Raw genomic sequence first — 46909 nt, forward strand, 5'->3', positions numbered from 1 at the left:
ACGGACGATTATCGAGAGCGGGTTCGATCTCAATCTCCCCAAGCTGCTTGAGCAGAGCATCAGTTTGTTGCCAACCAGCCTATTCCAGACATCTGGGAATGAAGATCTTGCGGTAGCACTCCAGAAGCGACTGACGCGAAATGACGTGTTCGAGTTCATTCTTGATCGCCTACGCGGCTACTACGCTGATCGTGGCGTTGGAGTCCGCGAATTCAACGCGGTGCTCGAGAAGGCGGTACCAACCCCGACAGGATCGGCGACAAACATCACCGTCATAGAGGCGGTATGCACCTCGCTGTACGACTTCGACCGCCGCCTCGGCGCCATCGGCACGTTCGCGCAGCTGCCGGAAGCCGCGGCGCTGGCCGCCGCCAACAAGCGCATCGGCAACATCCTGAAGAAGGCCGACATCGACATCCCGGCAATCGAGGACGCGGCGCTGCTGCGCGAACCGGCCGAGCTGGCGCTGGCCGAAGCGGTGGAAGCCGCCTACGCCGAAACCGGCCCCGCGCTGGCGCAGGGCGATTACGTCAGCGTGCTGACCCGGCTGGCGGCGCTGCGCGCGCCGGTGGACGCGTTCTTCGACGCGGTGATGGTCAACGCCGACGACCCGGCCGTGCGCGCCAACCGGTTGGCGCTGCTGCAGCGGCTGGCCAGCCGGCTGGGCAGCGTGGCGGCGATCGAGCATCTGTCGTCCTGAGGCCGACACGCGCACCCAATGCGCTGGGTGCGCGTGCGCGGCGGAGTTAATCGCGCGTTGACGCCGCGTCGGTATCCTGCGGCGATGCCTGCCTGCCACTTTCGCCTGCCCTTGTTGCTCGCCTGCCTGTTGGCCACCGCGCCGGCGTGGGCGATCAAGGTGCAGAAGCTGGAGATCGTCGGCCTGCGCGACGAGGCGATGGAAGCCAACGTGCGCAGCGCGCTGTCGCTGAGCGACGAGTTGGACCGCGACCTGCGCGCGCGCCGGCTGGGGCATCTGCTGCGGGTGGCCGAGGACGAAACCCGGCGCGCGCTGGAACCATTCGGCTATTACTCGCCGACGATCAGCGTGGAGCGCAGCGACCGGCCCGCGCCCGTCGCCGATGCGCAAACCGACGCCGCGGCAGGCGATGCCGATGATGGCGACGGCAGCGACGGCGATGCCGACAGCGACCGCGCGGATGCACCCAACGCGCGCGGCAACCGCGACCGCGTGCTGACCGTGATCATCCGCATCGATCCCGGCCAGCCGGTGCGGGTGCGCGGGCTGGAACTCGGGGTGGCCGGGCCAGGTGGCGACGACCGTCACGTCGGCGACGCGCTGGCCGCGTTCGAGCCGCGCATCGGCGCGGTGCTTGACCACCGCCTGTACGAAACCGGCAAGTCGCGGATCGCCACCGCACTGGCTGCGCACGGTTATTTCGATGCCGCGCTGGCCAGCCATCGGGTCGAGGTGACGCGGGCGCAGCAGGCCGCCGACATCGACCTGCGCTGGAGCAGCGGCGCGCGTCACATGCTGGGCGAAGCGCGCTTCACCCAGACGCCCAAGGCCATCATCGACCCGCGTCTGCTGGGCAAGCTGGTGCCGTGGTCGCCGGGCCAGCCTTACGACCAGGCCGAGCTGGAACGCCTGCGCAAATCGCTGGTCATGCTGGATTATTTCGCGCTGGTCGATGTGCAGGCCGCACCGGCGCAGGCCACTGGCCTGCAGGTGCCGGTGGAGGTGCAGCTGACCCCCGCCAAGCGCAGCATCTACAGCCTCGGCGCCAGCTACGGCACGCTCAGCGGCGCCGGCATCAGCGCCGGGGTGGAGCGGCGCTACCTCAACGCGCGCGGGCACAAGGCGCTGGCGCAGGTGGACTGGGCGGAGAAGCGCAAGACCGCGACGCTGCAATACCGCATCCCCGCCTTCGCCTGGCTGGACGGCTGGTACACCGCCAGCCTGCAGGCCGCGGACGAGCAGACCGACTACGTCAACAGCCGCCGGCTGGAATTGGTGGGCAGCCGCAGCGGCCAGTACAACGACCGCCTCAACCTGGTCGCCTCGCTGCACGTGCTGCGCGAACGCTGGGCCTATGCCAGCTTGACCCGGCCGACCCCGGACTTCCGGTACGCCAGCTTCGTCTATCCCTCGCTGCGCGCGGAATACATCGACGTGGACGAGCGCATGGCGCCGCGCCGCGGCGGCGGTGGCACCCTGACCCTGCGCGGCGGCAAGGGCGGCGCCGACGGCAGGGCCACTTTCACCCAGCTGCACGCCAGCGTGCAGTGGTTCCACGGGCTGGATCCCAGCAGCCGGCTGCTGGCGCGCGGCGAACTGGGCCACACCTTCACCGCCGACGTGCTGGAACTGCCGCCCAGCCTGCGCTACTACGCCGGCGGCGACCGCAGCGTGCGCGGCTACGGCTGGCACGAGATCGGCCCGCGCATCGCCACCAGCGGCGGCGACTATTTCACCGGCGCGCCCAATGTGGTCACCGCCAGCCTGGAATACGAGCGCTACTTCCGCGGCCCGTGGGGTGCGGCGGTGTTCGTGGATACCGGCAGCGCATTCGAGGGCCGCGACGCCGACCTGCATACCGGCGTCGGCATCGGTCTGCGCTGGCGCTCGCCGGTGGGGCCGGTGCGCGTCGACATCGCGCGCGGGCTGGATTCGCCGGATTCGCCGATCACCCTGCATCTCAACATCGGCGCCGATCTGTGAAGGCGCGCGTGAAGGGACGACCGTGAACTGGCGCGACCGCTACCGCCGCTATCGCCGCTACGGGCTGGAACCGCTGCCGGCCGATGCCAGCCGCGAACAGCGCGAAGCGCGCATCGCCGAACTGCGGGTGCTGCGCCACAAGCGCCGGCGCAGGATCGCGCTGCGCAGCGGCATCGGCATCGGCGCGGTGGCGCTGCTGGCGGTCGCGGCGATCTACTGGGTGGTCACCACCATCGGCGGGCGCGATTTCCTGCTGCGGCAGATCGTCTCGCGCCTGCCGGCCGATGCGGTGCTGACCTGGAAGCAGGCGGAAGGCCCGGTGTCGGGGCCGATGATCCTGCGCGGCGTGCATTTTTCGCTGCCGCGCCAGCGCGACCCCGACTGCGTGCCGACCCCGCAGGCCAGCTGCGCGATGGGCACGATCATTTTCGACGCGACGACCGTTGTGCTCGACCCGGCGATCCGCCCGCTGCTCGGCCGCACCCTGCGGCTGGACGCGCTGGACGTGACCGGCGCCACCCTCGACCTGCCGAAAGGCGACACCCCGTTCAAGCTGCCGACCTGGCCGGACGTGCTGCCGGCCATCGCGCCGCCGCTGGACCTGCGCGCCGATGCCATCCGCATCGACGGCCTGCGCGTGCTGCAGGAAGGCCAGCCGCTGATCGCCATCCAGCGCGCGCGCGGCGGCCTGGATGCGCGCAGCGGCCGCCTGCATGTGGAGCGACTGGCGGTGGACAGCGACCGCGGCCGCTTCACCCTGCACGGCGACTACGCGCCGGGCGACCACTACCGCAGCAACCTGCTGGCCACCGCGGTGCTGCGGGCGCCGGCCGGGCAGACCGCGCCGCGGCTGGGGCTGGTGGCGCGCGGCGACCTGTCGCGAATGGTGGTGGCGCTGGCCGGACGCGCACCCGCGCCGCTGCGCGCCACCCTGACCCTGCACGGCGACGCGGACGCGCCGCGCTGGCAGCTGGATGCCGGCAGCGACGCACTCGACATCGACCTGCTGGCCGGCAGCGGAGCAGGCGTGCCGCTGCGCTTCAGGCTCGAGGCCAGCGGCACCGGCGGCGACGCACGGCTGCAGGGCGAGCTGCAGCGCGGCGATTTCACGCTGGCGGTACTGCCTTCGAAACTGCAGCTGCAGGACCAGCGGCTGCAGCTGCAGCCGCTGGCGGTGGCCACGCTGGGCGGGCGCATCGTCGCCAACGGCGTGGCCGACCTGCGCGACCCGGACAACACCTCGCTGAAGCTCGCGCTGAACGCGCGCGGGCTGCGTTGGCAGGACGCCACCGGCAACACCGCGGTGCTGGCCGATGCCGACCTTGGCATCGCCGGCAAGCCGGAGCGCTGGGCGCTGCAGGGACAGGCGCGGCTGGCCCGCGGCGACGACCGCGCCACTGTCGATATGCGCGGCAGCGGCGACCGCGACGGCATGCGCTTTGAAACCCTGCGCGCAGCGATGCCGCAGGGCCGGCTGGACGCCAGCGGCACGCTGGCATGGACACCGGCTCTGCAGTGGCAGGCGCAGGCGCAGCTGGCCGGCTTCGACCCCGGCTACTTCGCGCCGGACTGGCCGGGCGCGATCAACGGTGCGCTGCGCAGCCACGGCACGCTGCGCGACGGCAAGGGCCTGCTGGCGCATGTCGATGCGCGCGCGCTGGGCGGCAAGCTGCGCGGGCGCGCGCTGGGCGGACGCGGCAATCTCGACATCGATGGCGATGCCTGGGCCGGCGACATCGCGCTGACGCTTGGCGGCAGCCGCATCGACGCCAAGGGCCGCATCGCCGCCACCATCGATGTGGACGCGAAGTTCGCGCCGCTGCGGCTCGACGACCTGCTGCCCGACGGCAAGGGCGTGCTGCGCGGCAGCCTGACGCTGCGCGGCGCCCGCAATGCGCCGGACGTGGCGGTGGACCTGGCCGGCAGCGATCTGGCCTTCGGCGACTACCGCGCGGCGCGGCTGCAGGCCAAGGGCCGGCTGCCGTGGCGGCAGGGCGACGGCGCGCTGCTGGTGGATGCCGACGGCGTGCAGGCCGGGGTGCCGCTGACCCACCTGCGCGCCTCGCTGCGCGGCGCGGTGGAACGACTGCGCTTCGACGTCGAGGCCGGCAACGACAGCGCCGCACTGGCACTGGCCGGCAGCGCGCAGAAACGGGGCGCGCGCTGGCAAGGCAGTCTGTCCAACGCGGTGCTCACCCCCGTCGCGGCGGCGAAATGGACGCAGCAGCAGCCGGCCAGCTGGTCCTGGGATGGCCGCAACGGCGCGCTGTCTTCCACCTGCCTGCAGTCCGCGCTGGGCGGCGCGCTATGTGCCAGCGCCGACTGGCCGCGCCGCGGCGTGGACCTGCACGGCACCGGCCTGCCGCTGGCGCTGGCGTCGGACTGGCTGCCCAAGCGCGAGGACGGCCGGCCGTGGGCGCTCCACGGCGAGCTCGATCTCATCGCGCAGCTGCGCCCGCAGGGCAGTGCATGGAGCGCCACCGCCAGCGTCAGTTCGGCCAGCGGCGGCGTGCGCAACGGCCCGCGCGCGCGCCGCGACCTGCTCGGCTATCGCGAACTGAAAGTGGATGCGCGCTTCGGCCCCCAGCGCATCGACGCCACCCTTGCCACCGCGCTGGCCAAGGGCGGCCGCATCGCCGCCCAAGTCGCCACCGGCTGGGACGCCTATGCGCCGCTGGCCGGCACGCTCAAGGCCAACCTGCGCGAACTCGGCTGGCTGGAGCTGTTCTCGCCCGACATCGTCCAGCCCGCCGGCACGCTGGATCTCGACCTGCGCCTGGCCGGCACCCGCGCGCGCCCGCTGCTGGGCGGCAGCGGCCAGTTGCAGGACTTCGCCGCCGAGCTGCCGGCGCTGGGCATCGCGGTGCAGGAGGGCACCGTGCGCCTGCAGGCGCGCGAGGATGGCAGCGCGCTGATCGATGGCAGCCTGGGCACCGGCAAGGGCCTGTTGCGCATCGACGGCAGCCTGGGCTGGCTGGACGACGCCACGCCGCTGCAGCTGAACCTGCGCGGCACCGACGTGCTGCTGGCCGACACCCGCCAGGTGCGCATCCTCGCTTCGCCCGACATCGCGGTGCGCTATCGCGCCGGCACCCCGCTGCAGGTGCGCGGCACGGTGGCGGTGCCGGAAGCCGACCTGCACCTGGAGCGGCTGGACATGGGCATCTCGCCCTCGCCCGACGTGGTGGTGCTGGACCCGATCGATCCCCTGCGCGCCGCCGCGGTGCCGCTGCAGCTCGACCTCGACGTGCTGGTGAACGTGGGCGAACGCGTGCGCATCGACGGCTTCGGCCTGGCCGGCACCCTCGGCGGCAGCCTGCGCGTGCGCCAGCCGCCCGGCGGCGAGCTGCGCGCCACCGGCGAGCTGGAGGTCGGTGGCCGCTACCGCGCCTATGGCCAGGACCTGCGCATCACCCGCGGCCGCCTGCTGTGGTCGAACACCCGCGCCGGCGACCCGCGGCTGGACATCCGCGCCCAGCGCGAGATCGGCGCGGTCACCGCCGGCGTGCAGGTCAACGGCCGCGCCTCCGCACCGGAAGCCAGCGTTTGGTCGAACCCGGCGATGAGCCAGTCGGAAGCGCTGGCCTACCTCACCCTGGGCCGCCCGCTGCCCAGCCTGAGCAGCCGCGAAATGCAGCAGCTCGACGTCGCCAAGTCCGCGCTCAACACAGGCGTGGGCCTGCTCACCGCGCAGCTGGGCGCACGCATCGGCCTGGACGACGCCGGCGTCAGCACCTCGCGCGCGCTAGGCGCGGAGGTGCTGGGCGTCGGCAAATACCTGTCGCCGAAACTCTACGTCAGCTACGGCGTGTCGCTGCTCGGCACCGGCCAGGTGGTGACGCTGAAATACCTGCTGCGCAAGGGCTTCGACATCCAGATCGAATCGTCCACCGTGGAGAACCGCGCGTCGGTGAACTGGCGCACCGAAAAGTAGGCACCTCGCGCCGGGCCATTCCGACACGCCTGCGCCGCGCGCCCGGGCAGCCCGCCGGGCGCGCGATTTTTCCATTGGCGCGGCGGGTTACAGATCGAAGCCGAAACCCGCGCCGGCGGAAGACTCGCTGCCGCTGAAGCTTGCCCCCAACGAGAACGAACCACGGTCGCCCAGGCGCTTGCCGTAGCCGATCGACACCGCGCCCTGGCTGCCCTGCACGCCCACGCCGATCGCGATCCGGCCCTTGGCGGATGCACCCAACGCCGCGTTTACCGCCATCTGGGTCATCGCGCTGCCCATCGCGCCGAGCCGATCGATGCGCCGGTCGGTCTGCGCGAAGCGACGATCCACCTGTTGCTGGAACTGGTTGAACGTGTCGTCCCACGCGGCGAACCGCGCATCCGCATGTGCCTTGGCAGCGGCGAGCGTCTGGCCGGAAGCGGAGTCGGTATAAGCCTTGGACGCCGTCAGGGTGGTGGCATCAGCGACGTCGGCATGCGCGTTGGCGGCGGTGAGCGTAGCCGCGTCTCCGGCATCGGCGTGGTCATTGGCAGCGGCCAACGTGGCGGCATCGCCCGCATCCACGATCTGCACCAGCTGGGCCGGATCCACACCGGGGCCGGCAGGGCCCTGCGGACCGGCGGGTCCCGCCGGACCAGCGGGACCCTCGGCGCCGGCAGGACCGGTGGGGCCAGCGGGGCCGGCAGGACCGCTTGGCCCGATTGGACCGGTGGGGCCTTGCGGACCCTGCGGCCCGGGCGCGCCCACCCCGCCGGCCAGCGCGGTCAGCCGCGAATCGACCGCGGCAAACGCCGCCGCCACCGTGCCGTAGTTGCTGCCCTGGATGCTGAAGCTCGGCGCGCTGAACACGCCACCGGTGAACGTCGCGCCGCCACCGAACCAGTCCACCAGCGAACGCAGCTGGCGCGCGTTCACGGCGTCGAAGTCCTCCGATCCATCGGCCAGGTGGATGAGCTGGTGCTCGGCGCCGGATTTGCCGATCGACACGGCGAAGTCGCGGTCGGCAATGGCCTGGTAACCGATCGCGGTGCTGCCGACATTCAACGCTTCCGATTCGAATCCGAACGCCATGGAGGCCTCGCCGTTGGCGCGATTCCGGTAGCCGACCGCGGTACTGCCGAAGCTCAGCGCCTCCGATTCGAAGCCGAAGGCATTGGCCGCCTCCCCCGCGGCCAGGTTGCGATGGCCGATCGCGTTGGCCCCGGTTTGCTCTGCCCTGTTGGCGTAACCCACCGCGCTGGAAAACATGCCCCCGGCGCGGTTCAGGCTGCCGACAGCGGTGCTGCTGATGTGGTCGGCGTTGCTGTTCATGCCAATGGCCACGGCAAAGTCCCGCCTGGCATAGGCCGCATTTCCCACCGCCACCGAGGATTCACCCGCGGCTTCGGCGGCTTCGCCCGGGTCGACTGCACCGTTCGCGTTGAGGTCTCTCCATCCGCCCGCCGCGAACGCGCCGGTACCGGTGGCGCTTGCGTAATAGCCAAAAGCACTGCTGCGCTCGGCGTTGGCAAGCGAGTGGTATCCGAAGGCACTGGAATAGGCTTCAGTGGCGGTGTTGTACAGCCCGTAAGCGGACGATCTCAATGCAGTGGCTGTGTTCGCGTAGCCGAAACTCGCGCTGCTGTCGCCCCGGGCGATGTTCGACGCGCCAAACGCGGAGGCATTGATCCCACTGGCGATATTCCGGACGCCGACGGCGGCTGCACCTGCGCCTGCCGCCACGGTGCTGTAGCCGACGGCGATACTGGCTTCGCCGCTTGCGTTGTTGTTGTAGCCATACGCGGACGCAGTGGCGGCGCAGGTGGTGTTGTCGGCGCCGTGCTCGCTGCCCTGGTTGGTGGGTGCGGCCGGCACCGGGTCGCCATTGGCATCCAGGCACGGCGGGTCGGCGGCGAAGGCTGGTGCAGACAGCGCTGCAAGCAGGGCCAGGCTCAGCAGCGACAGCGCCGGGTGGCGGCGACGGAAAGTGGCAGACATGTGTTGTTTCCTGGTCAATGCCGGGCGGAATGCCGGCGTGACTGTCCTATGCGAAACTTCGCCGGCAATCCGGACATGCGTGGGGAAGACGCTTGCCATCGGCTCCCGATTCACTGGAAGTGACCGTGCTGCTGGCGCGCGCGCGCGCCGGCGATGGCGCTGCGCTGGGCGCTGCCTATTCCGCGCTGTACGACGAGCTGAAGCGCGCGGCGCGCCAGCAGTTGCGACGCATGCAGGACGCCTTCCAGACCACTGCGCTGGTGCACGAGGCCTATATGAAGCTAGCCGGCGGCGCGCAGCTTGCCGCCGTGGACCGCAACCACCTGCTGGCGCTGTCGGCACGGGCGATGCGCCAGGTGCTGGTGGACGACGCCCGCGCGCGCAAGGCCGACAAGCGCGGCGGTGGCCAGCAGGAACTCACCCTGGGCGCCGCGCCGGGCAGCGACAGCACCGCCGTGGTCGAGGTGCTGGCACTGGACGAACTGTTGTCCGCCCTGCACCGCCTAGACGAACGGGCCGCGCAGATCGTGGAGCTGCGCTACTTCGGCGGCTATTCCGAAACCGAGATCGCGGACATGCTGGGCATCAGCGACCGCACCCTGCGCCGCGACTGGCGCAAGGCGCGCGCGTTCCTGCTGGCGGAGATGCAGGCATGAGCGACACCACCCGCCGCCAGCGCGCGCTGGCCGTGTTCGACGAAGTGGCCGAGCTCGACGGCGACGTGCGGGAACAGCGGCTGCTGGCGCTGTGCGGGGATGACGCGGCCCTGCTGGCGCAGGTGCGGGCGCTGCTGGCCGCCGATGCGGAGGCCACAGAACCGTTCTCCGCAGCATCCCGCTGGGGCGCGGCACTGGCTGCAGAACAGACCGAGGGCGATGGCCTGCTGGGCCGCAACCTTGGCGCCTGGACCGTACTCCGCATCATCGGCCGCGGCGGCATGGGCGCGATCTACGCCGCGGAGCGCAGCGACGGCGCCTACCGCCAACAGGCCGCGATCAAGTTGATCCGCGCCAGCGCCGATTCCCGGGCGGCGCGCGAGCGCTTCCTGCGCGAGCGCCAGATCCTGGCGCAGCTGCAGCATCCGAACATCGCCACCCTGCTCGATGGCGGCATCACCGCGGGTGCCGAGCCCTGGTTCGCGATGGAACTGGTCGATGGCGAACCGATCGACCGCTGGTGCGACGCCCACCGGCTATCCTTGCGCGCACGCGTAGTGCTGTTCCTGCAGGTGCTGGACGCGGTGCGTTATGCGCATCGCAACCTGGTGGTGCACCGCGACCTCAAGCCGTCCAACCTGCTGGTTGACCAGGAAGGCCGGGTCAAGCTGCTCGACTTCGGCATCGCCAAGCAGCTGCAGGGCGGCGATCGCACCGCCACCCTGGATCGCGCCCTGACCTTCGAATACGCCAGCCCCGAGCAACTGCACGACGCACCCATCACCACCGCCACCGATCTCTGGCAGCTTGGGGTGATCCTGCATCGGCTGCTGTCCGGGGCGCATCCGTTCGGGCTGGACCGCGACACACCCGTCGCCAGCCAACTGCAGCGGCTGGAGCGCGATCCCGAACCACTGACCCGCGCTGCCGCGCAGGCCTCATCCGAACAGGCACTGCTGCGCGGTGGACTGACCCCAGCCGCACTGTCGCAGGCGCTGCGGGGAAACCTGGCGGCCATCGTGCGGACCTGTCTGCGCCGGGACCCGGAGCAGCGCTACGCGTCGGCGGATGCGCTGGCGGGTGATCTGCGCGCCTGGCTGGACGACCGCCCGATCGCCGCGGTTCCGTTGTCGCGCCGGCAGCGCACGCAGCTGTGGCTGCGACGCAATCGCGCGCTCGCCGTTTCGGCGGCCGCGGTGGCGGTGGCGCTGTTGGCGGGCACCGCCGTGGCGCTGTGGCAAGCCAGCGAAGCGCGTGCACAGACGCGCATAGCCCTGCGCGAGAGCGAGAGCGCCAAGGCCACGCTGGCATTCCTTGCCGACACCCTGGCGGCAGCGGCGCCCGAGCGCGCCATGAGTACCGACGTCAGCGTGCGCGAGTTGCTTGACGCCGCACGCCGCAAGCTGGCGGCGCGCAACCTGCAGCCGCAGGCACGACAAACGGTGCAGCGCCTGCTGGGCAGGATGTACCTCGGCCTGGGCGAGCCGCGCCTGTCGGTGGAGCTGCTGGAGCAGGGCCTGCGCGGTGCGCCTGCCGCCTACCCAGCGGAAGGGCTTGCGCTGGCCGATGACCTCGACGCCTATGCCAGCGCGCTGGGCGCGCTGGAGCGCGGGCCCCAAAGCATGGCCGCGGCACGGCGCGCGGCGGCGCTGCGCACCCGCCTGGCACCCGGCGACCCGGTGCAGGCGATCCGTGCCCACGACCAGCTGGCCGACGCCCATTACCACCTCGGCGAAAACGCGCAGGCGATTGGCGAGTGGCAGCAGGTGCTGGCGCTGGCGGGAACGACGCCTTCGCCCCCGGTGGACGTGGTCAGCAACAGCTACCAGATGCTGTCGGGGGTGCTGCAGGCGCAGGGGGAGTCGAAAGCCGCGCTGCGGTACGCGGACCAGGGACTGGCGTTCGTGGAGGCACAGCGCCTTCCGGCCGACTCACCGCTGCGGGTCAACCTGCTGCGCGGGCGCGCCGAGGCGTTGGCCGGGTTGGGCGACCCTGCCGCCGCCGAAGCGGCGATCCTGCGCGCGATTGCGATCCAGCAGCGCACGGTGGGGGCGGGCGGTACCCGCATGTCGATGCTGCAGAACGCGCGGGGCCTGCTGCTCAACGACCAGGGTCGCTACCGGGAAGCGGCGCAGGTGATGGAGCGCAGCGGCGCGATGCACCTTGCGGCGTCGGGCAGCGCCGGCGAGGCCGCGCTGTCGCTGGCGAACCTGGCAAGCGTGCTGGAGAACGCAGGGGACTATTCACGCGCGATCACGCTCGCCACGCAGGCGATCGGCAAGCTGGATGAAGCCGGCGTCGACCGCGACGCCGCGGCGCGCAGGGCGATCGAACGCGTGCAGGCGCGAACGCTGGGCCTGGCCGGACGCGCGGCTGAAGCCGATGCGCGCCTGCAGGCGCTGCGCGCACGCGCCGCCCGGCTGGACGGCGTCGATTCGGCCGAATACGCCATGCTCACCTGGCAGCGGGTGGTGATGGCGCGACGCATGCACGACCCCGCGCGCGGCTTGCCCTTGCTCGCCGACGCACGCACCCGCTGGGGCGCGCTGGTGCCCGCGTCCCACCCCGTGCTGATCCATGCACTGCGCGCCGAAGCTGCCTTCGCCCGCGATCGCGGCGAACTTGCCCACGCCGAACGGGCGGCACGCGAGGCGCTGCAACGACTGGTCCAAGCCAAGGTGCTGCCCGTAGACCTTGCCATTGCGCGCAGCGAACTGGCGGCCATCCGCGCGCAGCGCGCCGATCTGGCCGAGGCGCGCGCGCTGCTCGCACTTGCGCTGCCGGTGCTGCGCGACGCCATGCTGCCCGGGGAGATTCACCGGGCCGACGCGGAGCAACTTGCGCGCAAGCTGGGTCGGGTCCGCCGCGCCTGAACCCGCCGCGCCTGAACCCGGCGCGATGACGGCGGCCCGGCGGCCTCATTCGCAAGAATCGATCTTCGTCCAGACCGCCCTGCCGTTTGGCGTCTTGAAGCAACGGCCCATCGCACAGGTGGTGTTCTGGTAGGTGGCGGTCATCTCGGCTTCCGGCCCGTCCAGGCTGTAGCTGCCCGAACCCCTGGCACCGCTGTGCTCGAAGGAATGGGTGCCGCCGCGGTCGCTGGTGGGCGTGTGCTGCATGGTGCCGCCGCAGACAGGGAAGGAGAACGGCTGGTCGACGTCGCAGACCGTATGCGAGGTGTTGCAGGTGCCCAGGCCGGTGATGCGGTATGACCGGCCCTGCTTGGTGTCGAATTCCAGCACCGCCCGCCCCACCCCGCGCTTGCTGCGCGCCTCGAAGGCGATCGTGGATTTTTCGTCCTTCTTCGCCGGGCCGGCGTACTGGTAATGCGCGTCGGCCCGCACCTTGCCGCTGGCGGGCTGGAGGCTCTCGCCGCCTTCCAGCGTTGCCACGACATTTCCGCCGGTCGGTGCACCATCCGCCTTGGCGCGCGGCATCGCCGCCAGGTCGAACGCGGTATTGGGCCGGATGCCCTTGCGCCTGGCGGGGTCGCTGGTCACTTTCAGCTCCACGCATCGCCCGCTTTCCCAAGCCGGGCCCTTGCCCATGCCTCGCAGCTGCATCTCCGCGATCAGCACCAACATCAGATGGCTCTGTTCGATCAGCGCATTCGCCATCTCCACCGCCGGCGTGTCCGTGAAGATGTTGAACCCACGCCAGTCGGTCATGGCCGATGAACTGGTGCCGTCACGTTCCATCCTGACCGTGCGTGCCATGCGCCGATCGGAACCATCGTCGACGCCGCCGATTTCCATCTGCATCTCCGTGGCCATGCCATCGGCGCTGTCGATCAACCGGGCGTCATCGTCCAGCCAGCGGTCCAGCTTGAACCGGGTATGCACGCTGCCGCCGGTGCCGGGTTTGGCGCTGACGTGCATCGACGAGTCCACGTCCATGCTCACCCCGACCTTGCCCTGCGCATCGGGGCAGGCATCCACGCGCAGCTTCAGCTTGACCTTGCCGCTCAGGCCGCTTTGTTCGATATCGAAGGCCAGCTCCTGGTCCAGGCTGCCGTCCTCCCCGACCTGGAGTTCGGCATTGCCGGTCTTGTCGCCGAACTTCATCGGTCCCTGCCGCACCAACTCCGCCAGCTGCTGGTCAGACATGCTGCTGACGCTGGAGGCGAGCACCGAGCCGGTCATCAAGCCAGTGAACCCGGCCAGGCCCAGGCCCACCACGCCGCTCTGCATGCCCTCCCCGGTGAACGCAGCCGGCATCAACCTGGCGGTCTGAGGCAGCAACGCGTCGATCTTGCGTTCGTAGGCGGTGCCGACGGCCTGCAGCGCCGCCAACGCCTGCGCTTCACCGCCCAGCGCCGACTCGATGCCGGTCATCTGCATCATCCGGTAGTGCAACAGGTAGTCGAAGCGGCTGACGACCCGCGCCACCTCCTTGGGGTCGCGCGCCTGCAAGCGCGACAGCTCGCTGGCGCTCGGCGCCCCGCCGGGCGCCTTGGGCATCGGGGCAGCCGGCGGTGGATTCGTCTCCGGCGCCTGCCCGCAGGCGACCAGCAACAGCGACAGGGCGAGCAGTGCGGGCAGCGGACGCATGGCGTTTCCTCTTGTGGGATCTTCCATGCATAGCGGAAATCTGGACCCTAACCGGACAGTGCAGGGCGTCACGCGTACTCCGCAGGCTTTACCCCCGGCCGCTGTCCGGCCTCAGCGCGCGATCCGCGCGCCCTTCAGATGGGCGGCGCCCTTGACCACGTCGGTCCACACCAGCCACGCGCCACCGGCATCCACCGCCAGCTTCGGGTAGCCGCTGGCCAGGCCGCGTGCGCCCAACTTGGCGATCTGGATCTTTTGCAGCGGTTTCGACAGATCGAGCGCGTAGCGGGCCAACATCAGCGTCTGCCCCTGCGCGTCCTCGCGCAGCCAGGCCACCCATACTTGCTGCGTATCGATGGCGACCGCGGCACGCCCCAGCACCGCAGCGCCGGCATCCACCGCGACCGGCGCGAAGAAGCGATCCCCGGAATTCGGGCTGCGCGCCAGCCGCAGCGTCGGCGTGCCGCCGGCTTCGCTGTACCAGGCCACCACCGCGGTGTCGCCGGACGCGGCCAGCGCCGGGCCGGCCACCGGGCAGGCGTCGATCTTCCAGCCGTCGGCGTGGATGATCTTGGGCGCGCTCCAGGCGCCGTTTTCCAGCCGCGTCACCGCGATGTCGCGGATCTCGTCGTCACTGCGGTCGCGGTACGCCAGCAGCGGGCCGCGCGCAGTCATCGCCACCGCGGTCTGGCAGCAGTCGCAGCTGCGCGCATCGACCTGCGCGTCGACGCCGCGGTTCAGGCTCATGTCGAAGCGGTTGGCCCGCAACTGCATCGCGCCGCTGACCGCGTTATGACCGTCCGGCCCGTGCGCTTCGCCGATGCCCTGCGCGCGACCGTCCAGCCAGGCGATGCCCAGCGCATCCGCGCCGTCCGGCCACAGCGCGGCGAAGCCGTGCTCGACCGGCCGCGCGTCGTCGTTGACGCGGGTGATCTGGGTCCAGGCCATGCCGCCATCGCGCGAGCGCGCCAGCACCAGGTCATAGCCGCCGGCATCGTCCGGCTGGCGCTGCAGCCATTGCGCCCACAGCGCGCCGTCCGGCGTGGCCAGCAGGTGCGGGGTGTCGGCGGCATTGGCGATCAGCGAATTGCCCACGGCAATGGTGCGCGGCTGGCTCTGCCATCCGGCCTGTTCGGTGTAGGACGCGAACTGCAGCGCGTTGCGCCGGCCGCCACGGCGGTTGATCCAGCTCAGCAGCACGCGCTCGCCCGGCGCCGATACCAGATCCGGCGCCATTGATCCCGCTTCCGCGGGCAGCACCCAGGTCTGCACCGCGTAGTCGCCGTTGGCGGGTTTGGGTGGAGTGGCGTCGCGCTTGCAGGCCGCCAGCAGCGGCAGCGAGCAGGCGAAGGCGAAGGCGAGTGCCGTGCGTGTGTTCATCGGCGCAGGATACGCCCACCGGATCATCGAGGCGGCCCGGACGGGGCATTCACGACGCGGTTCCAAGTGCCGCTGCGCGAACGCCCTGCGCCATTGCCGCGTGCCTCAGGCCGCGCGTTCGCGCCTTGCCCGCTCCAGGTGCACCAGCAGCAGCGAGATCGCCGCCGGGGTGACGCCCGGGATGCGCTGCGCCTGGCCCACGGTCTGCGGGCGCACGCGCTGGAGTTTCTGCAGCACCTCGGCGGACAGGCCGCGCACGCCGGCGTAATCGAACGCGTCGGGAATCGCGGTGGTTTCGTTGCGCTGCGCGCGCGCGATCTCCTCGCGCTGGCGGTCGAGGTAGCCGGCGTACTTGGTCTCGATCTCCACCTGCTCGGCCACCTTCGCGTCGTCCGCACCCGGGCCGAGCTCCGGCACCCGCATCAGTGCGGCGTAGTCCAGCTCCGGCCGGCGCAGCAGATCCAGCGCGCTGTTCTCGCGGCTGACTTCGACGCCAAGATGACGCGCCAGCGCCGCGCCCAGCGCGTTGTTCGGCGCCGCCCACAGCGCGGACAGGCGCGCGGTTTCAGCCACGATCGCTTCACGCTTGCGCGAGAATTTTTCCCAGCGCGCGGCGTCCACCAGCCCGAGTTCGCGGCCCATCGGCGTGAGCCGCGCATCGGCATTGTCTTCGCGCAATTGCAGCCGGTATTCGGCGCGCGAGGTGAACATGCGGTAGGGCTCGCTGGTGCCGTGGGTGATCAGGTCATCGACCAGCACGCCGAGATACGCCTGGTCGCGGCGCAGGCTCCACGCCTCCTGCCCGCGCACGCAACGCGCCGCGTTGACGCCGGCCAGCAGGCCCTGCGCGGCGGCCTCCTCGTAGCCGGTGGTGCCGTTGATCTGGCCGGCGAAGAACAGCCCCGCCACCGCCTTGGTTTCCAGCGACGCCTTCAGACCGCGCGGATCGAAGAAGTCGTATTCGATGGCGTAGCCGGGGCGGGTGATGTGCGCCTGCTCGAAGCCGCGGATGCTGCGCACCAGGTCCAGCTGCACGTCGAACGGCAGCGAGGTGGAAATGCCGTTCGGGTAGATCTCGCTGACGCTCAGCCCTTCCGGCTCGACGAAGATCTGGTGACTGGCCTTCTCGGCGAAGCGCACCACCTTGTCCTCGATCGACGGGCAGTAGCGCGGGCCGATGCCCTCGATCTGGCCGGAATACAGCGGGCTGCGGTGCAGCGCATCGCGGATGATCTGGTGGGTGCGTTCGCAGGTATCGGTGATCCAGCAGCTGACCTGCGCCGGCTGGTCTTCGTGGCGGCCCATGAACGACATCACCGGGCGCGGCGTGTCGCCCGGCTGTTCCACCATCACCGAATAGTCCAGCGTGCGGCCGTCGATGCGCGGCGGCGTGCCGGTCTTGAGCCGTTCGACCACGAAGCGACCTTCGCGCAGCTTGTGCGCCAGCGCGGTGGACGGCGGATCGCCCATGCGGCCGGCGGCGTACTGGGTTTCGCCGATGTGGATCTTGCCGGCGAGGAAGGTGCCGGCGGTCAGCACCACCGCCGGTGCGTGGAAACGCAGGCCGGTGTTGGTGATCGCGCCGCGAACGGCGTCGCCTTCGATGACCAGATCATCGACCGCGGCCTGGAACACGGTGAGCCTGTCCTGGGTTTCCACCGCGCGGCGGATGAAGCTGCGGTACAGCGCGCGATCGGCCTGGCAGCGGGTGGCGCGCACCGCCGGGCCTTTCGACGCATTGAGCGTGCGCCACTGGATGCCGGCGGCGTCGGCGGCCTTGGCCATGATCCCGCCGAGCGCGTCGATTTCCTTGACCAGATGGCCCTTGCCGATGCCGCCGATGGCCGGGTTGCAGCTCATCGCGCCGACCGTGTCGATGCTGTGGGTCAGCAGCAGCGTGCGCGCACCGGCGCGGGCGGCGGCCAGCGCGGCTTCGGTGCCGGCATGGCCGCCGCCGATGACGATGACGTCGAAGTTATGGAAGCTGGCGCGCATGCGGGCATTATCGCGCGCGCCGTGCGGGCGCGGCCGGGCAGGGTTGGCACGGTTCATGCTTTGGATAGATCAGCACCCGCCCTGGCACGCCAGTTGGCGACGATCGGACTGAACAGGGGCCGATTACGCGCAGGACGGGGACGCTACGGGGGCCGGTTGTCGGGGGACAGCCGGCCCCCACTTTGTTTCCGGGGCCGCGGCATGCGCTTCCGGCCTGATCGGACGGAGGCGGCGCAGTGCGCCAGAAAGGAAAGCGCCGGTGCCCGCGAGACGCGGAACAGGGGGGATCCGGAGAATCCCGTCAGGCACCGGCATGGCTAGATTAGCGCGAACCGGCGCGAAGTGACGCTCCGGGTCAGTGTTTCGACAATCTCCGGTTCAGCCTGTGACGAAGCTCACAAAGCGCCCGGCAACGTGGCCTCAGGTGGTCCATCGGAGCACCTGCGCTAGCATGCGCCGATGACCACCCAAGCCCTGCCGCTACCCGCTATCGCCGATATTTTCGATGCCGCCGCGCGCATCGCCCCGCACGCCCACGCCACCCCGGTACTGACCTCGCACGCACTCGACGCGGAGGCCGGGGCAAGCCTGCATTTCAAGGCCGAGCAGCTGCAGCGCATCGGCGCGTTCAAGTTCCGCGGCGCCTGCAACGCGGTGTTCTCGCTGGATGCCGCGCAGGCCGCGCGCGGCGTGGTCACCCATTCCTCCGGCAACCACGGCGCGGCACTGGCGCTGGCGGCGAAACTGCGCGGCATTCCCTGCCACGTGGTGGTGCCCGACGGCGCGGTTGCGGCCAAGCTGGCGGCGATCGAACACTACGGCGCGATCCTGCACCGCTGCGCGCCCACGATCGCCGCGCGCGAAGCGAGCTGCGCGCAGGTGCAGGCCTACACCGGCGGCAGCATCGTGCATCCGTACACCGATCCGCGGGTGATCGCCGGCCAGGGCACCGCCGCGTTGGAACTGCTGACCGCGCAGCCCGATCTGGATGCGCTGGTAGTGCCGCTGGGCGGCGGCGGGCTGGCGGCGGGCACCGCGCTGGCGATGCGCGCGCTGGCGCCGCAGTGCAGGCTGTTCCTCGCCGAGCCCATCGGTGCGGCCGACGGCGCGCGTTCGTTCGCGCGCGGCGCGCTCGACCTCGACATGGTCCCTGACACCGTTTGCGACGGCCTGCGCGGCACCCTGGGCGCAATCAACTTCGACCTGCTGCGCGCGGCCGATGCGCAGGTGCTGACCGTGGACGACGCGCGCACGATCGCCGCGATGCGGCTGCTGTGGACCCGCACCAAGCAGCTGGTCGAACCTTCGTCGGCGATCGCACTGGCGGCGGTGCTGGCGCATCCCGAGCACTTCGCCGGGCGCCGCGTCGGCATCGTGCTGTCCGGCGGAAACGTCGACCTGGACGCGCTGCCGACGCTGCTGGCGCGCGCCGCCTGAAGCTCAGTCCAGCGGCAGCGGCGCGACGTGCGGGCGCGCGCCACCGACGAGGGTCGTGGTGGCAGGCTGGCGCGGAATCCACAGGCTGAACACCACCTCGCCGTCGCGGTTCGCCGCCGCCACCTCGCCGCCGTGCGCACGCACGAACTGGTCGACGATGTACAGCCCAAGCCCCAGCCCGCTGCAGGCCTGGAAGCTGCTCTTGAACGGCTCGAACAGCCGCGGCAGCAGCGCTTCGTCGATGCAACCGCGGTTGCGCACCTGCACCTGCAGGCGATTGCAGTCGCTGCCGTCCAGGCGCAGCGACACCGGCGCCCCCTCGGCATGGCGCACCGCGTTGCCCACCAGATTGGACAGCACCTGGGTCATCCGGTCGACGTCGAAACGGCCGCCCATCGTGCCTTCGCACGCCAGCTCGACGGCAACCCCGGGGGCGGACTGGCGCAGCTCCTCGGCCACTTGGTCGGCGACCGCGCGCAGATCGCCTTCCTGCGGCTCCAGCCGCAGCACGCCGGAGCGGATCTTCGAGAAGTCCAGCAGCTGGGCAATCATCCGCGCCATCCGGTGGGCGCTGTCGAGGATGCGCCCGGCGATCCGGCTGCGATCGGTTTCCGGCGGCATCAGTTCCAGCGATTCCGCGCACAGGCTGATCACCGACAGCGGCGTGCGCAGGTCGTGCGTCATCACCGCGATCATGGTTTCGTTGAGCGCCAGCGCACGCGCCAGCCGCTCGTTGTTCTGCCGCATCAGCTCGCGCTGGCGGGCCATCTCCACGAACACCTGCACTTTGCTGAGGATGACGTGCGGCTCGACCGGCTTGTACAGGAAATCCACCGCGCCGCTGTCGTAGCCGCGGAACATCCGGCGCTGATCACGGGGGGAGGCGGTCAGGAAGAGGATCGGCACTTCGCGGGTACGGCTGGAGCCGCGCATCAGCTCCGCCAGATCGAAGCCGTTCATCTCAGGCATGTTGACGTCCAGCAGCGCCACCGCCACCGAATGGGTCAACAGCAGTTCCAGCGCCTGCGCGCCGGATTCGGCGGTCAGCACCGACAGGCCCTCGCCCTCCAGCACCGCGCGCATCGCCATCAGGTTCTGAGGCACGTCGTCCACCACCAGCACGTTCGCCTGCAGCGGCGCCGTTTCCGTCTCGGAAAGATTCATCGATCCACCCCCGCCAGCTGCTCGACCATCTGCTGCAACGTGAGCACGGCGTCGGCGCCGGCGGTCGCCAGCGCTGCCGCCGGCATCACCGGCATTTCCGCTTCGTCCGGGTCCTGCACCCAGACCCTGCCGCCGGCGCGGCGCACCGCGGCCGCGCCCTGTGCGCCGTCGGCGCTGGCGCCGGTCAGCACGATCGCCAGCAGCTCATGCTGCCAGACATGCGCGGCGGATTCGAACAGCACGTCGATGGACGGCATCGAATACAGCGGCGGTGTGTCCACCGACAACGCCACGTGCCCGGCATCTTCCACCATCAGGTGGTAGTCCGCCGGTGCCAGCAGCACCTGGCCGGCGACGATGGGCTGCTTGTCCTCGGCCTCCAGCACCGGCAGGGCGGCCGTGCCCGCCATCACTTCGGCCAGCTGGCTGGGGCGCCCACGCGGCAGATGGATCACCACCAGCACCGCACACGGCAGCCGGGCCGGCAGCCCGGCCAGCAGTTCGCGCACCGCCGCCACGCCGCCGGCGGAGGCGCCGATCACGATGGCTGTTGGCGGTGGCTGCAACAGGCTCATGCCTTCTTCCGGAACAGTTTCTGCGCCGCCACCAGCGGCTCGAACGCATTGGCGTTGGCGCCGGAGCGCAGCGATTCCCGGCTGCCCAGGCCCAGAAAGCCGCGATGCACCAGCGCCTCGCGGAACAGACCGATCGCACGGTCCTGCAGACCGGCGTTGAAGTAGATCAGCACGTTGCGGCAGGACACCAGGTGCACTTCCGAGAACACCGCGTCGGTGGCCAGGCTGTGGTCGGCGAACACCACATGCTTGCGCAGGTGGCGGTCGAACACCGCGCGGCCATAGGCGCTGCTGTAGTAGTCGGACAGCGAGCCGGTGCCGCCCGCGGCCTGGTAGTTCTTGCTGAAGCCGCCCACCCGCCGCGCTTCGTAGGTGGCGCTTTCGGCCGCGCGCAGCGCCTGCGGATTGATGTCGGTGGCATAGATCAGGGTGCGTTCCAGGAGGCCCTCCTCGGCCAGCAGGATCGCCAGCGACCAGACCTCCTCGCCATTGCTGCAACCGGCCACCCAGATCTTCAGCGAAGGATAGGTGCGCAGGACCGGCGCTACGTGCTCGCGCAGGGCCAGGAAATAGGCCGGGTCGCGGAACATCTCCGAGACCTGCACGGTGAAGAACGGCAGCGCCTGCGCGAACGCATCCGGCTCGTGCAGGACCAGGTTCTGCAGGTCGGCCACGCTCTCGCACTCCAGCCGCTGCATGGCCTGGCGCACGCGCCGGCGCACCGAGGCCAGGGCGTAGTCGCGGAAGTCGTGGTGGTAGCGCTGGAACAGCGCCTCCAGCAGCAGCCGCACCTCCAGGTCGAACAACGCCTCCTCGTTCACGGCCGCGAACACCACACCCGGCACAGCGACACCAGTTTGTCCACATCGATGGGCTTGGCGATGTAGTCGTTGGCGCCGGCATCGAAGCAGCGCTGGCGGTCATCGCGCATCACCTTGGCGGTCAACGCGATGATCGGCAGTTCGGCCAGCCGCGGCTGCGCTCGGATCCGGCGCATCGCCTCCAGCCCGTCCATCTCCGGCATCATGATGTCCATCAGCACCAGGTCGAAGCTGCGCTGCTCCAGCACCTCCAGTGCCTCGCGGCCATTGCGCGCGATCTCCAGCCGCACCCCCATCGGTTCCAGCACGCTGGACAGGGCGAAGATGTTGCGCACGTCGTCTTCCACCAGCAGCACGCTGCGCCCGTCCAGCGCACTGTCGCGGCGACGCGCCTCGGCCAGCAGCCGCTGCTGATCGCCCGGCAGCTGCGCCTCGACGCTGTGCAGGAACAGGGTGACTTCGTCCAGCAGCCGTTCCGGCGAGCGCGCGCCCTTGATGATGATGCTGCTGGAGTAGCGGCGCAGGCGCTGCTCCTGCTCGCGTCCGAGCGAACGGCCGGTGTAGACGATCACCGGCGGCGCGGATGCACCGTGGCCGCGGGCGATCTGTTCCAGCAGCGCGTCGCCGCTGCCGTCGGTCAGCGCCAGGTCGGTCACCACGCAGTCGAATGGGGCGCCGGCCAGTGCCTGCTGCGCCTCGTCCACGCTGCCTACCGCCACGATGCTCAGGCCGTCGCGGGCCAGCAGCGCGCGCAGGCTGGCGCGCAGGTCGGGGTCGTCCTCGACGATCAACAGGCGCTGGCCGTCGCGACGGCTGCGGGATTCCAGCGCGCGCAGCGCACCGCCCAGCATCTCGCGGGTGGCCGGCTTGCACAGGTAGCCCACCGCGCCCATTTCCAGCGCCAGCTGGGTGCGATCCAGTGCCGACACCACGTGCACCGGGATGTGGCGGGTGGTGGGGTCGCGCTTGAGCCGCTCCAGCACGCCCAGGCCGGAGCCGTCGGGCAGGCCGATATCCAGCAGGATGCCGCAGGGCGCCAGTTCGGCGGCCAGCGCGATCGCCTCCGCCGCGCTGGCGGCGACCACGCAGTCGAAGTCGAGGTCATGGGCGATGTCCACCATCGCCGCCGCGAAGGCAGGTTCGTCCTCCACCACCAACACCAGGCGGCCAGGCCGTGCGGGACAGGCGCGGTCATCCGGCACCAGGCCCATCGCCGGCGGCGCGTGCTGTTCCGCCACAGCCCCGTCCGGCGGCGGCTGCACGAGCGCGCGGGCGGCAGCGGGTGCTGGCGCTGGCTCGGGCATCGCCGACGCCAGCGCGGCCGCGCTCATGTCGGCCGGCAACTCCAGGGTGAAGCAACTGCCCTCGCCGGGCGTGCTGCGGACCTGCAGGGTGCCGCCCATGCGCCGCGCCAGGTCGCGCGAGATGGACAGCCCCAGGCCAGTGCCGCCGAAGCGCCGGCTGGTGCTGCCGTCGGCTTGGCGGAACGCTTCGAAAATCGCCTCGTGTTGGTCGGCCGGAATGCCGATGCCGGTATCGGTGACCACGAACGCCAGCCGGTCGCCCTGCCGGGCTTCCATCCGCAACGTGACCTCGCCCTGCTCGGTGAACTTGATCGCGTTGGCCAGCAGGTTCTTGAGGATCTGCTTGAGACGCTTCACATCGCCCACCCCGATGGCATCGAAGTCGCCCTCGATGCGCAGGGCGAGGCCCTTGTCGGCGGCCAGCGGCTGGAATATGTCGTGCAGGCGGGTGGCCACCCACCGCAGGTCCAGCGGGTCGGCCGCCAACTCCACGTACCCGGCCTCGATCCGCGACAAATCCAGGATGTCGTTGATCAGCACCAGCAGGTCGTTGTTGGCGGCGTGGATGGCGTGGGCGTAGCGCACCTGCTCCTCGGTCAGCGTGCCCGGCTTGTTGTCCGCCAGCAGCTTGGCCAGGATCAGCGCGCTGTTGAGCGGCGTGCGCAGCTCGTGCGACATGTTGGCCAGGAACTCGGACTTGTAGCGGCTGGCCTCGGCCAGCGCATGCGCATTGCGCTCCAGATCCGCCTGCACCGCCAGCAGGCTGCGCCGCTGCGATTCCAGCTGGTGGGTGCGCTCCTCCAGGCGCACATTGGTCCGCTCCAGCTCCGCTTGCTGCGCCTCCAGGATCGCCTGCGACTGCTGCAGCGAGTTGCTCTGTTCTTCCAGCTCCTCGTTGGCGACCTGCAGTTCTTCCTGCTGGGTCTGCAGCTCGGCGCTCTGGCGCTGGGTTTCCTCCAGCAGGTCCAGCAGTTGCTGGCGCACGTTGGCGGCGCGCAGCGCAACGCCGATGGGTTCGCCGGCGGCGCGGATCAGCTTCAGCTCCAGCCGCGACGAAATCGGCGGCTTGCCCATGCGGCCCATCTCGAACGCACCGATGACCTCGCCGTCCAGGGTGATCGGCGCCAGCAGCAGTTCCCCCGGGGTGCTGGTGCCGAGGCTGGTGGCCAGCACCAGATGCGAGGCCTGCACCGGCGCGATCCGCTGGGCGCGCCCGCTGCGCACGGTTTCCGCCACCGCGCCGTCGCCGTGGCGCAGGCTGCGCGGCTGGTTGGGCGGCATCGCCAGCCCGCCGACCAGGGTCAATTCGCTGTCGTTGCTCTGGTAGAGCGCGCCGACGGGTGCGCCCAGACGATCGCCCAGTACCGAGAGCGCGTTGTGCGCCAGCGCCTCCGGCGACTGGCTGCCGCGCAGCGACACCATCAGCTCGGCCAGGCTTTCCTCGAGCCACAGCGCCTCGCTCACCTGCACGCGCGCCAGCAGCGCATCGCGCACCACCCAGGCCAGCACCCAGCAGCAGCCCGCGCCGATGGCGCGGTTGAGGTTGGCCATGAACGGATCGATGCCGTCCGGCGACAGCCAGCTGCCCAACGCCAGCAGTACCGTGGCGATGGCCGCCACCAGCAGCGGCCCGCGGGGGCGCTCCTGGAAGAACGCCAGCGCCACCGCGACGAAATACATGCACCATTCCGCGTAACCCAGCGGGGTGATCGCATCCAGCAGCAGGGTGACCACGAGGGTCAGGACGATGGCGATCCAGGCGGCGTGCTGGCGGATGTCTTGGGGGGGCATGCGCTAACCCGTTGGGGAACGCCCTAGCCTAACCCCTTGCCTGTGGAGACCGCGTCAACCGCCGCGGTCACTGCGCAATGCGCGCACTTCGCGGCGGTCACGGGCGGCATCGCGGGCCACCACCCAGGCGAACAGCGCGATCCCCGCCACCACCACCAACGCCCCCAACAGCGCCTGCCCGCGTGGCCAGGCCTCGCCCAGGAACAGTGCGCCCAGCAGCGCCGCGATCAGCACCTCGGCCGCCTGCATCGCCTCCACCGCGCCCAGCGCGGTGCCGTTGTCGCGGACCATGCCAGTGGCCTGGAAGAACAGGATGGTGGCGATCACCCCGGCGCTCAGCGCCACTCCGAACGCCAGCCCAAGCTGTGCCGCCGGCGGCGGCCCGGCCTGCGTCCATGCCCACAGCGACAGCGCCAGCCACGCCGGCTGGCTGGCCAGGGTCAGGCCGAACACCCGCTGGGTGGCATTGAGTTCGATGCCGCGCTTTTCCAGATGCAGCAACAGCCCGCGGTTGCCCAACGGATAGGCGAACGCGCTGGCGCCCACGCAGGCCAGCGCCAGCCACCCGCCCGCGTCCAGCGCGCCCTGCGCATGGCCCAGCTGCATCAGCAGCACCCCGGCCACGATCAGCGCAGCCACCGCGAAGCCGGCGCGCGGGATGCGCGCGCGCGCATCGTCGTACAGCAGCGGCGCGCACAGCATGCCGGCCAGCGCGGTCACCTGGAAGGTGCCGGCCACCAGCCACGACGGTCCGCTGGCGGCGGCGTAGCAAAGCAGCGCGTAGAACAGGAAAAAGCCGACCCCGCTCCACAGCAACCACGCGCCGGGCGCGGCGCGGATCGCCCTCCACACCGGCGCCACCCCGCCCTGCCACGGCATCAACGGCAGCAGCAGCGGCAGCACGAACAGGTAACGCAGCGCCGCCGTCCAGGCCCAGTGCCCACCCTCCAGCGCCGCGGCGCGGTTGAGCACATAGGTGGCGGTGAAGAACAGCGCCGACAGCAGCGATAGCGCGACCGCCGGCAGCGCCCGCCGCGACGGGCTCATCCGCGACGCCGGATCGGGATTCGCGCCACCGGCACCGCCACCAGATCGGCACCGCCTTCGCGGATCGGCGCGCCCGGCTCCGGCGCCCACGCCATCGCGCTGATGATTTCCCAGGTCGCCGGCAGGCCGGCATCGAAGCGGTGCGCTTCATACGCGGCGGCGGCGGCGGCAAAACGCCCGCGCCCGGTCAAGGTGGCGCGGCGGCCGGCCAGCGCATTGGTCGCACCCAGCGCGCGCAGCTCGTGCATCAGCGCCGGCAGGTCCGGGTACACGGTGGTTTCCTCGTCGCGGTCCACCACCGGCTGGAAGAAGCCGGCGTTGATGAGCGCATCGCCGATCCCCGCGGTGTCCACGAACGGGCTGACGTGCGGCGCGGCGTCGGCCTGCGCGAACGCGCCGCGCAGCTCCCACAGGGTTTCCGGGCCAAAGGTCGAGAACAGCAGCAGGCCCTGCGGCTTGAGCACGCGGCGGAAGCCGTTGAGCACCGATTCCAGGTCCTCCACCCATTGCAGGCACAGGTTGGAAAACACAACGTCCACGCTGCCGTCGGCCAGCGGTAGCTGGCGCGCATCCGCGCAGACCTGCACTGGCGCGCGCGCGAACGGGTTGGGCAGCCAGCGCGACGCCGGCTTGGCCGCGGCGCGTGCTTGCCGCAGCATCGGCAGCGCAAGATCCAGCGACAGGATCTCCGCCTTCGGCCAGCGCTGCTGCAGCAGCGCGCTGGCATGGCCGGTGCCGCAGCCGAGGTCGAGCACGCGCTGCGGCGGCTGGCGCGCCAGCGCGGGATCGTCGAGGTAGTCCAGCGACTCCATCAGCCGCGCTTCGGCCAGACGTTGCAGCTGCGCCACCGCGTCATAGCCGGAGGCCGAACGCGAGAACGCGCGCCGCACCTGCCTGGCGTCGAACAGCGGCGCACTCATGCGCCCGCCTCCACGAGGAAGCCAAGCAGCGCCTGCGCGACCTCATCCGCATGGGTCAGGAACGGCGCGTGGCCGGCATGCTCGATCTGAACGTAGCGCGCGTTCGGCGCCAGCGCGGCGGACGCTTGCATCGCCGCCGGATTGACCAGCCGGTCGCGGCGCCCGCCCAGCCACAGGCTGGGCACGGCCAGCGCCGGCAGGGCGTCGCGCAGGTCGCTGTCTTCCAGCACCTGCAGCCCCTCCGCGAGCACCCGTGGCGACGGTTCGCCATGCGCCAGCACCTCGTCGCGCAGCATCCGCAGCTCCTCACGCATGCGGTCGGAGCCGAACGCCTCCAGCGCGATGAAGCGGTCGATGGTGGCCTGCCAGTCCAGCCGCAGGCCGTCGGCGAAGCCGTGGAAGACTTCGGCCGGCATGCCCTGCGGCCAGTCGTCGGCGACCACGAATTTGGGCGTGGCGCAGACCATCGCCAGCGCCGGCACGCGCAACGGCTGCAGCGACGCCGCGCGCAGCGCGACCAGCCCGCCCAGCGACCAGCCGCACCACGGCGCCACAGGCAACGTCTCCAGCAGCGCCTGCGCGCAGGCATCAAGCGCCAGCGGCACCCCGCAATCGCGGCTGTGGCCGTGGCCGGGCAGGTCCACCACGTGCAGGGTGCGGTGCGCGCGCAGCGCCTCCACCAGCGGCGCGAAGATGCCGCCGTGCATGGCCCAGCCATGCAGCAGCACCAGCGGCGGGCCGCTGCCCACGATTTCCACATGCAGCTTGTTCATTGATCTCGCGCCAACAGCGCGCGGCAGGTTCCGGAACCGCGCATTATCGCGCGAAGCCGATCCCGCCCGCCGTATCGTGGGCTGATCACCCAGCCACCGGAGCCGCCCATGCATGCCAGCCGCCAGCCATCCCTCGACGATTCCGGGCTGTGGCGCGAGCAGGCGCTGATAGCCGGGCAATGGCGCGACTCGGACGCCGGCGGCCGCTGCGAAGTGCGCAATCCCGCCAGCGGGGCGCTGCTGGGCACGGTGCCGGACATGGGCGCAGCGGAAACCCGCCAGGCGGTCGATGCCGCCCACGCCGCCTTTCCGGCATGGGCCGCCACCACCGCGAAACAGCGCGCGCAGGTACTGCGCCGGATGCACGACCTGATGATGCAGCACCAGCACGACCTGGCCGTGCTGATGACCGCCGAACAGGGCAAGCCGCTGGCGGAAGCGCTGGGCGAGATCGCGTATTCGGCCAGCTACTTCGAGTGGTTCGGCGAACAGGCCAAGCGCATGGACGGCGACACCGTCCCCGGCCATGCCGCCGACAAGCGCATCCTCACCCTGCGCCAGCCGGTAGGCGTGGTCGCCGCGATCACGCCGTGGAATTTCCCCTCGGCGATGCTGGGCCGCAAGCTGGGACCGGCGCTCGCAGCGGGCTGCACGGTGGTCTGCAAACCGGCGCTGCAGACGCCGTTCTCGGCGCTGGCGCTGGGCGTGATCGGCGAACGCGCCGGGCTGCCGCCGGGCGTGATGAACATCGTGACCGGCGACGACGCGCCCGCCATCGGTGCCGAGATGACCGCCAACCCGAAGGTGCGCAAGCTCGGCTTCACCGGCTCCACCGCGGTCGGCAAGCAGCTGATGGCGCAGTGCGCGGGCGGGCTCAAGCGGCTGTCGCTGGAACTGGGCGGCAATGCGCCGTTCATCGTGTTCGACGACGCCGACCTCGACGCCGCGGTGGCCGGCGCCATCGCCAGCAAGTTCCGCAACAGCGGGCAGACCTGCGTCTGCGCCAACCGACTGTTCGTGCAGGCGGGGGTCCATGGCGCGTTCGCGGAAAAACTCGTGGCGGCGGTACGCGCGCTGCGGGTGGGTGACGGCCTGCTGGGCGATACCGACCAAGGCCCGCTGATCGATGCCAAGGCGCTGGCCAAGGTCGAAGCGCATATCGCCGATGCGCTGGCGAAGGGCGCGCGCATCGCCATCGGTGGCCATCGCCACGCGCTGGGCGGCACCTTCTTCGAACCCACCGTGCTGCTCGACGCCGGCGACAACATGCTGCTGGCGCACGAGGAAACCTTCGGCCCGGTGGCGCCGCTGCTGCGCTTCGAAACCGAAGACGAGGTGCTGCGCCGTGCCAACGCCACTCCGTTCGGACTGGCCGCGTATTTCTACACCCGCGACCTGGCCCGCAGCTGGCGGGTGTCGGAAGCGCTGCAGGCCGGCATGGTGGGCATCAACACCGGGCTGATTTCCACCGAGGTGGCGCCGTTCGGCGGGGTGAAGCAGTCCGGCGTCGGCCGCGAAGGATCGAAGTACGGCCTCGACGACTACACCGAGCTGAAGTACGTCTGCATCGGCGGCGTGTAGCGCGCAGCGTCGTCGAGGCGATCGCGCCGCACCGCTGCCTCAGGTGGCGGCAGCGGCGAACACGCCGGCCCGCGCGTAGTCGCGCGCGCGCGCCAGCGCGTCCAGTAACTTGTCGACGTCGGCTTCGGTATGCGCGGCCGACAGGGTGATGCGCAGGCGCGCACTGCCCTCCGGTACGGTGGGCGGACGGATCGCCGCCACCCAGAACCCCTGCCGTTCCAGCGCCGCGGCCATCGCCAGCGCATCCGCTTCTGCCCCGCACAGCAGCGGCTGGATCGGGGTTTCCGAGGGCAGCAGTTCCAGTTCGTGGCGGCGCGCACCGGCGCGGAAGCGCTGCACCAGCGCGGAGAGTTTTTCGCGCCGCCAGTGTTCGCGCCGCGCCAGCTTGACCGCCGCCAGCGAGGCCGCGGCCTGCGCCGGCGGCAGCGCGGTGGTGTAGATGTACGGGCGCGCGGTTTCGGCCAGGTGGCGGACCAGATCGGCTTCGCCGGCGACCACCGCACCGTAGCTGCCGAGCGCCTTGCCGAGAGTGACCAGCCGCAGCGGCACCGCGGCGCTGTCCAGCCCGGCGTCATCGATACTGCCGCGGCCTTCCTCGCCCAACACGCCAGCGCCGTGGGCGTCGTCCACGTACAGGGTGGCGCGCTGCACCCGCGCCACCAGCGCCAGCTGCTTCAGCGGGGCGATGTCGCCGTCCATGCTGAACACGCCATCGGTGGCCAACAGCGCGGCGCCATCCGGCCAGCCGCGCAGCTGCCGCAGCGCGGCCTCGGGATCGGCATGCGGATAGCGGCGCAGGGCGCAGCCGGCCAGCTGCGCGCCGTCGATCAGGCTGGCGTGGTTGAGCCGGTCCTGCACGCAGACATCGCCCTTGCCTAGCAGCGCCTGCAGCACCGCCAGATTGGCCATGTAGCCATTGGCGAACAGCAGCGCCGACGGCACGCCCAGCCAGTCGGCGACCTCGCGTTCCAACGCTTCGTGGGCGGCATGGTGGCCGCAGACCAGGTGCGAGGCGACGCCGCCGACGCCTTCGCGCGCGGCCATGTCCTGCAGCGCGCCGGCCACCGCGAACTGCTGCGACAGGCCCAGGTAATCGTTTCCGCAGAAGTTCAGCAGCCAGCGCGGCACGCCGTCGGCGCCGGCCACTTCGCAACGCGCACCGTCGCGATGCAGCACGCTGCGGCGAACGCGGATCCGCTGCTCGGCGGCGCGTCGCTCACGCTGCGCGGCGATGCGGGCGGGCAGCGAATCGCGCGCCATCTCAGGCGGCTTCGGTGATGCCAGCGTGCACCGTGGCGGTGCAGGCGTCGATGCTGTCGTCGCACGCGGTTTCGACCTGCATCGGCCGCAGGCCGAGGCGTTCGAACAGCGCCTTGTCGCGCCCGGTGTCCGGATTGCCGGTGGTCAACAGCTTCTCCCCGTGGAAGATCGAATTCGCGCCTGCGCCGAAGCATAGCGCCTGCAGCTCGTCGGACATCGTCTCACGGCCCGCGGACAGCCGGACCATCGATTTCGGCATCATGATCCGGGCCACCGCGACCGTGCGCACAAATTCGAACGGATCCAGTTCGACGGTGCCGTGCAGCGGCGTGCCTTCCACCTGCACCAGCCGGTTGATCGGCACCGAATCCGGGTGCGCCGGCAGGTTGGCCAGCGTCATCAGCAAGCCGGCGCGCTGGCGGCGCGACTCGCCCATGCCGACGATGCCGCCGCAGCAGGTCTTCATGCCGGCATCGCGCACCTGCGCGAGGGTGTCGAAGCGATCCTGCATCTGGCGGGTGTGGATCACGTCGCCGTAGAACTCGGGATCGGTGTCGATGTTGTGGTTGTAGTAGTCCAGCCCGGCGTCCTTGAGCGCCTGTGCCTGCCCGCCGCTGAGCATGCCGAGGGTGGCGCAGGTCTCCAGCCCCAGCGCCTTCACCTCGCGGATCATCTCGGCGACCTTCGGAATATCGCGGTCCTTCGGCGAACGCCAGGCCGCGCCCATGCAGAAGCGCGAAGCGCCGGCGGCCTTGGCCTGGCGCGCCTTCTCCACCACCTCGGCCGGCTCCATCAGCTTGGTCGCGTCGACGCCGGTGTGGTAGCGCGCCGCCTGCGGGCAGTAACTGCAGTCCTCCGGGCAGCCGCCGGTCTTCACCGACAGCAGCGTGGACACCTGCACCTCGCTCGGGTCGAAGTGCTGGCGGTGGGCGCTGGCGGCGCGGTAGAGCAACTCGGTGAAGGGCAGCGCGAACAGCGCTTCCACCTCACTGCGGCTCCAGTCATGGCGAACGGGGAAAGCGACGACCTCGGGCATGGGGTTTTTCCGACTGACGCAGGGCGCGAAGGCGCGCAGTCTGGAACGCATGCCCGTCACCGTCAACCAAATCAGGCAAGTCAGAGTTGACGGAAAGTGGTGCGCGCCGCTGTGCTGGTTGTTCCCGCCGCGCTGCCTGGTCTGCGGCGATCCCGGCCTGCCGGGGCGCGACCTGTGCGCCGCCTGCCACGTCGCGCTGCCGCGCCCGCGCCACGCTTGCCCGCGCTGCGCGCTGCCGATGCCCGAAGCCGCAACCTGCCCGGCCTGCCTCGCGCGACCGCCGCCACTGGAGGCCGCGCATGCAGCCTTCGACTACGCGTTCCCGTTTGACCGGCTGCTGCCGCGGCTGAAGTTCCATCGCGATTTCGCCGCCGGGCGGGTGCTGGCGCAGTGCATGGCCGAGCGCTTCGCCGGCCTGCCGCGCCCGCAGGCGCTGGTGCCAGTGCCGCTGCACCGCGAACGGCTGCGCCAGCGCGGCTACGACCAGGCGCTGGAACTAGCGCGACCGCTGGCCAGGGCGCTGGACCTGCCGCTGCACGCCGGGCTGCTGCAGAGAGCCAAGGCCACCCGGGCGCAGTCGCGGCTGGACGCGGAGGCGCGCGGACGCAACCTGCGCGGCGCGTTCCGCGTGGACGCCCGGGCGACATTGCCGGCGCACGTGGCGCTGATCGATGACGTGATGACCACCGGCGCCACCCTGCACGCCGCCGCCTGGGCCCTGCGCGCAGCGGGCGTGGCGCGCATCGATGCCTGGGTGTGCGCGCGCGTGGCTTGACCCGCCGCGCCGGCTGCTCAGGCCGCAACCACCTTCGCGCGCAGGGCGAAATCCAGCGCGATGCCGGCAAACAGCGCCATTCCCACCCAGTTGTTGTGCAGGAAGGCGCGGAAGCAGGCCGCGCGCTCGCGCCCGCGCGCCAGCCCGAACTCCCACGCCACCAGCACCAATGCCATGCCCATGCCTGTCCAGTACCAGACGCCCATCCCGGCCTCGCGGCCGACCAGCGCCAGCGCGAAGAACATGCAGGCGTACAGCACGCCCTGGGCGGCGAGGTCCATGTCACCGAACAGGATCGCGGTGGACTTCGATCCCATCCGAATGTCGTCGTCGCGATCGACCATCGCATACCAGGTGTCGTAGGCAGTGGCCCAGAAGATGTTGGCCACGTACAGCACCCACGCCACCGGCGGCACCGCCCCGGTCAGCGCGGCAAATCCCATCGGGATACCCCAGCCGAACGCCATGCCCAGATAGACCTGCGGCAGGTAGGTGTAACGCTTCAGGTACGGATAGCTGGCCGCCAGCAGCACCCCGACCACGCTCATGTAGATGGCCAGGCGGTTCAACGTCAGCACCAGCGCGAACGCCACCAGCATCAGCACCGCGAACACGACCAGTGCCTCGCGCCCGGACACCTCACCGGTGGCCAGCGGCCGGTGTTTGGTGCGCTCCACGCTGCCGTCCAGCCAGCGGTCGGCGTAGTCGTTGATCACGCAGCCGGCCGAACGGGTCAGCCACACCCCCAGCGAGAACACCAGCAGCGGCCACAGCGGCGGCACCCCATCGGCGGCAATCCACAGCCCCCACCAGGTCGGCCACAGCAGCAGCATCCAGCCGATCGGCCGATCCGCGCGCACCAGTTTCCAGTACAGGCGCAGGCGCTGGCGCCAGCGCGGCGCGATGGCGGAAGTCGGCGAAGAATCTGGAGAGTGGGCCATCGTGGATGCGCGGGGTTCGATGTGATCGCGGGGCGCAATAACCAGGGGAAACGCTGGCGCCGAACCGGAAGGATCACGACGATCCTTCACCATGAAGGTGGCGCGCCTGGAGGGATTCGAACCCCCGACCAATGGCTTCGGAAGCCACTACTCTATCCGGCTGAGCTACAGGCGCGTTGCGCTGCCGGTGGCGGCAACGAGACGGGCATTCTCGCATGGTTCACGCGCATTTTGGCTGCCCCGGAAACGGAACGGCCCGCTTGCGCGGGCCGTCCGTGTGGCGATATTGCGGGTGACTCAGTTGACGCTGACCGCGCTCCACGCCGCCTTGACCGCATTGGTCTGGGCGGAGGTGGCGCCGAACAGGTCGGTCGACGCGTTGATGCTGGCGGTGCGCGCAGCGGCGTAGTTGGTGCTGGAGGTCATGTACACCGTCAGCGCGCGGTACCAGATCTTGCCGGCGGCGTCGCGGCCGATCCCGGCCAGCGAGGTGTTGCCGTTGCAGACCAGCGAGGCCGGGGTCAGGTTGGCCCAGGTGCCGGCGCCGAACCCGCTGGGCACCACCGCGCCTTCCGCCAGCAGGTAGTAGAAGTGGTTGGCCACGCCCGAGCTGTAGTGCACGTCGAGGTTGCCCAGGGTCGAGCTGTAGCAGTCCGGCGAAGCGCCGTCCAGGCTCGGCTTGAACATCCAGCGGATCGCGTTGCGCATGCTGGCGTTGTTGGGGAACAGCTCTTCACCCACCACGTAATCGGCCGGGTCGCTGCTGTTGTTGGCGTAGTACTCGACCATGGTGCCGAAGATGTCGGAGGTCGCCTCGTTCAGGCCGCCCGACTCCTTGCTGTACACCAGATTGGCGGAACGGCTGGTCACGCCGTGCGACATCTCGTGCCCGGCCACGTCGATCGCCACCAGCGGATAGATGGACGCGCCATTGTCGCCGTCACCGAAGGTCATGCAGAAGCAGGAATCGCTCCAGAACGCATTCTGGTAGTTGCGGCCGTAGTGGACGCGACTGACCGCACCCTTGCCGTCGTTGGCGATGCCGTTGCGGCCGTGCACGTTCTTGAAGTAGTCCCAGGTGGTGGCAACGCCGTAGTGGGCATCGGCGGCAACGGTCTGCGAGTTGCTGAGCAGGTTGTTGCCCCAGGCGTTGGCGCTGCCGGTGAATACCGTACCCATGCCGGAGGTCTTCATCGCCATGTTGTGGGTGGCGCCGCCACCGCGGGTCAGGTCGACCATCTGGTAGCTGGTGCCGCACTTGCTGGTACCCAGGACGACGTCGCCGGCCATGAAGCTCTTGCCGGTGCCGATGGCCGCGGTGGGGGTGGTGCAGCCGCTGCCGCCCGGGCCCGGCTTCGCGGTGTGGATGCCGTCCCAGCGGTCGATGATCTTGCCGCTGGTCGCATCAACGACATAGTGCATTTCGGTCGGGGTCTGATCGGCCTTGAAGCCATGGAACACGACTTCATGCGCCAGCACGGGCGCGCTGTTGCGCGCGTAGACGACCTTGCGCGCGGTCGGCGCTTCGGTGAACTTCACCGGGAACACCGCACCAGCTTCCACGATCGCCTCGTCGGCGCCGATACGGGCCGCCAGGCCAGGCCGCGCGCTGGACTTCAGCATCTGGCTGAACCCGCCCAGTTTGGCCTCGCGCGAATGCACCACGAAATCGCCACCGATCATCGGCAGGCCATCGAACGTGCGCGCGTAGCGAACGTGTTCCGCGCCATCGGCGTCGACCACCACGTCGCTGACGGAGAACACATCGGCGTTGGCGCGATGCACCGCACCGGGGTTGTTCTTCACCAGCACGTTGGCGCGCGCCACCACGGCGGCGCGCAGGGCGGCCGCTGCTTGTTCGGGCGACTGCTTGTTGGTCGGTGCTGCCGCCTGCGCGGTGGCGAGCGCAGTGGCGATGGCGAGACACAGCAGACTTGCTTGGACTTTCATTGGTGCGTTCTCCCTGGTGTGCAACCCGACTGGTGCGTCGGGAATGATTGTTGGAAACCCCGTCAACTTGACACTGTTACCGCTCGCCCTGCTTGCCGGATCTGGATCGGGGCCGGAGTCAGCAGGCGGGCATCGTCGAAGTAGGACACCCGCAACGGCAATCCTTTCGGCGAGTATCCGATGAACACGGCGTCGAAGCCGGGCTCGACCGCGCGCCGGTAGGCAGCCGCGATCTTGGCGTTCTCGATCTCAAGCAAAATGCCCAGGCTCTCCCGCCGTGGCAGTTCGCGGTTGTAGGCCTGCAGCAATTGCTTGCAGCGCTGGAAGAACGCCAGCTCCTGCTGCCGGCCACGCAGCGAGCGGGCAAAGAACTGGCGGTAGTAATAGGTCGGCTGGCGCAGCCGCGGCAGTACTTTCACCACTGCGGTGCCAACGCCGCACAGCGCGCCATTTTCGTCGCGGGCGACGCAAACCGCCTGTTGGGCGCGCAGTTCCGCTTCCGCCAGGTTGCCGATCGCCTTGTGTTCCCGCCAGAAGGCAGCCAGCTCCTGCGCGAGCGCAGGCGTGACCTGCCTCCACACCGGAACGAAGGCCACGCTCACCGCGGTGCGTCCTTGCCGGATGCCGGCCGCGGAGCCAGTGCCTCGACCAGCTTCACGTACTCGGCGAAAGCCAGTTTGCCATTACCGTCCACATCGAACCGCGCCAAAGGCGGCGCCGCTCGACCGGCATTTTTCACCAGGACCAGGTTGGCGTATTCGGCGGCGTCCAACCCGCCGTCCCGGTTCGAGTCGATCGCAGCGAACTGCCGCTGCAAGCCCGCCTGCGTTTTGGCCAGTGCCTGCGCGCGCTGCCACCCGGCGCGGAACTCGACCAGCGACAGCTGGCCGTCGCCGCTCCGGTCCCAGGCCCGGAAGGCCTCCGCTGCCGGGTCCGCGACGGCCTTCGGGGACGCGACGGAGGCGGCCTGCGCCATGGTCGGGCCCACGCCAGCCAGCAGCAGCGTACCCAGGCACCCAGCGACAATCCCGCGCGTCACGACGGCTGGTCCGCGCCCGGAATGCCGGACTCAAAAGTGATGAGGTCGCGGATCTCGGCCGTGCGCAGGCCGATCATCATCGGGTGCTTCACGTTGGGCAGGAAGCTGATGTCGAAGATTTCGCTGATGTCGCCGTCGAAGCGGATCCAATTGAGCACGTCGCCGTTGGCCAGCGAGATGATCTGCACCCCGCACCACGGCTCGGCATCGCGCTGCTTCAATTCGTCATCCAGCTGCAAGCCCTCGAAACGCTGATTGCGCGGCTTCGACAGGCCCACCGCGGCGACGTTGCCGATGATCGACAGGCCGCGCGCGAAACCCGGCACGAAGGCGTGCGGCACGAACGCTTTGTTGTCGAAATCCACCCAGCCCAGCTGGCCGGTGCCGGCGTTGAGCAGCCACAGCCGGCCGTTGTGCCAGCGCGGCGAATGCGGCATCGACAGCCCTTCGCAGACGATCTCGTCGGTCTGCACGTCGATCACCACGCCGCCATCGCGGCGGCGCTCGCGCCAACCGTCCACGCTGTCGCTCTTGCAGACCGCGGTGACGTACTTCGGCTCACCGTCCACCATCGCCAGCCCATTGAGATGGCAACGGTCCTCCGGCGCCAGCTTGCTGATGAACTTCGGTTTCCAGATCGCCTTGAAGCTGTGGGTGGGGCTGAGCTCGGCCAGGCAGGAATACTTGGTGTTGACGAACACCACCCGGCCGTCCTTGCGGATACCCAGCTCGTGGATGTCGAGGTCGCCGATGGTCTGCGCGTTGCGCGGCACATAGCACTTGTCGAACTGGCCGTGGATGACCTCGTTCGGGCGCAACACGTTCTCGAACCGCCACAGCTGGTACAGCCCGCCCAGATAGATGCGCTGGGCATTGCCGACCACGCCCATCGCGCGCTCGAAAATGCGCTCGAAGAACGAGACACGGCCCTGCTGGTCGCTGCCGACCAGGTAGATGCGGCCGGTCTGGTAGGAAGTGATGGCCAGCGACAGACGATGTTGCGCCAGCCAGCCGGCCAGGCCGCGCGAGCAGCTTTTCTCGACTTTCAGTTTGGTGATGTCGCGCGGCGCGCCAGCCGCGGCGTTGGTGGCTGCGCCCGCCTGCGGGGCGGCGGCGGGCGCCACTGCGTCCAGTCCCACGTCCAGTTCGGGTCCATCCCGATTGGCTTGGATATCGGTTGCGTTCTGCTTGTTGTCGTTGACCACGTGTTGTCCAGACTGCTGTGCGATGGCCGGCCCGGGCTCAGCCGGGCCGGCGCTGTGGATCACCAGGAGAAGCGGGCGTTGGCCTGGCCGCCGATCATGCTCTTGTACGCGCCCCCATCGGTCCAGTTCAAGCCCAGCCCGAAGCCGAAGCGGCCCTTCTGCACGCCCAGGCCCAGCTCCGCCATCGTGCTGGTGCCTTCGGTGCTGGTGCTGCCGAAGAAGTTGTCGGCGACCGTGTAGCTGGTCTTGCCGTCAAACTCGCGGATCGCACTGATCGAACCGTACGGCGTCCAGCGCATGCCGGCCGCGTCGAAGCTGCGGTTGAACTCGACGCCCAGGCGCCCTTGCTCGAAGGTGCCGCCATGCGACTGGAAGCTGGCCATCTCGCCGTACAGCGCATCCAGACCGTCGACCTTGGTGCGCGTGTACTGCGCCTGCGGCACCAGGTTGAAGCTGCCGAACGCCCACTCATAGCCCGCTTCCAGGCTGGTGGCCTGGGCGTGGACGCGGCCGGGCATGACGCCGGCCGCGGTCGTCGAGCGGATATCCGAAGCCATCCAGCGACCACTCAGGTCGATGTAGAAGCCGCCCGGCGCGTACCAGGTGGCATAGGCGCCCACCGTGCTGCCTTCCATGCGGCTCTCGCCGACGCCATCGTTCAGGCGCTGGCGGCTGTCGGCACTGCCCAGCACGATGCCGGCGTGCAAGTTGCCGGGCAGGTTGGCGTTGACGCCCACTTCGCGGCCCCAGTTGGTCTGGGCGAAGCCGAAGCTGCCGGCCTGGCCGAAGTTGCCCGCGTGGTGTGCCGGGTTCAGGTCACCCTCGCTGGAGTAGAAGCGGACGAAGGCGTTCATCACCTTGTCGGCATCGCCGTAGGGGTTTGCGCCCAGCCGCTGGCGGAAGGTGCCGACTTGGCTGTTGAGGAAGCTCGCCGCAGCGGTCGCGGTGGTCGCGGCCAGCGCGCCGGTGTCGTTCATGCCCAGCACGTCCAGCGCCACCAGGAAGCTGGCGCTGCCGCCAGCGCCGGCAAGCCGGCTGGTGCGGGCGCCGATATCCAGGAAGTTGGACTCGGCGTAACCCAGCACCTCGCCGCCCACGAACGCACCCGCGGCGGAGGTGCCGGCGACATGCGCGAATTCCACTGCTACGGTGCTGGCGGTGGTGGGCATCTCGGTGATGCGGACGTTGACGGTCTGCGCGGCACCAGCCGCCATGTTGCCGCCGACGTAGAGCTGGTCGCTGGCGAGATTGGCCAGGTCAAGGTCAAGGTTGATCGCACCGGTGCCGCCCAGGTGGCCGCCGATATACAGCACGTCATCGGTGCTGCCGTCGACGAAGTCGATGACGCCGTTGTTCATCAGCGGCGGCGGATTCGCTGCAGCCCCCGCCATGCCCATGTCGATCAGGTTGCCGTCACCCAGCACGCGGATGGTGCCGGCGTTGGTGAACGTATTGCCCGCGACGCCACCGCCCAGCGATAGCGCACCGCCAGCAAGACGGATGGTGCCGCCGGCCAGATTATTGATGGCGTCGTCGCCGTCGCCAAAATCGGTGCTGATGCTGCTGCCGATGTCCCACACGCCGCCAGCCTTGTTGTTGAACACGTCGGCGCCGCCATACATCGACACCGCACCGAGGATGCGCGCGCCGTTGTTGATGGTGTCGCCCGCGCTGCCGCCCGCCACCGCGAAGGCATAGCCCTCATCGCCGCTGGCGGAGATGACGCCTGCACCGGTGTTGTTCAGCACATTGCCTGCGACATCGGCAAACAACACGCCGACGTTGAGGCCGCCGGCACTGGCGTGGATCGAGCCGCTGTTGTTGACGGTGGTGCTGGTGCTGCCGCTGGCGAACACGCCGACGGATGCCAGGTAGCCTTCCGCGGAAATGCTGCCGCTGTTGGTGACCACTGCGTTCTTGCCGCGCACCATCACGCCATAGGCGGCGTAGGCGCTCGTTGCCTCGATGTCGCCGCTGTTGGTCACGCTGGCGGTGCCGTTGTCGGCGCGCGCAAATGCGCCCACCGCCACGTCGCTCCCGCTTGCCACCGTGATGTCGCCACTGCTGCTGACCTTGGCATCGCCCTGGTTGGCGACGGCGAACACGCCGGCCGATTGGCCATAGGCGTAGCCGGAGATGTCGCCGGCATTGCCGATCGCCACATCGCCCTGCGTGGCTACGCCGAACACGCCCCAGCCGCGACCGCCGTACGAATAGAAGCCGATCTCGCCGCTGGCGGTATTGCTGATCGCCAGGTCACCACTGCCGGAGCTGGCATAGACGCCGAACGCGTACTTCTCGCCATTCGCATACAGCGAGCCGCCGTTGATCACGGCCACGTCGCCCAGCGCCTGCGCATCCACCGCTCGGGCTTCGGAGTAAAGAATCCCGGCCGCGGAGGCACTGACCGACCCGCTGTTTTGCACGCTCGCGGAACCGTTGGCGCCGAACGCCAGGATGCCGGTGGCGCCGTAATACGCCGTGGCCGTGCTGGTGGCCTCAATATCGCCGCCGTTGACCACGTGGGCGTCGCCCGCAAACGACAGGGCGGCAACGCCGGTCGCCGCGCCGGCCGAGTAGGCGCTGACGGTGCCGTCGTTGGCAATGCTGGTATCGCCGTCACCGGAAGCGAAGATGCCGTAGGCGCCGTAGCCGTACTTGGTGCCTTGCAGCACCTCGATGTTGCCGTCGTTGCCCACGTTGACGGTGCCGCCCTGGCCGCTGGACGTCGCGGAGATACCGTTGGCGCCGTAGAACCCGGTGGCGACGATGTCACCGCCATTGCTGATCTCGACCGCCGCGCCTTCGCCGTTGCTGTTGGCGTTGATGCCGGTTGCCAGCGCGCTGTAGAAGTCGCCGTCCGCGTTGGCGTAGCCGGCGATGATGCTGCCGCTGCTGTCCACCGCGATGTCGCCGAAGGCGGTGGCTTCGATACCGGTCGCGTAATAGCCCTGCGCTTCCAGGCCGCCGCTGTTGTCGATGGTGAGGCTGTCACCGCCGGTGCCGTACAGGCCGAACGCGCGACCGCCCGGACCAATTGCCACCGCATAGACGTCGCCGCTGTTCTGCACCACGGCAGCGCCCGCACCCTGCGCCTCGATGCCGGCGGCCCAGCTGTAGCCCGCCGCGATGATCGCGCCGCTATTGCCCACATCGACATTGGCACCGGAGGCGAAGATGCCGTCAGCGAGACCGTAGTAGGACACCGCCGTGATGTCGCCGGCGTTGTCGATGGCCACGTCGCCGCTCACGCTGTAGCCATAGATGCCGATCGCGTCGCCGTACATCGAACCCGCGTAGATCTCACCGCTGTTGACGACCTCGACATCCGCCTCGCCGCTGAGCGCCTGGATTCCGCGCGCGCCGAGCACCATTCCCACCGCCACGATCCTGCTGGCGCTATCCACGGTGACGTCGCCGTAGAGCGACTGCGCGTCGATGCCCGTGCCTTCTCCCGTCGCTGTGGCGAAAATGCTGCCGCCTGCGTTGCTAACCGACGTGCCGTAATACGAACTGGCGGCGATGCCGGTGGCTGCGTAGAAACCGCTGGCATTGATGTCGCCGCTGTTGCCGGCCTCGGCGTGGTCACCGCGAACCAATATGCCGAAGGCGGTGCCGTACTCGGACTTAGCGTCCAGGCTACTGTCGTTCTGTCCTGTGGCGACGCCGTAATCGGCGCGCGCGAACACGCCGACGGCCGTGCCCGAATAGCTGGCCACGTCGATGAGGCCACTGTTAGCCACGCTGGCATTGCCCTGGCTGGCGAGGGCGAACACACCTGCCGACTGGCCATAGGCGTAACCGGAAATGCTGCCCGCGTTGTCGATGGCGACGTCGCCTTGGGTGGCCACGCCGAACACGCCCCAACCCCGGCCGGCGTACGAATAGAAGCCGATGTCGCCATCGGCGGCGTTGCCAACCGTTAGGTCGCCAACTCCGGAGCTGGCGTAGACGCCGAAGGCGTACTTCTCGCCATTCGCATACAGCGAGCCGCTGTTGGCCACCATGACGTCGCCCAAAGCCTGGGCGTCTACCGCCCGGGCCTGGGCATTCTGGAGGCCGGCAGACAGGGCACTGACCGAACCGCTGTTCTGCACCGTGGCCGTGCCATTGGCGCCAAACGCGAGGATGCCGGTGGCACCGTAGTCGGCCATGGCCGTGCTGATGCTTTCGATGGTGCCGCTATTGACCACGCTGGCGTCGCCGGCGAATGACAATGCCGCGACGCCAGTTGCCAGGCCTGCGGAGTAGGCGATGACCGCGCCGCCATTGTCGACCATGGCATCGCCGTCGCCTGAGGCAACGATGCCGTAGGCGCCGTAACCGTACTTGTTGCCCTGCAGGACCTGAACATCGCCGCCGTTGTGGATGCTGACGGTGCCACCTTGGCCGCTGGCGGTCGCGGCGATGCCGCTGGCGCCGTAGAAGCCGGTCGCCGCAATGTCGCCGGTGCTCGACACGACCACCGCCGCACCCTCGCCGTTGCTGGTGGCGTTGATGCCGGTGGCCAGCGCGCTGTAGAAGCTACCGCCGGCGGTGGCGTAGCCCGCCGTGATGCTGCCGCTGTTGTTCACCGCGAGGTCGCCGCTGGCGCTGGCTTCGATGCCGGTGGCGTAATAGCCCTGCGCTTCCAATGAGCCACTGTTGTCGATGGCCAGGTCGCCGCCGCTGGTGCCATACAGGCCGAAGGCCTTTCCGCCGGGGCCCATCGCCGCCGCGTACACGTCGCCACTGTTCTCGATCGCCGCGCTGCTGGCGCCCTGCGCTTCGATGCCGGCTGCCCAGCTGTAACCCGCAGCAATGATCGCGCCACTATTGCCGACGTCGACATTGGCGCCGGAGGCGAAAATGCCATCGGCCAAGCCATAAGCGGACACCGCGGTGATGTCGGCGGCGTTGTCGATCGAAACGTCGCCGGTGGCGCTGTAGCCATAGATGCCGATCGCGTCGCCATACAGCGCGCCGGCCTGAAGGATGCCGGTGGCGGCGTTGACGATATCGACGTGGCCGTCATCGCTGTAGCCGCGGATGGCGGTGGCGCCAGTGGGGTCGATTTCGGTGATCGGGTCGGCGTTGTCGATCACGATGTCACCTGGATCGGTCACATCGATGGCCAGCGCCACCGGGCCCGCGGCAACCACGGTCAGGTCGAACACCGGCGCGAAGTCGATCGCGGTGCGGCCGGCCGGCTGCGCCTGCGTGATGGTGGCGTGCGGAACGGCTGCCATCGCGCCCCCGGACACCCCGAGGACAAACGTCATCGCGGAAGCGGCCAACGCCGAACGCACTGCACGCGCCATGGGGGCCAGCTTGACCGCGCGCGACTTGCGCATGCTTTTGCCAGACTTGCCGACGATCCGAATGTCGCTCATGCCATCTCCCGAAGCCAGAAATCAAAGTTGGTGACGCGGAACCAGAGGGTTCCGCCGTTGGGCCGGGAAAGGAAAAACAGGAACGAACAAGCCACCCTCCCCGGCGTTTGTCCAGCGTTCATTTATCGCCGCTGCCGATTGCCGGTGTCAATAGCGTGATTGTCTTCACGCCCGGCCGCGGGCGGACAAAAGCTGACCTCTGCCCCCCAAACCTCGCGCCGCAGCGCCGGTTCTGGAATAATCCGGCGCTTGGCGGCCGAACTTGGCCACGACTGCGCGGGAACAACATGCGGACTCACGACCTGGCTTTCCTCAAGCGTTTCTCGATGGTGATCGCCTTCCTGGTGTTGCTGGCGCTGGGCCTGATCCTGTTTGCCCGCCATCTCAACGGCAAGGTCGAATACCCCGAAAGCGCGGTGGCCAAGCAGAGCCTGCAAGATCGCATCGCCCCCGTGGGCGCGGTCTACGCCGGCGCCACTGGCGCCGCGGCGCAGGCAGCTGCAGCTGCAGCGGCTTCCGCTGCACAGACCGCCAACGTGCCGTTTGACGGCCGCACCGACGGCGCCGAGATCTTCAACAACGGCCCCTGCACCGGCTGCCACACCGCCGGCGTGGGCGGCGCCCCGAAGCTTGACGCTGCCGGCATCGGCGCGCGCGCGGCCGAGCAGGGCGTGGAAATGCTGATCAAGAAGGCCACCGAAGGTTTCACCGGCACCGCCGGGGTGATGCCGGCCAAGGGCGGCAACCCGGCCCTGACCGACGACCAGATGAAGGCCGTGGTCGAGTGGATGGTGGCGCAGAGCAAGTAAGCCGCGCAGTGCGCGCAGCCCGGACGCCGCCTGCGGGCGGCGTTCGCGTTTGTGGCGGGCCGGCCGGCGGTTTCACGCTGGCTGCGGCATCATGGCAGGCATGAACGAGACGACAGCCAAGCCTGCGGGTGCCGATGCGGCGCTGGTCATCGACGGCCCCGCGGGCCGGATCGAGGCCGCGTACGACGTGGCCGAAGCCACGCCGCAGCCGGTGCTGGCCATCGTCTGCCATCCGCTGCCCACCGAGGGCGGCACCATGCACAACAAGGTGGTGACGATGGCTGCGCGAGCACTGCGCGAATCCGGCATCGCCACCCTGCGTTTCAATTTCCGCGGCGTGGGCGGCTCCGAGGGCAGGTTCGACCATGGCGACGGCGAGCTCGACGACCTGCGCGCGGTGGTGGCTTGGGCACGCGCGCGGCATCCGGACAAGGCCCTCTGGCTGGCCGGCTTCAGCTTCGGCGCCTGGGTGTCGCTGCGCGGCGCCGTGGAACTTGGCGCGGCCGCGCTGATCAGCATCGCCCCGCCGGTGGGCCGCAGCTGGGAGTTCACGGACATCGCCCTGCCGACCATGCCGTGGCTGGTGATCCAGGGCGATGCCGACGAGATCGTCGATGCCACCGCCGTGCGCGACTGGATGACCTCGCTGCCTTCGCCGCCCGAGCTGGTGGAGATGCCCGACACCAGCCACTTCTTCCATCGCAAGCTGATGGACCTGCGCGGCGCGGTGAAAAACGGCATCCGCGGCTGGCTGCCGCTGCCTCCCGCGGCATGAGCGAAGCGTCGCTTCCTTCGCAGCGCTATGCCGAGGGCGTGGCGCGCGGCGACTGGCTTGCCGATCCGGCCCAGCAGGCGGCGCTGCGCGCGCTCGACCGCGTCCATGCCGAACTGCTGCGGCCAGCACCCGCGCGCGGCCTGCTGCAGCGGCTGCTTGGCGGCCCGGCGGAGGCGCCGCCAGTACACGGGCTGTACCTGTGGGGCGGGGTTGGCCGCGGCAAGACCTTCCTGATCGACCTGTTCTACGCCGGCCTGCCGATCCGCGAGAAGCGCCGCACCCATTTCCACCGCTTCATGCGCGAGGTGCACGAGCGTTTGCGCGCGCATGCCGGCCAGCGCGATCCGATGGCCGCGATCGCGCGCGAATGGCGGCGCGAACTGCGGGTGCTGGTGCTGGACGAATTCTTCGTCTCCGACATCGGCGACGCCATGTTGCTGGCGCGGCTGCTGGAGCGCCTGTTCGCCGAGGGCGTGGTGCTGGTCACCACCTCCAACGCCGCGCCCGCGGCGCTGTACAAGGACGGCCTGCAGCGCGCGCGCTTCCTGCCCGCGATCGCCCTGCTGCAGCGCCATTGCGAAGTGGTGGAGCTGGTCAGCGACACAGACTACCGGTTGCGCGCGCTGACCCAGTCGCCGGTGTACCGCGCCCCGCTGGACGCCGACGGCGATGCCTGGCTGCAGCGGCGCTGGCACGAGCTGGGCGGCGACGATGGCCACCGCGACGCCGGCATCGTCATCGATGGCCGCCGCATCCCGGTGCGCGCGCGCAGCAAGGGGCTGTGCTGGTTCGACTTCGCCGCGCTGTGCGAGGGCCCGCGCGGCAATGCCGATTACATCGAGATCGCGCGCGAATTCCACACCGTCCTCATCGGCGGCATCCCGCATTTCGACGCGCTGCGCGACGACGCCGCACGCCGCTTCGTGCACCTTGTGGATGAGCTGTACGACCGCCACGTCAACCTGGTGTGCACCGCCGACGCCGCGCCGATGGCGCTGTATTCGGGCGAACGCCTGGCCGCCGCGTTCGAACGCACCACCTCGCGGCTGATCGAAATGCAGTCCGCCGACTACCTTGCCCACGAGCACCGCTGCGAATGAACGCCAACACCACCGCCAATTCGCCGCTCGGCCGCGAGACCGCGTATCCCGCGCAGTACGACGCCGGCCTGCTGTACCCGATCCCGCGCGCGCCGGCGCGTGCCCAGCTGGGCATCGCCGCGGGCGCGCTGCCGTTCATCGGCCTCGACCGCTGGCAGGCGTTCGAGCTGTCGTGGCTGGATCCGCGCGGCAAGCCGCAGGTCGCCACCGCCACCCTGCAGGTACCGGCGGATTCGCCCCGCCTGGTGGAATCCAAGTCGCTCAAGCTCTACCTGAACTCCTTCAACGCCAGCCGCTTCGACGATGCCGAGGCGGTACGCGCGCGCATCGAGGCGGACCTGTCGCAGGCCGCGGGCGCGCCGGTGACGATGGCCTTCGGCCTGCCCGCGCTGGCGATCGCCGCGGATGCCGAAAACATCGACGGCCTCGATATCGCCATCGACAGCTACGGCCCACCCGACGCCTCGCTGCTGCTGGCGGATGCCGGCAACATCCTCGAGGAGACGCTGCACAGCGCGCTGCTGAAGTCCAACTGCCCGGTCACCGGCCAGCCCGACTGGGCCGACGTCACCATCGCCTACCGCGGCCCGCGCCTCGACCGCGCCGGCCTGTTGCGCTACCTGGTCAGCTTCCGTGACCACGCCGGTTTCCACGAACAGTGCGTGGAGCAGATCTTCGTCGACCTGCTGGCACGCTGCGCGCCGCAGCAGCTGTCGGTGGAAGCCCGCTACACCCGCCGCGGCGGCCTCGACATCAATCCCTGGCGCGCCACGCCCGGCATCGCCGCGCCCGCAGCCGTCCGCACCGAACGGCAATAGGGCTGCCTGAACGCGCCGCGATGTTTTCTTAACAGGTCGCGTGCAAGCGTTGCCCTTGTCCGAATACCGGGCAAGGAGTTCCCATGAGCAACGAGAAGAAACCCGACTTCTCCGACGTGCAAAGCGCCGTGCAGAGTACGGAGCAGGTCAAGCCCGACTTCTCCGATGTCCAGTCGAAGGTAACGTCGACCGAAACCATCGCCGGCGCCGCCGCCGGTGAGCAGACCTACACCGTGGAGAGGGGCGACAACCTCTCGAAGATCGCCAAGCACTTCTACGGCAAGCAGGACTGGAAGCGCATCTTCGACGCCAACCGCGACCAGCTCTCGGACCCGGACCGCATCCAGCCCGGCCAGGTGCTGAAGATCCCCGCGCGGGAAGACTGAGTACAGCCCCCTTTCGACGAACGACGAGGAAATCCGATATGAACAAGCGCAATCGCCTGCACATGAGCGTGCTCGCCGTCCTGCTGGGCAGCGTGGCACTGGTCGGCTGCAAGAAGAAGGAAGAACCGGCGCCGCCGCCGGTGGCCAGCGAACCCGCACCGATGGCGGAACCGCCCGCACCGATGCCGGCCACTGCTTCGGTCACCAGCGTCGACCTCGGCAACGCGGTGGGCGCCGACATGCGCGTCACCGCGCCGATGACCACCTTCAGCCCGAAGGACACCATCCACGCCGCGGTCGCCACCGCCACCTCCGACCCGATGGCCTCGGTGCCGGCCAAGCTGGGCGCGAAGTGGACCCACGTGGACAGCAACCAGACCATCAACGAAGAGAGCAAGGACGTCACCTTCACCGGCGACGGCGTCACCGACTTCCAGATCAGCAAGCCCAGCGGCTGGCCGACCGGCAAGTACAAGGTGGAGATCTCGCTGGACGGCAACGTGGTGCAGACCCGCGAGTTCGAGGTGAAGTAGGTTTCAAGCTGAGGATGCGGCTTCGCCGCATCCTCAGCTTATGGATATGGCTTTGCAGCAGCGAAGCGAATCGAGACTACCTTAGTCCCAACTTCCAAGTGCAACACCCCCATATCGGGGCGTTGCCATGTCCAGAACCTATCACCACCTGAGCGCCGAAGAACGCGCTGTCATCATGCTCGAACGTCAGAACGGCAGCAGTCTGCGCTCAATTGCGCTGCGCCTGGGACGCTCGCGAACATCATCTCCAGCGCGAAGCCACGCGCCTCCGATTTCTGAGCTGCCTATGCGGCAGCGAACC

General features: G+C 69.8%; 34 protein-coding genes and 1 tRNA gene (1 of these 35 cut by a window edge). 15 read left to right on the forward strand and 20 right to left on the reverse strand.

Translation table 11 applies throughout. The features are described from left to right. The 3 genes from glyS to G582_RS0114490 form a co-directional block, all read left to right on the forward strand. Nucleotides 1-700, forward strand: partial view of a glycine--tRNA ligase subunit beta gene (gene glyS, locus G582_RS0114480; protein WP_425476556.1) — the 3' end only. 1460 nt of this gene lie to the left of the window's left edge; 700 of the gene's 2160 nt are visible here — the last part of the coding sequence; its start codon lies off the left edge, out of view; it ends in the stop codon at nt 698-700. Nucleotides 701-784: 84 nt separating this feature from the next. Beyond that, nucleotides 785-2683: an autotransporter assembly complex protein TamA gene (locus G582_RS0114485; protein WP_038054481.1), complete on the forward strand. Its 1899-nt coding sequence runs from the start codon at nt 785-787 to the stop codon at nt 2681-2683. A gap of 22 nt (nt 2684-2705) precedes the next feature. After that, on the forward strand, nt 2706-6617 hold the full coding sequence (locus tag G582_RS0114490; protein ID WP_248642832.1) for a translocation/assembly module TamB domain-containing protein: 3912 nt from the start codon (nt 2706-2708) through the stop codon (nt 6615-6617). Nucleotides 6618-6704: 87 nt separating this feature from the next. On the opposite strand, the gene G582_RS16965 is transcribed toward G582_RS0114490, so the two are convergent. Then, nucleotides 6705-8492, reverse strand: a complete 1788-nt coding sequence (locus G582_RS16965) for a YadA-like family protein (RefSeq protein WP_169380661.1) — start codon at nt 8490-8492, stop codon at nt 6705-6707. A gap of 215 nt (nt 8493-8707) precedes the next feature. Between G582_RS16965 and G582_RS0114500 the strand changes: the two genes are divergently transcribed. Beyond that, nucleotides 8708-9271 carry an ECF-type sigma factor gene (locus tag G582_RS0114500; RefSeq protein ID WP_028840429.1) on the forward strand — a complete coding sequence of 188 codons (564 nt, stop codon included), beginning with the start codon at nt 8708-8710 and terminating at the stop codon, nt 9269-9271. Further along, on the forward strand, nt 9268-12144 hold the full coding sequence (locus G582_RS0114505; RefSeq protein ID WP_028840430.1) for a serine/threonine-protein kinase: 2877 nt from the start codon (nt 9268-9270) through the stop codon (nt 12142-12144). Before G582_RS0114500 ends, G582_RS0114505 begins: the two co-directional genes overlap by 4 nt. A 45-nt stretch (nt 12145-12189) precedes the next feature. Here the strand turns inward: G582_RS0114505 and G582_RS0114510 are convergent, their stop codons facing one another. The 3 genes from G582_RS0114510 to mnmG all read right to left on the reverse strand — a co-directional run bounded on the left by G582_RS0114510 (nt 12190) and on the right by mnmG (nt 17196). After that, the gene (locus tag G582_RS0114510) at nt 12190-13821 is read right to left on the reverse strand and encodes a hypothetical protein (RefSeq protein WP_028840431.1); all 1632 of its coding nucleotides are present in this window, start codon (nt 13819-13821) and stop codon (nt 12190-12192) included. Nucleotides 13822-13932: 111 nt separating this feature from the next. Beyond that, nucleotides 13933-15201 carry a sialidase family protein gene (locus G582_RS16970; protein ID WP_156880581.1) on the reverse strand — a complete coding sequence of 423 codons (1269 nt, stop codon included), beginning with the start codon at nt 15199-15201 and terminating at the stop codon, nt 13933-13935. 105 nt (nt 15202-15306) lie between these two features. Then, entirely contained in the window at nt 15307-17196 is a 1890-nt protein-coding gene (gene mnmG / locus G582_RS0114520; RefSeq protein ID WP_028840432.1) for a tRNA uridine-5-carboxymethylaminomethyl(34) synthesis enzyme MnmG, read from the reverse strand. A gap of 459 nt (nt 17197-17655) precedes the next feature. Between mnmG and G582_RS0114525 the strand changes: the two genes are divergently transcribed. Then, the gene (locus G582_RS0114525; RefSeq protein ID WP_038054489.1) at nt 17656-18633 is read left to right on the forward strand and encodes a pyridoxal-phosphate dependent enzyme; all 978 of its coding nucleotides are present in this window, start codon (nt 17656-17658) and stop codon (nt 18631-18633) included. Nucleotides 18634-18636: 3 nt separating this feature from the next. On the opposite strand, the gene G582_RS16975 is transcribed toward G582_RS0114525, so the two are convergent. From G582_RS16975 to bioH, 7 genes are read right to left on the reverse strand one after another with little or no spacing between them, the layout of a single operon-like run. Beyond that, complete coding sequence (locus tag G582_RS16975) at nt 18637-19797, reverse strand: hybrid sensor histidine kinase/response regulator (RefSeq protein ID WP_051247359.1); 1161 nt, start codon at nt 19795-19797, stop codon at nt 18637-18639. Continuing rightward, a complete protein-coding gene (locus G582_RS0114535) occupies nt 19794-20372 on the reverse strand; it encodes a chemotaxis protein CheB (RefSeq protein ID WP_028840434.1) in 579 nt (192 codons plus the stop codon). Before G582_RS0114535 ends, G582_RS16975 begins: the two co-directional genes overlap by 4 nt. Beyond that, entirely contained in the window at nt 20369-21217 is an 849-nt protein-coding gene (locus tag G582_RS0114540; RefSeq protein ID WP_028840435.1) for a CheR family methyltransferase, read from the reverse strand. The genes G582_RS0114535 and G582_RS0114540 overlap by 4 nt, the downstream gene beginning before the upstream one ends. Next, nucleotides 21190-24288, reverse strand: a complete 3099-nt coding sequence (locus G582_RS0114545) for a hybrid sensor histidine kinase/response regulator (RefSeq protein WP_028840436.1) — start codon at nt 24286-24288, stop codon at nt 21190-21192. Before G582_RS0114545 ends, G582_RS0114540 begins: the two co-directional genes overlap by 28 nt. Nucleotides 24289-24342: 54 nt before the next feature. Continuing rightward, entirely contained in the window at nt 24343-25335 is a 993-nt protein-coding gene (locus G582_RS0114550; RefSeq protein WP_038054492.1) for a multidrug resistance efflux transporter family protein, read from the reverse strand. After that, on the reverse strand, nt 25332-26255 hold the full coding sequence (bioC, locus tag G582_RS0114555) for a malonyl-ACP O-methyltransferase BioC (RefSeq protein WP_028840438.1): 924 nt from the start codon (nt 26253-26255) through the stop codon (nt 25332-25334). Before bioC ends, G582_RS0114550 begins: the two co-directional genes overlap by 4 nt. After that, nucleotides 26252-27019, reverse strand: coding sequence for a pimeloyl-ACP methyl ester esterase BioH (bioH, locus tag G582_RS0114560; RefSeq protein ID WP_028840439.1), 768 nt, complete (start codon nt 27017-27019; stop codon nt 26252-26254). Before bioH ends, bioC begins: the two co-directional genes overlap by 4 nt. A 117-nt stretch (nt 27020-27136) precedes the next feature. Here bioH and G582_RS0114565 point away from each other — a divergent pair, with 117 nt between their 5' ends. Beyond that, on the forward strand, nt 27137-28609 hold the full coding sequence (locus G582_RS0114565; protein WP_038054495.1) for an NAD-dependent succinate-semialdehyde dehydrogenase: 1473 nt from the start codon (nt 27137-27139) through the stop codon (nt 28607-28609). A 39-nt stretch (nt 28610-28648) separates the two neighbouring features. Here the strand turns inward: G582_RS0114565 and bioF are convergent, their stop codons facing one another. After that, nucleotides 28649-29869 carry an 8-amino-7-oxononanoate synthase gene (gene bioF, locus G582_RS0114570; RefSeq protein WP_028840441.1) on the reverse strand — a complete coding sequence of 407 codons (1221 nt, stop codon included), beginning with the start codon at nt 29867-29869 and terminating at the stop codon, nt 28649-28651. A 1-nt stretch (nt 29870) separates the two neighbouring features. Continuing rightward, complete coding sequence (bioB, locus tag G582_RS0114575; protein ID WP_028840442.1) at nt 29871-30905, reverse strand: biotin synthase BioB; 1035 nt, start codon at nt 30903-30905, stop codon at nt 29871-29873. A 49-nt stretch (nt 30906-30954) separates the two neighbouring features. Between bioB and G582_RS0114580 the strand changes: the two genes are divergently transcribed. Beyond that, nucleotides 30955-31680 (forward strand): ComF family protein, encoded by a 726-nt coding sequence (locus tag G582_RS0114580; RefSeq protein ID WP_028840443.1) that lies wholly within the window; start codon nt 30955-30957, stop codon nt 31678-31680. 17 nt (nt 31681-31697) lie between these two features. On the opposite strand, the gene ubiA is transcribed toward G582_RS0114580, so the two are convergent. The 7 genes from ubiA to G582_RS18600 all read right to left on the reverse strand — a co-directional run bounded on the left by ubiA (nt 31698) and on the right by G582_RS18600 (nt 42187). Next, nucleotides 31698-32621 (reverse strand): 4-hydroxybenzoate octaprenyltransferase, encoded by a 924-nt coding sequence (gene ubiA, locus G582_RS0114585; protein ID WP_028840444.1) that lies wholly within the window; start codon nt 32619-32621, stop codon nt 31698-31700. 98 nt (nt 32622-32719) lie between these two features. Beyond that, nucleotides 32720-32796: transfer RNA gene (locus G582_RS0114590), tRNA-Arg, on the reverse strand. A 122-nt stretch (nt 32797-32918) separates the two neighbouring features. Beyond that, nucleotides 32919-34571, reverse strand: a complete 1653-nt coding sequence (locus tag G582_RS0114595; RefSeq protein WP_038054498.1) for a M4 family metallopeptidase — start codon at nt 34569-34571, stop codon at nt 32919-32921. Between the two features lie 62 nt (nt 34572-34633). Then, the gene (locus G582_RS0114600) at nt 34634-35173 is read right to left on the reverse strand and encodes a hypothetical protein (protein ID WP_028840446.1); all 540 of its coding nucleotides are present in this window, start codon (nt 35171-35173) and stop codon (nt 34634-34636) included. Next, entirely contained in the window at nt 35170-35547 is a 378-nt protein-coding gene (locus G582_RS17335; RefSeq protein WP_156880583.1) for an EF-hand domain-containing protein, read from the reverse strand. The genes G582_RS0114600 and G582_RS17335 overlap by 4 nt, the downstream gene beginning before the upstream one ends. A gap of 59 nt (nt 35548-35606) precedes the next feature. After that, nucleotides 35607-36878, reverse strand: a complete 1272-nt coding sequence (locus tag G582_RS16985; RefSeq protein WP_248642834.1) for a TIGR03032 family protein — start codon at nt 36876-36878, stop codon at nt 35607-35609. Further along, nucleotides 36875-42187 carry an autotransporter outer membrane beta-barrel domain-containing protein gene (locus G582_RS18600; protein WP_028840447.1) on the reverse strand — a complete coding sequence of 1771 codons (5313 nt, stop codon included), beginning with the start codon at nt 42185-42187 and terminating at the stop codon, nt 36875-36877. The genes G582_RS16985 and G582_RS18600 overlap by 4 nt, the downstream gene beginning before the upstream one ends. A gap of 287 nt (nt 42188-42474) precedes the next feature. On the opposite strand from G582_RS18600, the gene G582_RS0114620 reads away from it, so the two are divergent. The 7 genes from G582_RS0114620 to G582_RS18685 all read left to right on the forward strand — a co-directional run. Beyond that, on the forward strand, nt 42475-42996 hold the full coding sequence (locus G582_RS0114620) for a c-type cytochrome (protein ID WP_028840448.1): 522 nt from the start codon (nt 42475-42477) through the stop codon (nt 42994-42996). Nucleotides 42997-43096: 100 nt separating this feature from the next. Continuing rightward, nucleotides 43097-43771 carry an alpha/beta hydrolase gene (locus tag G582_RS16990; RefSeq protein ID WP_051247362.1) on the forward strand — a complete coding sequence of 225 codons (675 nt, stop codon included), beginning with the start codon at nt 43097-43099 and terminating at the stop codon, nt 43769-43771. After that, the gene (gene zapE / locus G582_RS0114630; protein WP_028840449.1) at nt 43768-44871 is read left to right on the forward strand and encodes a cell division protein ZapE; all 1104 of its coding nucleotides are present in this window, start codon (nt 43768-43770) and stop codon (nt 44869-44871) included. The genes G582_RS16990 and zapE overlap by 4 nt, the downstream gene beginning before the upstream one ends. Continuing rightward, on the forward strand, nt 44868-45689 hold the full coding sequence (gene queF, locus G582_RS0114635) for an NADPH-dependent 7-cyano-7-deazaguanine reductase QueF (protein WP_038054501.1): 822 nt from the start codon (nt 44868-44870) through the stop codon (nt 45687-45689). The genes zapE and queF overlap by 4 nt, the downstream gene beginning before the upstream one ends. Nucleotides 45690-45772: 83 nt before the next feature. Continuing rightward, the gene (locus tag G582_RS0114640) at nt 45773-46075 is read left to right on the forward strand and encodes a LysM peptidoglycan-binding domain-containing protein (protein WP_028840450.1); all 303 of its coding nucleotides are present in this window, start codon (nt 45773-45775) and stop codon (nt 46073-46075) included. A gap of 38 nt (nt 46076-46113) precedes the next feature. Continuing rightward, complete coding sequence (locus tag G582_RS0114645) at nt 46114-46608, forward strand: hypothetical protein (RefSeq protein ID WP_028840451.1); 495 nt, start codon at nt 46114-46116, stop codon at nt 46606-46608. 127 nt (nt 46609-46735) lie between these two features. Next, nucleotides 46736-46909: helix-turn-helix domain-containing protein (locus G582_RS18685; RefSeq protein WP_156880593.1), on the forward strand; the 174-nt coding region annotated here is incomplete at its 3' end.

The organism is Thermomonas fusca DSM 15424 (genome assembly GCF_000423885.1).
Lineage (GTDB): Bacteria > Pseudomonadota > Gammaproteobacteria > Xanthomonadales > Xanthomonadaceae > Thermomonas > Thermomonas fusca.

Coding starts and splice junctions, on each gene's coding strand:
- G582_RS0114485 (WP_038054481.1), top strand. CDS start 785: ATGCCTGCCTGCCACTTTCGCCTGCCCTTGTTGCTCGCCTGCCTGTTG.
- G582_RS0114505 (WP_028840430.1), top strand. CDS start 9,268: ATGAGCGACACCACCCGCCGCCAGCGCGCGCTGGCCGTGTTCGACGAA.
- G582_RS0114510 (WP_028840431.1), bottom strand. CDS start 13,821: ATGCGTCCGCTGCCCGCACTGCTCGCCCTGTCGCTGTTGCTGGTCGCC.
- G582_RS16970 (WP_156880581.1), bottom strand. CDS start 15,201: ATGAACACACGCACGGCACTCGCCTTCGCCTTCGCCTGCTCGCTGCCG.
- mnmG (WP_028840432.1), bottom strand. CDS start 17,196: ATGCGCGCCAGCTTCCATAACTTCGACGTCATCGTCATCGGCGGCGGC.
- G582_RS0114525 (WP_038054489.1), top strand. CDS start 17,656: ATGACCACCCAAGCCCTGCCGCTACCCGCTATCGCCGATATTTTCGAT.
- G582_RS16975 (WP_051247359.1), bottom strand. CDS start 19,797: ATGAATCTTTCCGAGACGGAAACGGCGCCGCTGCAGGCGAACGTGCTG.
- G582_RS0114535 (WP_028840434.1), bottom strand. CDS start 20,372: ATGAGCCTGTTGCAGCCACCGCCAACAGCCATCGTGATCGGCGCCTCC.
- G582_RS0114545 (WP_028840436.1), bottom strand. CDS start 24,288: ATGCCCCCCCAAGACATCCGCCAGCACGCCGCCTGGATCGCCATCGTC.
- G582_RS0114550 (WP_038054492.1), bottom strand. CDS start 25,335: ATGAGCCCGTCGCGGCGGGCGCTGCCGGCGGTCGCGCTATCGCTGCTG.
- bioC (WP_028840438.1), bottom strand. CDS start 26,255: ATGAGTGCGCCGCTGTTCGACGCCAGGCAGGTGCGGCGCGCGTTCTCG.
- G582_RS0114565 (WP_038054495.1), top strand. CDS start 27,137: ATGCATGCCAGCCGCCAGCCATCCCTCGACGATTCCGGGCTGTGGCGC.
- bioF (WP_028840441.1), bottom strand. CDS start 29,869: ATGGCGCGCGATTCGCTGCCCGCCCGCATCGCCGCGCAGCGTGAGCGA.
- bioB (WP_028840442.1), bottom strand. CDS start 30,905: ATGCCCGAGGTCGTCGCTTTCCCCGTTCGCCATGACTGGAGCCGCAGT.
- G582_RS0114580 (WP_028840443.1), top strand. CDS start 30,955: ATGCCCGTCACCGTCAACCAAATCAGGCAAGTCAGAGTTGACGGAAAG.
- ubiA (WP_028840444.1), bottom strand. CDS start 32,621: ATGGCCCACTCTCCAGATTCTTCGCCGACTTCCGCCATCGCGCCGCGC.
- G582_RS0114595 (WP_038054498.1), bottom strand. CDS start 34,571: ATGAAAGTCCAAGCAAGTCTGCTGTGTCTCGCCATCGCCACTGCGCTC.
- G582_RS17335 (WP_156880583.1), bottom strand. CDS start 35,547: ATGGCGCAGGCCGCCTCCGTCGCGTCCCCGAAGGCCGTCGCGGACCCG.
- G582_RS18600 (WP_028840447.1), bottom strand. CDS start 42,187: ATGAGCGACATTCGGATCGTCGGCAAGTCTGGCAAAAGCATGCGCAAG.
- G582_RS0114620 (WP_028840448.1), top strand. CDS start 42,475: ATGCGGACTCACGACCTGGCTTTCCTCAAGCGTTTCTCGATGGTGATC.
- G582_RS16990 (WP_051247362.1), top strand. CDS start 43,097: ATGAACGAGACGACAGCCAAGCCTGCGGGTGCCGATGCGGCGCTGGTC.
- zapE (WP_028840449.1), top strand. CDS start 43,768: ATGAGCGAAGCGTCGCTTCCTTCGCAGCGCTATGCCGAGGGCGTGGCG.
- queF (WP_038054501.1), top strand. CDS start 44,868: ATGAACGCCAACACCACCGCCAATTCGCCGCTCGGCCGCGAGACCGCG.
- G582_RS0114640 (WP_028840450.1), top strand. CDS start 45,773: ATGAGCAACGAGAAGAAACCCGACTTCTCCGACGTGCAAAGCGCCGTG.
- G582_RS0114645 (WP_028840451.1), top strand. CDS start 46,114: ATGAACAAGCGCAATCGCCTGCACATGAGCGTGCTCGCCGTCCTGCTG.